The sequence below is a fragment of the Micromonospora humida genome (assembly GCF_016901255.1).
Taxonomy (GTDB): Bacteria; Actinomycetota; Actinomycetes; order Mycobacteriales; family Micromonosporaceae; genus Micromonospora; species Micromonospora wenchangensis.
Genome location: NZ_JAFEUC010000003.1, coordinates 344,500 through 401,253, shown reverse-complemented (window position 1 = coordinate 401,253; position 56,754 = coordinate 344,500). Strand labels below are relative to the sequence as shown.

At 73.8% G+C, this 56,754-nt stretch carries 52 protein-coding genes, 2 pseudogenes and 1 riboswitch (2 of these 55 cut by a window edge); of the genes and pseudogenes, 24 read left to right on the top strand and 30 right to left on the bottom strand.

Annotated features, from left to right (window positions below; all coding sequences use genetic code 11):
- The 5 genes in view from JQX11_RS08770 to JQX11_RS08750 are tightly spaced (at most 58 nt apart) and all read right to left on the bottom strand, a layout consistent with a single transcriptional unit that may run on beyond the window.
- A protein-coding gene (locus JQX11_RS08770) for a DUF6297 family protein (protein WP_204924472.1) crosses the window boundary here: on the bottom strand, positions 1-1,077 show its 5' portion. 339 nt of this gene lie to the left of the window's left edge; 1,077 of the gene's 1,416 nt are visible here — the first part of the coding sequence; it begins with the start codon at positions 1,075-1,077; its stop codon lies off the left edge, out of view.
- Between the two features lies 1 nt (position 1,078).
- On the bottom strand, positions 1,079-1,696 hold the full coding sequence (locus tag JQX11_RS08765; RefSeq protein ID WP_204924471.1) for an ABC transporter ATP-binding protein: 618 nt from the start codon (positions 1,694-1,696) through the stop codon (positions 1,079-1,081).
- A gap of 58 nt (positions 1,697-1,754) precedes the next feature.
- The gene (locus JQX11_RS08760; protein ID WP_307826122.1) at positions 1,755-2,648 is read right to left on the bottom strand and encodes a carbohydrate ABC transporter permease; all 894 of its coding nucleotides are present in this window, start codon (positions 2,646-2,648) and stop codon (positions 1,755-1,757) included.
- 26 nt (positions 2,649-2,674) lie between these two features.
- On the bottom strand, positions 2,675-3,700 hold the full coding sequence (locus JQX11_RS08755; protein ID WP_204924469.1) for an ABC transporter permease: 1,026 nt from the start codon (positions 3,698-3,700) through the stop codon (positions 2,675-2,677).
- Complete coding sequence (locus tag JQX11_RS08750) at positions 3,697-5,376, bottom strand: extracellular solute-binding protein (RefSeq protein ID WP_204924468.1); 1,680 nt, start codon at positions 5,374-5,376, stop codon at positions 3,697-3,699. Before JQX11_RS08750 ends, JQX11_RS08755 begins: the two co-directional genes overlap by 4 nt.
- A gap of 219 nt (positions 5,377-5,595) precedes the next feature.
- Here JQX11_RS08750 and JQX11_RS08745 point away from each other — a divergent pair, with 219 nt between their 5' ends.
- On the top strand, positions 5,596-6,126 hold the full coding sequence (locus JQX11_RS08745; protein WP_204924467.1) for a P-loop NTPase family protein: 531 nt from the start codon (positions 5,596-5,598) through the stop codon (positions 6,124-6,126).
- 27 nt (positions 6,127-6,153) lie between these two features.
- On the opposite strand, the gene JQX11_RS08740 is transcribed toward JQX11_RS08745, so the two are convergent.
- The 3 genes from JQX11_RS08740 to JQX11_RS08730 all read right to left on the bottom strand — a co-directional run bounded on the left by JQX11_RS08740 (position 6,154) and on the right by JQX11_RS08730 (position 8,229).
- Positions 6,154-6,969, bottom strand: a complete 816-nt coding sequence (locus JQX11_RS08740) for a hypothetical protein (RefSeq protein ID WP_204924466.1) — start codon at positions 6,967-6,969, stop codon at positions 6,154-6,156.
- Complete coding sequence (locus tag JQX11_RS08735; protein ID WP_204924465.1) at positions 6,959-7,471, bottom strand: sigma-70 family RNA polymerase sigma factor; 513 nt, start codon at positions 7,469-7,471, stop codon at positions 6,959-6,961. The genes JQX11_RS08740 and JQX11_RS08735 overlap by 11 nt, the downstream gene beginning before the upstream one ends.
- A 137-nt stretch (positions 7,472-7,608) precedes the next feature.
- Positions 7,609-8,229 (bottom strand): hypothetical protein, encoded by a 621-nt coding sequence (locus tag JQX11_RS08730; protein ID WP_204924464.1) that lies wholly within the window; start codon positions 8,227-8,229, stop codon positions 7,609-7,611.
- Positions 8,230-8,410: 181 nt separating this feature from the next.
- Between JQX11_RS08730 and JQX11_RS08725 the strand changes: the two genes are divergently transcribed.
- Together JQX11_RS08725 and JQX11_RS08720 are read left to right on the top strand one after the other, a co-directional pair.
- On the top strand, positions 8,411-8,941 hold the full coding sequence (locus JQX11_RS08725; RefSeq protein WP_204924463.1) for a GNAT family N-acetyltransferase: 531 nt from the start codon (positions 8,411-8,413) through the stop codon (positions 8,939-8,941).
- Positions 8,942-9,046: 105 nt separating this feature from the next.
- Positions 9,047-9,661, top strand: a complete 615-nt coding sequence (locus JQX11_RS08720) for a dihydrofolate reductase family protein (protein WP_204924462.1) — start codon at positions 9,047-9,049, stop codon at positions 9,659-9,661.
- 51 nt (positions 9,662-9,712) lie between these two features.
- On the opposite strand, the gene JQX11_RS08715 is transcribed toward JQX11_RS08720, so the two are convergent.
- The 10 genes and pseudogenes from JQX11_RS08715 to JQX11_RS08670 form a co-directional block, all read right to left on the bottom strand.
- A complete protein-coding gene (locus JQX11_RS08715; protein WP_204924461.1) occupies positions 9,713-10,474 on the bottom strand; it encodes an ankyrin repeat domain-containing protein in 762 nt (253 codons plus the stop codon).
- A 240-nt stretch (positions 10,475-10,714) separates the two neighbouring features.
- Complete coding sequence (locus tag JQX11_RS08710) at positions 10,715-11,323, bottom strand: histidine phosphatase family protein (RefSeq protein ID WP_204924460.1); 609 nt, start codon at positions 11,321-11,323, stop codon at positions 10,715-10,717.
- Complete coding sequence (locus JQX11_RS08705; protein ID WP_204924459.1) at positions 11,320-12,126, bottom strand: CbtA family protein; 807 nt, start codon at positions 12,124-12,126, stop codon at positions 11,320-11,322. Before JQX11_RS08705 ends, JQX11_RS08710 begins: the two co-directional genes overlap by 4 nt.
- Positions 12,117-12,320: a CbtB domain-containing protein gene (locus JQX11_RS08700; protein WP_204924458.1), complete on the bottom strand. Its 204-nt coding sequence runs from the start codon at positions 12,318-12,320 to the stop codon at positions 12,117-12,119. Before JQX11_RS08700 ends, JQX11_RS08705 begins: the two co-directional genes overlap by 10 nt.
- A 60-nt stretch (positions 12,321-12,380) precedes the next feature.
- A riboswitch (cobalamin riboswitch) is annotated at positions 12,381-12,449 on the bottom strand.
- 103 nt (positions 12,450-12,552) lie between these two features.
- The gene (locus JQX11_RS08695; RefSeq protein WP_204924457.1) at positions 12,553-12,810 is read right to left on the bottom strand and encodes a hypothetical protein; all 258 of its coding nucleotides are present in this window, start codon (positions 12,808-12,810) and stop codon (positions 12,553-12,555) included.
- Positions 12,811-12,871: 61 nt separating this feature from the next.
- The gene (locus JQX11_RS08690) at positions 12,872-13,441 is read right to left on the bottom strand and encodes a copper resistance CopC family protein (RefSeq protein WP_204924456.1); all 570 of its coding nucleotides are present in this window, start codon (positions 13,439-13,441) and stop codon (positions 12,872-12,874) included.
- 8 nt (positions 13,442-13,449) lie between these two features.
- Positions 13,450-14,657 (bottom strand): annotated as a pseudogene (locus tag JQX11_RS08685) (Dyp-type peroxidase).
- A gap of 23 nt (positions 14,658-14,680) precedes the next feature.
- Entirely contained in the window at positions 14,681-15,286 is a 606-nt protein-coding gene (locus JQX11_RS08680) for a copper chaperone PCu(A)C (protein ID WP_204924455.1), read from the bottom strand.
- A 174-nt stretch (positions 15,287-15,460) separates the two neighbouring features.
- Positions 15,461-16,297: a zf-HC2 domain-containing protein gene (locus JQX11_RS08675; protein WP_204924454.1), complete on the bottom strand. Its 837-nt coding sequence runs from the start codon at positions 16,295-16,297 to the stop codon at positions 15,461-15,463.
- 75 nt (positions 16,298-16,372) lie between these two features.
- A complete protein-coding gene (locus JQX11_RS08670) occupies positions 16,373-16,942 on the bottom strand; it encodes a sigma-70 family RNA polymerase sigma factor (RefSeq protein WP_307826121.1) in 570 nt (189 codons plus the stop codon).
- Between the two features lie 328 nt (positions 16,943-17,270).
- Here JQX11_RS08670 and JQX11_RS08665 point away from each other — a divergent pair, with 328 nt between their 5' ends.
- Together JQX11_RS08665 and pdxY are read left to right on the top strand one after the other, a co-directional pair.
- Positions 17,271-19,382 (top strand): copper resistance CopC family protein, encoded by a 2,112-nt coding sequence (locus JQX11_RS08665; RefSeq protein ID WP_204924452.1) that lies wholly within the window; start codon positions 17,271-17,273, stop codon positions 19,380-19,382.
- Positions 19,383-19,528: 146 nt separating this feature from the next.
- Positions 19,529-20,380: a pyridoxal kinase PdxY gene (pdxY, locus tag JQX11_RS08660; protein ID WP_204924451.1), complete on the top strand. Its 852-nt coding sequence runs from the start codon at positions 19,529-19,531 to the stop codon at positions 20,378-20,380.
- Here pdxY and JQX11_RS08655 read toward each other — a convergent pair.
- Both JQX11_RS08655 and JQX11_RS08650 read right to left on the bottom strand, forming a co-directional pair.
- Positions 20,345-21,334: pseudogene (locus tag JQX11_RS08655) on the bottom strand (DUF817 domain-containing protein); the annotation flags it as partial. The gene pdxY and the pseudogene JQX11_RS08655 overlap by 36 nt on opposite strands.
- Positions 21,335-21,376: 42 nt before the next feature.
- Positions 21,377-21,862, bottom strand: a complete 486-nt coding sequence (locus tag JQX11_RS08650; RefSeq protein ID WP_204924450.1) for a hypothetical protein — start codon at positions 21,860-21,862, stop codon at positions 21,377-21,379.
- A gap of 166 nt (positions 21,863-22,028) precedes the next feature.
- Between JQX11_RS08650 and JQX11_RS08645 the strand changes: the two genes are divergently transcribed.
- Positions 22,029-24,335: a hypothetical protein gene (locus tag JQX11_RS08645; protein ID WP_204924449.1), complete on the top strand. Its 2,307-nt coding sequence runs from the start codon at positions 22,029-22,031 to the stop codon at positions 24,333-24,335.
- Here the strand turns inward: JQX11_RS08645 and JQX11_RS08640 are convergent.
- Positions 24,284-26,407: a hypothetical protein gene (locus JQX11_RS08640; protein WP_232377621.1), complete on the bottom strand. Its 2,124-nt coding sequence runs from the start codon at positions 26,405-26,407 to the stop codon at positions 24,284-24,286. The two genes, JQX11_RS08645 and JQX11_RS08640, sit on opposite strands and share 52 nt — an antisense overlap.
- 279 nt (positions 26,408-26,686) lie before the next feature.
- On the opposite strand from JQX11_RS08640, the gene JQX11_RS08635 reads away from it, so the two are divergent.
- Positions 26,687-28,171: a S8 family serine peptidase gene (locus JQX11_RS08635; RefSeq protein WP_204924448.1), complete on the top strand. Its 1,485-nt coding sequence runs from the start codon at positions 26,687-26,689 to the stop codon at positions 28,169-28,171.
- Between the two features lie 132 nt (positions 28,172-28,303).
- On the opposite strand, the gene JQX11_RS08630 is transcribed toward JQX11_RS08635, so the two are convergent.
- A complete protein-coding gene (locus JQX11_RS08630) occupies positions 28,304-29,884 on the bottom strand; it encodes a ricin-type beta-trefoil lectin domain protein (RefSeq protein WP_307826120.1) in 1,581 nt (526 codons plus the stop codon).
- Between the two features lie 237 nt (positions 29,885-30,121).
- On the opposite strand from JQX11_RS08630, the gene JQX11_RS08625 reads away from it, so the two are divergent.
- The 3 genes from JQX11_RS08625 (at position 30,122) to JQX11_RS08615 (ending at position 33,841) form a co-directional block, all read left to right on the top strand.
- Positions 30,122-31,774, top strand: a complete 1,653-nt coding sequence (locus JQX11_RS08625) for a beta-1,3-glucanase family protein (protein ID WP_204924447.1) — start codon at positions 30,122-30,124, stop codon at positions 31,772-31,774.
- A gap of 236 nt (positions 31,775-32,010) precedes the next feature.
- Positions 32,011-32,565, top strand: coding sequence for a sigma-70 family RNA polymerase sigma factor (locus JQX11_RS08620; protein ID WP_204924446.1), 555 nt, complete (start codon positions 32,011-32,013; stop codon positions 32,563-32,565).
- Positions 32,566-32,665: 100 nt separating this feature from the next.
- Positions 32,666-33,841 (top strand): zf-HC2 domain-containing protein, encoded by a 1,176-nt coding sequence (locus JQX11_RS08615; protein ID WP_204924445.1) that lies wholly within the window; start codon positions 32,666-32,668, stop codon positions 33,839-33,841.
- A gap of 140 nt (positions 33,842-33,981) precedes the next feature.
- Here the strand turns inward: JQX11_RS08615 and JQX11_RS08610 are convergent, their stop codons facing one another.
- Positions 33,982-34,401 (bottom strand): DUF4913 domain-containing protein, encoded by a 420-nt coding sequence (locus JQX11_RS08610; RefSeq protein ID WP_204924444.1) that lies wholly within the window; start codon positions 34,399-34,401, stop codon positions 33,982-33,984.
- 52 nt (positions 34,402-34,453) lie between these two features.
- The gene (locus JQX11_RS08605; protein WP_204924443.1) at positions 34,454-35,257 is read right to left on the bottom strand and encodes a lytic transglycosylase domain-containing protein; all 804 of its coding nucleotides are present in this window, start codon (positions 35,255-35,257) and stop codon (positions 34,454-34,456) included.
- Positions 35,258-35,441: 184 nt separating this feature from the next.
- Here JQX11_RS08605 and JQX11_RS08600 point away from each other — a divergent pair, with 184 nt between their 5' ends.
- The 9 genes from JQX11_RS08600 (at position 35,442) to JQX11_RS08560 (ending at position 44,789) form a co-directional block, all read left to right on the top strand.
- On the top strand, positions 35,442-35,972 hold the full coding sequence (locus JQX11_RS08600) for a DUF6668 family protein (protein WP_232377473.1): 531 nt from the start codon (positions 35,442-35,444) through the stop codon (positions 35,970-35,972).
- Positions 35,969-36,298, top strand: coding sequence for a hypothetical protein (locus JQX11_RS08595; protein WP_204924442.1), 330 nt, complete (start codon positions 35,969-35,971; stop codon positions 36,296-36,298). The genes JQX11_RS08600 and JQX11_RS08595 overlap by 4 nt, the downstream gene beginning before the upstream one ends.
- A 115-nt stretch (positions 36,299-36,413) precedes the next feature.
- On the top strand, positions 36,414-36,770 hold the full coding sequence (locus JQX11_RS08590) for a hypothetical protein (RefSeq protein ID WP_204924441.1): 357 nt from the start codon (positions 36,414-36,416) through the stop codon (positions 36,768-36,770).
- On the top strand, positions 36,767-37,480 hold the full coding sequence (locus JQX11_RS08585) for a DUF8175 domain-containg protein (RefSeq protein ID WP_204924440.1): 714 nt from the start codon (positions 36,767-36,769) through the stop codon (positions 37,478-37,480). Before JQX11_RS08590 ends, JQX11_RS08585 begins: the two co-directional genes overlap by 4 nt.
- Complete coding sequence (locus JQX11_RS08580; RefSeq protein WP_204924439.1) at positions 37,481-38,668, top strand: hypothetical protein; 1,188 nt, start codon at positions 37,481-37,483, stop codon at positions 38,666-38,668.
- Positions 38,669-38,722: 54 nt separating this feature from the next.
- Positions 38,723-40,216 (top strand): SCO6880 family protein, encoded by a 1,494-nt coding sequence (locus JQX11_RS08575; RefSeq protein ID WP_204924438.1) that lies wholly within the window; start codon positions 38,723-38,725, stop codon positions 40,214-40,216.
- On the top strand, positions 40,213-41,943 hold the full coding sequence (locus JQX11_RS08570; protein WP_307826119.1) for a putative type IV secretion/conjugal transfer ATPase: 1,731 nt from the start codon (positions 40,213-40,215) through the stop codon (positions 41,941-41,943). The genes JQX11_RS08575 and JQX11_RS08570 overlap by 4 nt, the downstream gene beginning before the upstream one ends.
- 5 nt (positions 41,944-41,948) lie before the next feature.
- Entirely contained in the window at positions 41,949-43,733 is a 1,785-nt protein-coding gene (locus JQX11_RS08565; RefSeq protein ID WP_204924651.1) for a type IV secretory system conjugative DNA transfer family protein, read from the top strand.
- A gap of 63 nt (positions 43,734-43,796) precedes the next feature.
- Entirely contained in the window at positions 43,797-44,789 is a 993-nt protein-coding gene (locus tag JQX11_RS08560; RefSeq protein WP_204924437.1) for a TrbL/VirB6 family protein, read from the top strand.
- Positions 44,790-44,961: 172 nt separating this feature from the next.
- On the opposite strand, the gene JQX11_RS08555 is transcribed toward JQX11_RS08560, so the two are convergent.
- The 3 genes from JQX11_RS08555 to JQX11_RS08545 form a co-directional block, all read right to left on the bottom strand.
- Positions 44,962-45,558 (bottom strand): polysaccharide deacetylase family protein, encoded by a 597-nt coding sequence (locus JQX11_RS08555; protein ID WP_204924436.1) that lies wholly within the window; start codon positions 45,556-45,558, stop codon positions 44,962-44,964.
- Positions 45,559-45,566: 8 nt separating this feature from the next.
- Complete coding sequence (locus JQX11_RS08550) at positions 45,567-46,760, bottom strand: endo-1,4-beta-xylanase (RefSeq protein WP_204924435.1); 1,194 nt, start codon at positions 46,758-46,760, stop codon at positions 45,567-45,569.
- Between the two features lie 304 nt (positions 46,761-47,064).
- Positions 47,065-48,690: a glycoside hydrolase family 43 protein gene (locus JQX11_RS08545; RefSeq protein ID WP_204924434.1), complete on the bottom strand. Its 1,626-nt coding sequence runs from the start codon at positions 48,688-48,690 to the stop codon at positions 47,065-47,067.
- Positions 48,691-48,934: 244 nt separating this feature from the next.
- Between JQX11_RS08545 and JQX11_RS08540 the strand changes: the two genes are divergently transcribed.
- The 5 genes from JQX11_RS08540 (at position 48,935) to JQX11_RS08520 (ending at position 54,306) form a co-directional block, all read left to right on the top strand.
- Positions 48,935-50,227 (top strand): extracellular solute-binding protein, encoded by a 1,293-nt coding sequence (locus JQX11_RS08540; RefSeq protein WP_204924433.1) that lies wholly within the window; start codon positions 48,935-48,937, stop codon positions 50,225-50,227.
- Positions 50,228-50,327: 100 nt separating this feature from the next.
- The gene (locus JQX11_RS08535; RefSeq protein WP_307826118.1) at positions 50,328-51,281 is read left to right on the top strand and encodes a carbohydrate ABC transporter permease; all 954 of its coding nucleotides are present in this window, start codon (positions 50,328-50,330) and stop codon (positions 51,279-51,281) included.
- Complete coding sequence (locus JQX11_RS08530) at positions 51,278-52,117, top strand: carbohydrate ABC transporter permease (RefSeq protein WP_204924431.1); 840 nt, start codon at positions 51,278-51,280, stop codon at positions 52,115-52,117. Before JQX11_RS08535 ends, JQX11_RS08530 begins: the two co-directional genes overlap by 4 nt.
- Before the next feature lie 94 nt (positions 52,118-52,211).
- On the top strand, positions 52,212-53,198 hold the full coding sequence (locus JQX11_RS08525) for a LacI family DNA-binding transcriptional regulator (protein WP_232377565.1): 987 nt from the start codon (positions 52,212-52,214) through the stop codon (positions 53,196-53,198).
- A 367-nt stretch (positions 53,199-53,565) separates the two neighbouring features.
- Positions 53,566-54,306, top strand: a complete 741-nt coding sequence (locus JQX11_RS08520) for a cellulose binding domain-containing protein (protein ID WP_204924429.1) — start codon at positions 53,566-53,568, stop codon at positions 54,304-54,306.
- Positions 54,307-54,434: 128 nt separating this feature from the next.
- On the opposite strand, the gene JQX11_RS08515 is transcribed toward JQX11_RS08520, so the two are convergent.
- From JQX11_RS08515 to JQX11_RS08505, 3 genes are all read right to left on the bottom strand, one after another.
- Positions 54,435-54,899: a hypothetical protein gene (locus tag JQX11_RS08515; protein ID WP_204924428.1), complete on the bottom strand. Its 465-nt coding sequence runs from the start codon at positions 54,897-54,899 to the stop codon at positions 54,435-54,437.
- A 64-nt stretch (positions 54,900-54,963) separates the two neighbouring features.
- Positions 54,964-56,091: a glycoside hydrolase family 53 protein gene (locus JQX11_RS08510; RefSeq protein ID WP_204924427.1), complete on the bottom strand. Its 1,128-nt coding sequence runs from the start codon at positions 56,089-56,091 to the stop codon at positions 54,964-54,966.
- 155 nt (positions 56,092-56,246) lie between these two features.
- Positions 56,247-56,754, bottom strand: the final stretch of a protein-coding gene (locus JQX11_RS08505) for a M4 family metallopeptidase (protein WP_204924426.1). 1,736 nt of this gene lie beyond the right edge of the window; the window shows 508 of its 2,244 coding nt (coding positions 1,737-2,244); its start codon lies beyond the right edge, outside the window; the stop codon is at positions 56,247-56,249.

Here is a 56,754-nt window from a genome sequence, read left to right as displayed (position 1 = left end):
CCCGCCGGTGAGCCCGCCCGTCGCCAGGTACGCCAGCACCAGGTGCGCGGGACCCGCGATCGACGGCAGCGCCACCGCGACGGCGTACATGGTCAGCAGCGCCCCGACCCAGCCGACGAGGGCACCCCGGCGGCGCGACAGCCGGCGTACCTCCGCCTGGAGCAGCACCCGCAACCGACCACCGGCACGGAAGGGCCGCCCGCGCACCAGGCCGATCCCGCGCCACCGGCGGCTCTCCACCAGCGCGGCGAGCAGCGACGGATCCAGCAGCACGGCGGCGGTGGTGGCGGCGTTGGCGAACTGCGCGCCCGTGGTCAGCGCCGCCCGGTCCACCCGGGGCAGGCGCCGGTACGCGTCGACGGTCGACGCCATCGCGACCGGCAGCAGCACCAGGCCGACGACGGGGGTGAGCGGCACCGGCGGCAGCGGGAGGGACCACCCGGCGGCGTGCCCGAGCACCACCAGCACCGCGATCGTCGCCCCGGCGGCGGACAGACCGACGCCGAGCCGTCCCGCCCAGCGGGGTGTGGGGCGGACGCTCTGGGCGACGACGGCCCAGCCGGTCGCGGTGGCCCCGCAGGTGAGGCCGGCCAACGCCGCCCAGCCCAGGTCGACAGGGCGGTCGGGGCCACCGGCGTACGCGGCTGCCACCGCCAGCAGCCCGACACCGATGGTGCCGCCGCCGACCAGGCCACCGAACCGGGGGAGCAGCCACGCCCGGCGGTCCACCGGTGAGCTGACCAACCAGGTCTGCGCGGCCGGGGTGACCAGCAGCGGCCCGGTCAGCCGCAGGCCCCACCAGGCGAGCCCGGCCCCTGCCGTCACCGCGGCGACGGCGATCCAGTACCTGTCGCCCGGGTCGGTCCGGGTCACCTGCGGGGCCGCCAGGTGGTCGCGGATCGCGGCGACCGCGAACCAGCCGTACAGGGCGACGAACAGGACCACGACGTAGGCGTCGGTGAGCACCTCGCCCAGCGAACCGGGATGGTGGCGGCGCCGGGCCCGTCGCAGCCGGGCCCGCAGCTGCCGGGGCGTGGGCCCCACCACCGCCGGCGGGAAGGTCCTGGTCGACGTCACCTCAACCGCCGATCTCGATCCGCCGGTCGGCGACCGCGTCGATCAGTTCGGTGTCGTGCGACGCCATCAGCACCGCCGTGCCGGCCGCCTTCTCCCGCAGCAGCCGCTGCGCCAGCCAGGCCCGGCCCCGGACGTCGAGGCGCTGCTCAGGCTCGTCGAGGACGAGCAACCGGCGCGGGCGCACGAAGCAGGAGGCGAGGGCGAGACGGCGGCGCTGCCCGCTGGACAGCGTCGCCGGAAGCTGGTCGCGGGCCGGTTCGAGAGCCAGCTCGGCGAGGACCTCCGCGACGGGTCCGGCGGTGCCACCGTGGGCGTAGGCGAGTAGTTCGAGGTGTTCCACGACGGACAGGTCGGGAAAGAAGTCGATGTCGTCGAGGGCGGCGGCGACCGCCGCCCGGACCCGGGGGTCGGTCTCGTCGCAGCGGCGGCCGTCGAGCAGGACCTCACCCTCGTCCGGACGGTCCGCCCCGACGACGCAGCGCAGCAGGGTGGTCTTGCCGGAGCCGTTGGGCCCGACGACGACGGCGACCTGACCCGCGTCGAGTTGGAAACGTACGTCGTCGAGGACGACCAGCGCGCCGAACCGGCGGGTCAGCCCGCGTACGGCAAGTGTGCTCACGAACGCCCACTGTCGCACGCGGGCCGGCACCCCCGCCGACCCGGTCCCGCCGCAGCGGTCAGCCCTTCACGGCGCCGATCAGCACGCCCTTGATGAAGTGCCGCTGGATGAACGGGTAGACCGCGACGATCGGGGCGACAGTGAGCACCACCACCGCCATCTTGATCGCCTCGGTCGGTGGCATGGACACCCCGGTGGTGCCGCCGGAGGTGTGCGGGGCCTGGCCGGCCAGCAGGTAGCTCTGCAGCACCCGCTGGATCGGGTACATGTCGTTGCGGTCGATGAACAGCAGCGCGTCGAACCAGACGTTCCAGTAGCTCACCGCGTAGAACAGCCCCACCACGGCGATGACCGCCCGGGACAACGGCAGCACGATCCGCACCAGGGTACGGAAGTGGCTGGCCCCGTCGACCCGGGCGCTGTCCAACAGCTCCTGCGGGATGCCCTGGAAGAAGCCCCGCACCACGACCAGGTTGAACACGCTGATCGCCGGCGGCAGGATCAGCGCCCAGATGGTGTCCTTGAGACCGAGCCCGGTCACCACCAGGTACTTCGGCACCAGCGGCGGGTAGACCAGGAACGGGACCAGGAAGTAGACCAGCAGCCAGCGGTAGCCGACCGAACGCGGCTGGGACAGCCCGTACGCGGCCAGCACGGTCACGGTCAACGCCAGCGCGCTGCCGATGACGGTGACCAGCGTGCTGATCCACAGCGCCCGGGTGACCGCCCCACCGGCGAAGATCGTCTCGTAGGCCGCGGTGTCGATGCCCCGGGGGACGACCACGAGGCCGCCGGCCTCGGCGAGGGCCTCCCGGGAGGACAGGCTGGTCACCAGGATCACCCAGAGCGGGAAGAGCACGCTGAGCACGAGCAGGGCCAGGAAGGCGGCCTTGAGTCCCTGGCCGATCCGGGTCGGTGGCTCCTCCCACACCGGCCGGCGGTCGCGCCCCACGCGGGCCCTCCGTGCGACAGTCGTGGTCATTTCGAGTAGATCCCCCGTTCGCCGAGCATGTGCGCGACCCGGTTAGCGGCCAGGATCAGGCCGAGCCCGATCGCCGCCTTGAACAGGCCGGCCGCCGCGCCGTAGCCGTAGTTCCCGGTGGCGATGGAGAAGTGGTAGACGAAGGTGTCGAGCACCTCGGCGGCCTGCCGGCCCACCGCGTCGCGTTGCAGCAGGAACTGTTCGAAGCCGACCGAGAGCGCGTCGCCCAGCCGCAGGATGAGCAGCAGCACGATCACCGGGCGCAGGCCGGGCAGGGTGATGTGCCACAGCCGCCGCCACCGGCCGGCGCCGTCGGCCGCCGCCGCCTCGTAGAGGCTGGGGTCGATGGTGGACAGCGCGGCGAGGAAGACGATGGTGCCCCAGCCGACGTCCTTCCAGACCGCCTCGGCGGTCACCAGGATGATGAACGTGTCCGGGTTGGTCATCACGTTCCACGGCTGCATGCCGGCCTCGCGCATGGTCTGCGCGAGCAGGCCGGCGCCGCCGAGCATGGCGACGAAGAAGCTGACCACGAGCACCCAGCTGAAGAAGTGCGGCAGGTAGACGACGGTCTGCACGAAGGTGCGCCACCGGGTGGACAGCAGGTTGTGCAGCATGATCGCCAGGAAGATCGGCAGCGGGAAGAAGAAGACCAGCTGGAACGCGGTGATGGCCAGGGTGTTGCGCAGCGCGTCCCAGAACGCCGAGTCCTCGAACAACAGCTGGAACTGCCCGAAGCCGATCCAGTTGCTGTTCGCGAACGCCTGCAACGGGTTGTCCCCCAGGTAGGGGTTGTAGTCCTGGAAGGCGATGACGTTGCCCAGGATCGGCAGGTAGCTGAAGACCAGCAGGACGAGGAACCCGGGCGTCACCATGAGCAGCAGCTGCCAGTCCCGGGTGAGCCGGGTGCGCAGCGGCACCCGGCGACGGCGGGCGGGGCGGCGCCCGCGTGGCGTCCCGGTGGGGCCGTCGGGCCGGGTCCGGTCGGACCCGGCCACGACGGTGGTGTCGCGAGTGGTCATCGCCCGGCCTTGGGCAGGGACTTGGCGAGCAGTTCCCGCGCTTCCTCGCCCCCGTTGGCCTTCCACTCCTGCACGATGGCGTCGGCGTCGGAGAGCGGCCGGCGACCGCGCAGCACGTCGGTGAACTTGTCCTCGGTGGGCACCTGGTTGGCCTTGTACGCGGCCGGCATCTCCAGCTTCACCCCGTCCCAGGGGTCCTTCTCCAGGTACTTCACCATGTTGTTGGAGTAGGTCAGGAGGTCCGGCACGTAGTTCGGGGTCTCCGGGTACGGACCGATGGTGGGGTTGCGCCCGCTGATGAAGAAGTACTGGTTGGCGATCTCCTTGAACGCCAGGTCGGTCTTGACCGGCCCGTTCGGCGTGCTGGCGTGGTGCTTGCCCGCCACTCCGTAGTCACGCAGCTGCGCCTCCTGCGAGCCCAGCGGCGCGGAGCACCAGTTCATGATCCGCAGCAGCTCCTCGACCCGCTCCTTGCCGAGTCCCTTCTTGACGAAGGTGAAGGAGATCGGCTCGTCGTCGCCCCAGACCAGGGGGTCGCCGCCGGTGGCGGAGAAGATCGGCACCGGCTGGATGTTCAGCTTGGGGTTGACCTTCTGGTGTTCGGCCTGGGCACCCTGCCAGAAGCCCACCCCGTTGCGGGTGAAGACGATCGCGCCGTTCTTGGCGAACAGTTGGGCGCTGTCCGCGCCCTTGCTGGCGATGATCTCGGGGTGGACCAGACCGTCCTTGTAGATCTTGGCCATCACCTCGAGGGCCTGCCGGTACTCCGGGGTCTCGTACTTGAACTCCGGGGTCCCGTCGGCCTTGAGCCGCCAGCCCTGCTTGGAGGCCGGCACCTTGTGGTACATCTGGATCATGTCGAAGACGTTGTCGAACGCCCACACCTTCTTGGCCGGGTCGGTGACCTGCTTGGCCACGGTGAGCAGGTCGTCGAGCGACGCCGGCACCGTCAGCCCGCGTGCGTCGAGCAGGTCCTTGCGGGTGAACAACGCCCAGGGGAACGGCCCGTCGGTCGGGTTGGGCACGGCCATCAGCCGCTCGTTCCACAGCGAGTTGCGCCAGGCGCCGGTGGGGAACGAGGCCAGCATCGGGTACGCGTTGGCCGCGTCGCCCTTGAGGTAGTCGGTGAGGTCCTCGAAGAGCACCTTGATCGCCTCGGAGAAGCGCGGGATCTTCTGCACCTCCCAACCCGGCACGCAGAGCAGCTCCGGGACGTCCCGCGCGCCGAGCATCGCGTTGAGCTTGTCGGCGTAGGTGTTGCCGTCCTGGATGGTGAAGTTGACCGGCGTGCCCAGCTCCGCGTTGACCGCCTGGAGGTAGGCGTTCTGGGCCACCCCGGGCGGGGCCGGACCCCAGGCCGGGGTCATCGCGGTGATCTCCTTGCCGCTGGAGCCCGGCCGCTCGGTGATCGCGTCGACCAGTGAGGTCGGGTACTTCGTGTAGCCGTCGGGCACCGGCCGGGTGCCGATGATGTCGGGCTTGATGCTCTGGGCGAGGTCCTTGCGCGTCGGCAGCAGGTTGGCGTAGGTGTCCAGGTTCTGCGCGGCGCCGGAGCCGGCCGGCTTCTCGGAGCACCCGGCGAGCAGGGGGCCGCCGGCGATGGCGGCCGTGCCGAGGCCGACCAGGCCGAGGAAGTGGCGGCGCGAGGCCTTCGAGCCGGGTTGCTGGGGTGTCATCGGTCCCCCCTTGGAAAGGGCTGGTGGTGGATTCGCAGGTGGAAGTGCAACTAGTTGGTCTGGATGTTAAACAAACTAATGGACGGCGGGAGATTCCGACAAGAGGCATCGACGCCCGCCGTGCCGACCGACGCCCGGCCACCCGCGCCCGGCGACCGTCGCGCCGGACCGCCCCGGGCGCACCGTGCGGACCCCGTACCCGCTGCGTAGGCTGCCCGGATGAGCGCACCGTCCCGCATCCTGGTCTACGGGGTGTACGGCGCGGGCAAGTCCACACTCGCCGCGCGGCTGGCCGACCGGCTGGGACTGCCCTGGCACCCCGTCGACGACCTGCTGTGGCTGCCCGGCTGGGTCGAGGTGCCGGTGGCCCAGCAACGCGACCGGATCACGCAGATCTGCCGGGGCGAACAGTGGATCATCGACGGGGCCTACCACGGGTGGCGGGACGTGCCGCTGGCCCGTGCCGACCTGGTCGTCGCCCTCGACTACCCGCGCTGGCGGTCCTTCGGGCGGTTGCTGCGCCGCACCGTCAGCCGGTTGGTGACCGGCGAGGTGATCTGCAACGGCAACCGGGAGACGCTGCGCAGCGTACTGTCCCGGGACTCGATCCTGGTCTGGCACGTCGGCGCGTTCGGCCGGGCCCGCCGCCGGATGCGGACCTGGCAGGCCGACCCCACCGGACCGCCCGTGCTGCGCTTCGACTCCCCGACGGAACTGGACCGCTGGGTGGCCGGCCTGCCCCGGCGGTGAGCGCGGCCCACCCGCGCCCCCCGGGGGTCAGCCCTGCGGCGCGGGGCCGTTGTCGACGAACCGGAACACGGTGGTCAGCGGGGCGTCGCCCAGTTCCTCGAGGATCAGCCCGCGACGGCTGGAGAACTGGAGGTACGCCGAGTTGTTGCTGATGGCGTAGGTCCGCTGACCGCCGGCCGTGCCGTCGACGGCGATCGAGAACAGCTGCCGTGGCTCCGTCGGCGCGCACGGGGCCCCTGCCACGGTGAGCGGCTGGGAACCCGACGACCGGACCTGCCAGCAGGCCAGGTCACCGTCGGCGTCCGGTTCGGCGGTGCGAACCAGGTAGGTGCCGGAACCCTGGGGCACGAAGACGAACAGCGACCGGCCCTCGTCGCCGTCGACCTCACCGAGACGGCCGTCGTCGAGCAGGGACACCGCACCCTCCGCGGCTGCCGACCGGACCAGGGCGAACCGGCGCTGCCCGAGCCGCAACGGATCGGCGGATGCCGAACCCTGCGGCGTGCTCGGTGTGGCACCCGTCGCGCCGGACGTCGGCCCGCCGGTGGCCGGGGTACGCGGAGTCGGCCCGGTGGACGGGGTCGCCGTGGGGGGCGTCGACGTCGTGGCGGGCGGACCGACGGGCACGGTGGCCTGCGGCGGCCCCGCCAGACGGGCCACGGCGAAACCGGCCCCCAGCGCCCCCAGCACGACGACCCCCACCGCGGCCGTCGCGACGTGCCGCTGCCGACGCCTGCGGTCGCCCCGCCGACGGACCTCGGCGACCGTGGCGAGCCGACCGGTCTGCCCGGCGTGCCGGGCCAGCCCCCGCAGGGCGTCGTCGAGCATGTCGTCAGACCCCATGGCCCCTCCCCGCCGTCGTCTGGTGTTCGTCCCCGCTCAGGTACCCGGCCAGGCCCCGGCGGCCCCGGGCCAGCCGGGTCTTGACGGTGTTCGGATTCGCCCGGGTCTCCACGGCGATCTCGGCCACGCTGAGGCCGACCAGATGGTGCAGCACGATGGCCCGGCGCTGCTCGCTGGGGATGCGCCGCAACGCCTCGACCAGCACGACATGATCGACCGAGACGGCATCGACCTGCTGGGCGACCGCCTCCCGGCGGTGGGCCCGCACCCGGTTCACCGTCTTGCGCCAGGCGCTCACCGCGATCCGGAACGCCACCTTGCGCACCCACGCCTCGGGGCTGTCGCACTCCCGCACCGTCGACCAGCGGCTCCAGGCGCGGGCGTACGCCTCGGCCACCGCGTCCTCGGCCTCGGTACGGCTGCCGACCATCGCGTACACCTGCCCCAGCACCCGCTGGGCCGACGAGGCGTAGAACGCGTCGAACTCCTCGGCGTCACGCATCGATCACGCTCTCCACCCACCCGCTCGCCTCTGGTCCCGTCCCCGCCTGCGGGCAGCCCGCCCCGCCCGCCCCTGTCACACCCCATTCCGGTCGGATCGGCCTGGGCACGGCCCCGGCCGACCCGACCGACCCCTCGTCACCGACCGGCCGGTGCCGGCCCGTTGTCGGTGAACCGGAAACTGCTCGTCGGCGGGGCGTCACCCAACTCCTCGAGGATGAGGCCGGAACGCGCGGAGGTCCGCAGGAACGCCCCGGCGCTGCTGATCAGGTACGACGGCGTGCTGCCGGCCGCCGCGAAGATCTCGAACTGCTGGCGCGCGTCGTCGGTCCGGCAGGTGGCGGCCTGCACCACCAGCGGCTGGCTGTTGCCCGGATTATGCACCCGCCAGCACAGCGGACCGGCACTGGTCCGGGCGTACGACTTGATCAGGTACTTCCCACCGCCCAGCGGGGTCGGCACGAACAGCTGCCGCCCCTGGTCGTCGTCGACCTCGGCCAACCGTCCGGAGTCGGTCAGCGACAGGCCGCCCTCGAACGAACCGACCCGGACGATCGTGTACTGCCGGGTGCCGGTGAACCCGCGCGGGGCGGAACTCTTCTGCGGCGGGGTGGCGGACAGCCCCACCGCCACGGCCGCCGGCTTGCGCTGCGGCTCGGCCACAGGCGCGTCGGCACCGTGCCGAGCCTGGGCGCAGGCCGCCATCGTGCCGGTCAGGGCCAGCAACCCGACGCCCGCGAGCCATCGTTTCGTCGACATCGTCCGCTCCTTCTGGTGGGGGATCGCGATCGGCGTACCGGCCCGGTGGTCGCCGCCGGTACCCGACTCACCCCTCAGGACGTCCGGAACCGCCCCCGGGTTTCACCACCCGCCACGATCTTTTTCCGCCACCGGCGACCGGACCGCGGCATCCCTCGTCCGGCGGGAGTACCTTCGGCGGATGCCCGACCTGGTCGCCCCCACCGCCCGGCTGCGTGCCGCATGGCAGGAAGCGCACGCGGAGTGGGGGCCGGGGCAGCACGAGGACGGTTTCGGACTGCACCCCTGCGACGACGTGGACTCGCCGGCCGGGTTCGCAGCGTGGCTGGCACGACTGACGCCGCCGTCGGACCGGACCGTGGCCCCCGACGACACCTGCGCGTACCGCTGGATCGTCGAGCGGGAGCCGGGGCGGGTACGGGTGCTCGGCGGGATCACCCTGCGGCCCGACTGCGACGAGCAGGCACCCTGGGCCGGCCACCTCGGGTACGGCATCCGCCCCTCCGCCCGCCGCCGGGGGCTGGCCACCTGGGCGGTACGACGGATGATGGACGAGGCGCGACTACTAGGGCGGGAACGGCTGCTGGTCATCTGCGCGACCGACAACGTCGCCTCCGCACGGACGATCGAGCGGTGCGGCGGCCTCTTCGAAGGCATCGGGGACACCCGGTTCGGCCCCACCCGACGCTACCGGCTCCCCCTGCGGGGGTAGGACCCGTTCACGACGGGCCGGACCGGTGACCGGGATGGGCCTTGTCCGATCCACGAGTTTGGCATGCTGGGCCGGTCCGGTTACCGACCCGAAGGGACCCTTCCGATGGCAAAGGTCATCTCCACGCTGTTCATCTCGGCCGACGGCGTGGCCGAGATCGACCCAGACTGGCACTTCCCGTACTTCGACGACAACATGGGGCGGGCCGTCAGCGCGGACTACGACGCCGCCGACGTGCTGCTGTTCGGCCGGGAGACCTACGACAGCTTCGCCGGGGCGTGGCCCGACCGGGAGGCCGCCGGTGGCGACGACGCCCCCTTCGCCAAGCAGCTCGGCGACCTGCGCAAGGTGGTCGTCACGCGGCAGGCGAGGGAGCTGCCCTGGCGTAACTCCGAGGTCCTGGACGGCGACCTCGTCGACGTGGTCACCGCGCTGCGCGACGACCCCGGTGTCGGCGGCGTCCTCATCCCCGGCTCGATCTCCGTGGTGCAGCAACTGCTCGCCGCCGGGCTCGTCGACGAACTGCGGCTGCTGGTGCACCCGGTGGCGGCGCGCAAGGGCCGCAGGCTGTTCGACGACGGGGACACCCCGTACCACCTGCGGGTGACCACGACCGAGGTGTACCCGACCGGGGTGATCCGGGTGATCTACGCGCCGACCGACGCGCCGGCGGCGGCCGGCTACGACGACGCCAAGGAGCAGTTGGCCGCCGGGGAGTAGCCCCTGCCGGCGGAGCCGTCCCGTCGTGACGCGTGGTGGGTGGGTCCCGGGTCAGCCGGTGGCGTCGGGCGGGCCCAGCTCGGCGGCGGTGACGGCGCCCCGCGCCCGCAGCCAGCCGACCAGTTCGGTGGCGCCGCGCCGGACGGCCGCGTCCAGGGCGGTACGGTGCTCCCACGGCGGCACCCGGTTGAGCCGCGCGCCGCGCGTCCACAGGTACCCGGCGCAGGACTGCCGCCCGCCGTGGCAGGCACCCCAGAACGCCCAGTCGATCTCGTCGGTCGACGGCACGTCGTCGCCGGTGCAGGCCCGCTGCACCCGGTCGTGCAGGCCGAGCGTCGCCGCGTCGACGAGGGTGGTGCGGGCTCCCCGGACGACCAGCCGGTATGCCGCCCGCCACTGGGCGAAGGCCCGCGCGTTCGACAGCGGCGTGCCGTCGGCGATCACGCTGCCGGGAGCTTCGATGTCGGCACCGGCGTCCAGCAGGGCGTCGACGACGTCCACGTCGTCGCAGCTGGCCGCCCAGTGCAGCGGGGTCTCCCGGTGCGGCCCGGCGAACCGGGCGTCGACGTCGGCACCGGCGGCGACCAGCGCGGCGACGGTGTCGGCACCGCGCGGGAACCGGCCCGGCCAGTCGGTGACCACGTGCAGCAGGGTACGAACCCCGCCGACCCGGTCGACGATGCGTCCGGCGGCCAACCCCGGGTGTGCGCCGAGCAGCGACCGCAGTCGGGTCAGGTCACCGTCGCGGATCGCCCCGCTCACCGCGACCGCCAGCGGATCGTCGGCAGCGAGCAGCGGCGGATCACCGGTCATCTGCGCGACCCTACCCGTCGCCGCCCCACAGCCGGCTGCTGTGCCCTGCCGCCCGGGCACGTCGGGGTCAGTCCGTCACCGGCCAGCCGGCGGGCGAGTACGGCGGGCTGCGCCGAGTCCGGGCCGCCGGCCGCCCAGCTGCCGACGGCGACGCGGAAACGGTCCTGTTCCGGCACCCGTCGAGTCTCGCCACCACCCGGGGAGCACCGCCACCGGATTCGGCGCAGGCGGACCGGTAGGTCATCGCTGCGGCGAGTCGTGCGGCCCGAGAGGCGCGGTGAACCGGAGCTGCCAGCGGGGGCCGTACCGGCTGAGGCGCACCACCGCCAGGGGGGTGACGTCCAGCCGGGGCAGGGCGGCCATCGGCAGGTCGAGTGCGTGCACGATCGCCACCCGGACCACCATCGGATGGGTCACCGCGACGATCCGCCGGCCCGGCCCGGGCCGGGCGTCGAGCCAGGCGGCGACCCGGTCACGCAGCGCGGCCAGGGACTCCCCGCCGTGCGGTGCCGCCTCGGGCGTCGCCCACCACTGGAGCAGCGCCCCGGGCTCGCGCGCCCCGACGTCGGTCAGGCTGCGCCCGGCCCAGTCGGCGTAGTCGCAGTCGGCCAGCGCGGCCTCGACGGCGGGCCGTAACCCGAGGGCGTACGCGGTCTGCACCGCTGCGGTCGCCGGGCTGGTCAGGCAGGTGTCCACCGTGCCCAGTGGCCCGGTCCGCCCGTGACCGGCCAGGGCGAGGGCGGCCTGTCGACCGCCCTCGTCCAGGTCGTCGTCGCCCGCGCCGAACACCGCCCGTCGTAGCGCGCCGGTGTGGGCGTGGGCGACCAGCCGCAGGCTGGTCGAGGTCACGGGCGGGCCGGCGTGCCCTGACCGGTCAGTGGCTCGGCGGCCCGGTCGTCGGGGCGCGGGCCTGCGGGACGGGGGCTCATCAGGGCGCTGAACAGCAGACCGATGGCGACCCAGAGCACCACCTGGGTGCCGAGCGACGCCAGCCGGAAGTTCCACAGCAGCGTTGCCGGGAAGTCGTCCGGGACCTCCTGGAAGGACGGCAGGACGACGTACCCGACGCCGGCGACCAGGGCGAATCCGCCGAGTGCCGCGCCGTGGCGTTGCCAGGGCGGCGCGTCGGCGCGGACCGAACGGTAGCCCAGGGTGCCCGCCCAGACGGCCACCAGGCCGAGCACCACCAACGCCAGGTAGGCGACGGTGCGCTGGTCGATGGTGTCGGGGTTGCCGACCGCCGGGGGATTGGCCGGGTACTTCCCGAACGGCACGAGCACCACGCCGAGCAGGGCACCGCCCGCCAGCAGCAACGCCGACCGGCCGTCGTCGGCGGCGGCCGGGAAACGTCGGCGCAGCAGCACGAACGCGGTCGCGAGCAGGCCACCCATCGCCGTCCCGAACAGCCCGGTGGCCAGGAACAGCCCGAACCGCTGCCCGTCCCGGCCGACCAGGTCGTCGCCGTGGTGGTCGTCGGCCACCGGCCCGGTGTGGGTGGCGGCCTCCTCGATCGCGATGGCCGCGTCGATGCGCGGCTCACCGACGAGGTAGCCGAAACCGCCCGCGAGCAGGCCGGCGACGAGGCCGGCGAGGAGCCCGCGGATCAGGACGGTGACGAAGGTGGGTGGGTTGTGGGCAGGGGTCAGTGGCACGGGACACCGAGCAGGTGCCGGCCGTCGTGCATCAGCTCGTGCAGGAACATGCCGCTGCGCGAGACCGCACCCTGGTCGAACGCGACCAGGTAGGTGAGCAGCAGGAGTACGCCGACGACGGCCATGGCCGCCCACCACAGACGGGCGGACCCGACGGGGTGTACCAGCGGCTGGGCAGGAGTGGGACTCGACATGGGATTCGAACCTTCCCGGGGATGACGCGTCCCCATCGCAAGGCTGCGGACGACCGAGCGTCCTGGCTCGCGGACCCGTCGTCGACGGAACCGCTCACAGTGGCGCGACCGCGCCGGATTCCCACCGGCTTACCTCGCGACGCCGCAGATAGTGGTTCGACCGTAACGGCGCGACCCCCGGCCGGTCAATCGTCGCCTCGGGAATGTGACGTGCCGGCCGGGCGTCTGCGCGTCACCCGCCGGCCGGCACGGGGGAGTCGGGGGCGGTGTCCCGGCGGCGTCGCCGGGACACCACGCCCATCGCGGCGTCGACGACGAGGAAGGCGACGAGACCCGACCCGAGCAGGGACAGTGCCCAGCCGACCGCCGCCACCACCGGTACCCCGACGAGGACCGCCCGCCAGGGCAGGCCCCGGACGCCACCCCTGGGCGGCGCGGTGCCGGTGCGGGCCCGCCGGTCCGCCCGGGTGGGCCGGCGCTGCCACCACAACGGACGTCCTGGCGTGCGTCTGCGGACCGGGACCGCCTGCGGCGTACCGGCGAGGGCCGCCTCAGGGGCGTGACGATTGTCGTCGCCGCCGACGCAGCACGGCCGCCGCCGCCAGCAGGGCGACCACCACGCTGCCGGTGACGCCGACGACGGTGGCCCGGCCACCGCCGCGCCCCGGCGCGACCGCGGCGGCGGACGGGCCGGGCGGGTCGGGGGACGGCGCGGCGGCCGGACCGGCCGGGTCCGCCACGGTGAACGGGTACGACCCCTGCACCGGGTGCCCGTCGGCGGAGACCACCCGGTACGCGACGGTGTACCTCCCGTTGGGCAGGGGACCGGTCACCTGGACGTTTCCCGTCGCGCCGGAGACCACCGGATCGCCGGTGGGGACACGCCGTTTCGTCCCGTCGGTGAGCACGATGGTGGTGAGTGTCGGGTCGAGCCGCGCCATGAACTCCAGCGTGATCTCGGTGGGCGCGCGGGTCAGCGTCGCGTCCCGGGCCGGCGAGGCGGACCGCAGGCCGTTGTGCGCGCGGGCCGGCGTGGCGGCGACGAACAGGGTCAGGATGCCGGCCAGCAGTGCGGCGACGAACCGGCCGGCGGCCCGGCGCGACGGTGAGATGGTCGTCATCAGCCGGCTCAGCCCAGCACCTGCTGGCCGATCCACCCGTCGGGTGGGCAGCCGGGCGGGACGGCGAAGACGGCGGAGCCGATCGGCGTGGTCCACTCGTTGAGCAGGTCCCGGTCGGCGAGTCGACGTTGGATGGGCAGGAACTGGGCGGTGACGTCGGCCTGGTACGAGGCGAAGATCAGGCCACTGTCGGCGTGCCCCTGCGGGGAGGGCACACCGTCGTAGTTGTACGGGCGGCGCAGGATCCTCAACCGGTCGTCGGTGACGCGGGCCCGGGTGAGATGGGAGAAGTCGGGGATGACGGTGAGCCCGTCGTCGCCGACGGCGGCGAAGTCGGGTTCGTCGTGTTCACCGGTGCCGGTGAGCGGGGCGCCGGTGTCGAGCCGCCGGCCGACGGCCAGTTCCCGGTCGGTACGGCCGAGCAGGTCCCAGGTCTCCAGGTTCATGCTGATCCGGCGGACCACCAGGGTGGTGCTGTCGCGCAGCCAGTCCGGACCGTCGGGCACCCATACGGCGGTGTCCAACGCGCTGCCGGGACGGGGGTTGGCGGTGCCGTCGAGCTGGCCGAACAGGTTGCGTTGGGTGTGCCCGGCCGGCTCGACGCCGGGGCTGCGCCGGAAGCCCTGCTGCACCCATGCGACGGTGGCGAAGGGCCTGCTGTCCTTGACCAGCACCCGCTGGGCGTGTGCGACGGTGACCGCGTCGTCGGCGCAGATCTGCACCAGCAGGTCCCCACCGGACCAGGCCGGTCGGAGCCGGTCGATCCGCAACGCCGGCAGGTCGGCCACCGACGCCGGCCGCCGGTCGTCGACGCCCGCGGCCCGGTACAGGCCGGGGCCGAAACCGAAGGTCACGGTCAGCCGCGCCGGCAGCAGCCCGAGTTCGGCCTCGGTGTCGGCCAACGCCGGCCGGCCCTGGGTGAGCCGGGCCGCGTCGTCGCTGAGCAGCCGCAGCAGCGGCCCAGCGCCGCCCGGTCGGTGCCCGGTCGCAGGGTGAACGCGACGAACGCGGCGTGGGCCTGCGGTTCGGTGGCCACCCCCGCCTGCCGGGGCCCGTGGAACGGCTCGACCAGGCCCCCGACGGCCGCCACCGGACTCGGCTGCGGCGCGGCGGGCCCGCCGGTCGGCCCGTCCCGCCCGGCGACGACCACCGCACCGCCGGCCAGCGCGCCGCCTGCGGCCAGTGCCCCGCCGGCGAGCAGGCCGCGCCGGCTCACCGTACGCCCGTGCGGGTGTCCGGTCACGAGGTCGGGCCGGTCGTCGGCTGTCCACCCGGGGCCGGCTGACCGCTCATGGTCGGCTCGGGCGTGCCGTGGCCGGGGGCGTAGCTCTCCTGCGCCCCGGTGAACGGTTTGGCCACGGCGGTGAACTGCCGGGTCCGGCCGTCGGCGAAGGTGAGGGTCACGGTGACCTGGTCGCCGGCGCGCACCGGCCGGCGGAGGTCCATCAGCATCAGGTGGTCGCCGCCGGGCTCCAACACGTGGGTGCCCTTCGCCCTGATCACGACGCCGCCCTGCTTCTGCCGCATGACCATCGTGCCGTCCTTCATGGTCATCTCGTGCAGCTCCAGTACGGACACCTCGGTGGTGGCGCCGGTGAGCGTGACGTCGGCGTCGCTGTCGTTGACCAGGGTCCCGAAGGCCGCCGTCATGCCCTTGTCGGCCGCCTTCACCCACGGGTCCCGGATGGTGATGACCCCGGCGGACGCGCTCGCCGGTGCCGAGGCGCCCGACGGGGTGCCCGACGCCGGGTCGGCCGGGCCGCAGCCGGCGGTGCCGACGGCCAGCAGGGCGGCGAAGACGACTGACGCGCGTCGATTCGTGCCGAGTGGACCGGTGGGACGCATGGGTTTTTCCTCCGTTGTGCCGATGCTCTGTCCCGTTGGTCGGTCACCGGTCACCGAAAGTTCCGGCCGGTCGGGATCGTGCCCTTCCGGGTGACCGGGCCGTCCCGCCGGGCGGGACGCGCCGTCGGCCGCCGCCCGTCGGGCGGGGGGACGGCAGGCCGGGTGGCGTCGCGGTCAGGCGGCCGACCGGTCGCGGGTCCGCGCCGAGCCGGCGTGCGGCGGCAGCAGGCGTACCGTCGGGGCGGCGGGCACGTCGTCCGTACGCAGCCGCCAGGCGGGCCGGTCTCCCCGGCCCCGCCCTGCCGGCCCGTCCGGCCGCAGCCGGGGCCGGGACAGCGCGACCACGATCAGGTAGCCGGTGACCAGGAACCCGTGACTGACCAGCCGGGTCGGCTCCACCCGGCCGGTGACCAGGTCGTTGGCCGAGAGCAGCACGAGCGCGCCGACGAAGGCGCTCAACATCGGCAGCAGCCCCCCGGTCGGGGCGCGCCGGGCGGCCACGAAGAGGAAACCCGCGCCGACGGCGATGTTCCACGCGGCCGACTCGTGCCACAGGTGTCCGGAGGCCAGCGTGTCGAGCGCGCCGTGGGCGTGCCCGGCGGCCGGGCCCCGGCCGACCTGGGCCAGCCCCAGCACCAGTTGCAGGGCGCCGATCAGGGCCAGCCCGGTGCGCAGGACCGGCACCACCCGGTCCCGCATCCGGCGGGGGGCGGGGAGCGCGGCCAGCACGACGTCGACGAGACCGGGGCCGGCCGCGGTGGCCCTCGGCTCCGACCCTGCCGTGGCCGGGGTCGTCGACCGCAGGCGGCCGGGCCGGTCGACAGTCGGGTCGCGGCGGTCGGTGGTGGAGAGCGTCAGGCGGGATCGCCGGGTCACCGTCGCGGCCCGGTCACACCACTGCCGGCAGCCCGCGCACCCGTCCAGGTGCGCGTCCGCCGCGATCCGCTCGGCGGGGGTCTCCTCGCCGTCCAACTGTGCCGACAGGATCTCCCGCCACTGCTCACACCCCATGTACGGGTAGTCGGCCGGCAGGGCGCGGTGGTTCCCGTGGGCTCCCGGGGCACGGTCGCGGCCGGGGGGCGACGGTCAGCCGGCGGCGCTTCCCGGCCGGTGGCGGATCGCCCGGGGGTTCCCCTCGACCGCCGCGACGAGATCCTCGCGGGCCCGGGCGACCCGGGACCGGATGGTGCCGACCGGGCAGCCGCACACCTCGGCCGCCTCGGCGTAGGACAGGCCGAGGACCTGGGTGGCGACGAACGCCTCCCGACGGTCGGCGGGCAGGGCCAGCAGCAGGTCGTTGAGGACCACCTCGCCGTCGAAGCCGCTGCCCCGGGTGTCCGGCGTGTCGTGCCACTCGGACAGCGGCACCGTACGCGGACGCGAGGTGGCCGCCCGGACGTGGTCGACGGCGGTCCGGCGGGCGATGCCGAGCAGCCACGTACGGGCCGAGGAACGGGCGGCGAACGACGGCAGCGAGCGCATGGCCCGCAGGTACGTCTCCTGGGTGAGGTCGTCGGCCTCGGCCGGGCTGATCAGGTGCGCGACGAACCGTCGTACGTGCTGTTGGGTCGCCCGGATGAAGCGGGCCGCGGCCTCCCGGTCACCCCGACCGGCGGCCAGCGCCCACGCGGTGATCTCCGCGTCGTCGTCGCCCACCTGCCACCTCCGTGTCCGGTTCTGCCGCCTGTCGTGCTCCGCCGTCGTCCGCCAACGGTAACGACGGGGTGTAGTAGGTCCCGGGTGAGCGTACGGCATACCCGGCGTCATCCCCGCCCACTGGTACGGACGGAAGGCGTCGGCGGATCATCCGTACCGGGGTCGGGTACGGAGGCCCACCGTGACCGGCCGGACGCGGGGTGCGGAGCCGGGGACGAATTTTGATCATCCCGACCTCAGGTTGGGACGCCATAGCCAAAACTTTTGCCATCTGCGTAAAAAGTTAGTGAACTATTGATTGAAGTCCACTCTTCGTGAGGATGATCCGATGCGCTGTCCCCCTCCAGCCACCGGACCCGCCGGGCGTACCCTCGCCGGCCTGCTCGCCCTCGTGTTCGCCGCGGCGGCGGTCCTGCTGCCCACCACTGCGGCGCAGGCGCACGGCACCCTGGCGATGTCCACCCCGGCGGCCAACGCCACGGTGGCCGAGCCGCTGACGACGGTGGAGCTGTACTTCACCGAGCAGGTGGCGGCCAACGCGTACTTCACCGTCACCGGGCCCGGCGGTGGCCGGGTCGACAACGGCTGGCGGCACGGCTCCCCCCGGCCCCTGGACAAGCCGGTCCGGGAGTACCTGCTGGTCGACGGCAAGTTCGAGCCGAAGGAGTACAGCACCGGCTTCCCGGCGGTGGTCACGCTGGCCCACCTGCCGGCGGCCGGCCAGTACGCGGTGAGCTACCTGTCGGTGGCCTCCGACGGCGAGCCGGTCCGGGGCACCATGACCTTCCGCTACACCGGACGGCCGACCGCCGCGCCGTCCGGCTGGCAGCCCCCCGTCGACCAGCCGGACCCGGCGCTGGTGGCCGCCGCCGAACAGCACGCCACCTCCGGCCACGCCGGCCCGGCGGCCTCCGCGGTGCCGACCGCCCCGGTGACCGCCGCCGCGCCGGCCACCCCGCCGGCCGCCGCCCCCGACGAGGACGGGAACGGCCTCGGATGGCTGGCCTGGGCCGGCGGTGCGGTGCTGGTCGCGGCGGCGGTCGGCTTCGCGGCGTGGCGACGTCGCCCGGTGCCCGCCACCCGGCCCACCGGCCGGCCCCGCGCCGGGGGGACGGCCGCCCGGCCGGGCTCCGGCACCCGCGTCAACCGGTCGAAGGCGACGGGTGGCGGCAGGAAGACGGCCCGTCCGGCCGCCGCCCGCCGTACGGTGGTCAGCGCGTCGGTGACGACCCCCGCCAGGACCGGCGCGGCCTCGGCCAAGGCGGTCCCGGCGGCGGCCCAGGCCGCCCCGGCTGCTCCGGCCTCCGGCAAGGCGAAACGACCCTCCGCCGCGCCGGCTGCGGCCACGGCGGCAATGGTCACGGTCAAGGCCGGGCCCGCCGAGGCGACCTCCGGGCCCGCCGAGGCGACCTCCGGGCCCGCCGAGGCGGCCTCCGCCGCGACGTCCGCCGCCGTCGACGCGACGGACTCCGGCACCGGCGTGGCGGTAACCGCCGCTCCTGCGCCGAACCCCGGGTCCCGGCTGGGCAACACGGGTCTCGCGTTGCTGGTCGGAGGGCTGGTGGTGGCCCTGCTGGCGGGCTTCGGGCTCGGCCGGATCGGTTCCGGTGCCCGGCCCGCCGACGGCACCACCGCCGCCCCGCCGGCCACCGGTGCGGCGCCGGCGGCCGGGGACGGGCACCAGCACGGGCCCGGCACCGGGGCGCACACCCATCCCGGCGACGCCGGTGGGGCCCAGGCGCAGGTGACCGGGCTGTCGGTCAACGCCGGTGGTTACACCGTCGAGCCGGCGGCCCGGACCCAACCGGCAGGCGTACGGGCCGACTACCGGTTCCGCATCGTCGGCGCGGACGGGAAGGCGGCGACCCGGTTCGCGGTCGTCCACGACAAGCCGCTGCACATGGTCGTGGTGGGGCGGGACCTGAGCGGCTACCAGCACCTGCACCCGACCATGGCGGCGGACGGCACCTGGAGCGTCCCGCTGACGCTGACCCGGCCCGGCGGCTACCGCATCTACGCCGACTTCTCGGTGACCGGCGCCGCCGGCACCACGGTCCCGCTGGTGCTGGGGGTCGACCACCAGGTGCCCGGCGCGCACACCCCGGTCCCGCTGCCGCCGGCCGCGTCGCAGTCGACGGCCGGGCCGTTCACGGTCACCATGGGCGGCACCCCCACGGTGGGGGTGACGGTGCCGCTGTCCTTCCGGCTCGACGGCGTCGACCCGGCCCGCCTGGAGCGCTACCTGGGGGCGTACGGGCACCTGGTGGTGGTGCGCGAGGGTGACCTGGGCTACGTGCACGTCCACCCGGACCAGGAACTGGTGGACGGGACGGTGCGGTTCTGGCTGACCGCCCCGAGCGCGGGCCGCTACCGGGCGTTCTTCGACTTCCAGGTCGACGGGACGGTGCACACCGCGCAGTACACCCTCGACCTGACCTGAGCACGGTTCCGGCCGACCCCGCCTGCACCGCCGGGGCCGGCCGGAACCGCCGCCGCCCGCCCGGTCCGACCCGGGAGGTCGGCGACGCGGGGGCGAATCGGTGGGCCCGTACCCGCGGTGTCGGGGGGAACGGCCATGATGGGCCGGTGAAGATCCTGTCCATCCAGTCCTCGGTCGCCTACGGCCACGTCGGCAACTCGGCGGCCGTGTTCCCCCTCCAGCGCCTCGGGCACGAGGTCTGGCCGGTGCTGACCGTGCACTTCTCCAACCACACCGGGTACGGCGCGTGGCGCGGGCCGCTGCTGGCCCCGGCCGACGTGGCGGAGGTGATCGAGGGCATCGCCGACCGGGGGGTGCTCGGCACCGCCGACGCGGTGCTGTCGGGCTACCAGGGCGACCCGGCGATGGGTGCGGTCATCCTCGCCGCGGCCGACCGGGTGCGGGCCGCCAACCCGGACGCGGTGTACTGCTGCGACCCGGTGATGGGCGACACCGGGCGGGGGATGTTCGTCCGGCCCGGCATCCCGGAGTACCTGCGTGACGTGGTGGTCCCGCGCGCCGACATCATCACCCCGAACCACTTCGAGCTGGACTACCTCGCCGGCCGGACGACCACCTCGCTGCCCGCCGTGCTGGACGCCGTCGACGTGGTCCGTGCCACCGGCCCCCGGGACGTGCTGGTGACCAGCGTGCTGCACGACGACGTGCCGGCCGGCTCGCTGGAGGTGGTGGCCGTCTCGGACGAGGGCGCCTGGGCGGTGACCACGCCGCTGCTGCCGATCAACCCCAACGGCGGTGGCGACGTCACCGCCGCGCTCTACCTGGCCCACCTGCGGACGACGGGCTCACCGGCGACCGCGCTGGAACGCACCATCTCCTCGGTCTTCACCGTGCTGGAGCGGACCCTCGCGGCGGGCACCCGGGAGATCCAACTGGTCGCCGCCCAGGACGCCATCGCCGACCCGCCGGCCCGGTTCACCGCCCGCCGGCTGCGCTGACCCGGGCACGGGCGGCACCGCCGACCGGCCCCCGTCGGTGGCACGTTCCGGCTGCGGCGGTCGGGGTGACGTCTCCGGCGGTCGTGGCTTTTCCGGTGGGCGGGGTGGCGAGACCCAGGTGACCAGGACCACCGAGATGATCATGAGGAGGAACCACGAGGCGAGCTTCGTCGGCGACACCGGGTCCCACCCGGCCACCTGACCGGGATAGAGCCACGCCTGCGACCAGGTGGCGATGTTCTCCGCCAACCAGATGAAGAAGGCGACCAGGAGGAAGGCCAGCAGCAGCGGCATCCGCAACCGGAACCGGAAGACCCGGAACTGCATCACGCAACGGCCGAACACCACCGCGACGACGGCGATGAGCAGCCACCTGACGTCCGGCAGGTAGTGGTTGGTGAAGAAGTTGGCATAGATCGCGACCGCCACCAGCGCCGTCACCCGGCGTCGGGGGTAGCGGGTGAAACGCAGGTCGAACAACCGGTTGACCCGGACCAGGTAGGAGCCGACCGCGGCGTACATGAAGCCACTGAACAGCGGCACCGCACCGAGCCGCAGCACCCCGTCCGGGGCGTAGGACCACGAGCCGATGTGCGTCTTGAACAACTCCATCGCCGTCCCGACCAGGTGGAACAGCACCACCACCCGCAGTTCGCGCAGGGTTTCCAGCCGTCCGGCCAGCATGGCCGCCTGGATGGCGACCGCGGCGACGGTCAGCAGGTCGTTCCGGGCGAGGGCGGCATCCTGCGGGTACCAGAGCCGGGCCGCCAGGATGACCGCCAGCATCGCCCCGCCGAACACGCACGCCCAGGCCTGCTTGAGCACGAAGACCAGGAACTCGACCAGCCAGCCGGCCGGCCCGCGTCGGGGCAGCCGGGCCAGGACGGCACGGAAGCGGGCGTCGACCGCACGTTCCGTCGTGGTCAGGCCGCTCGGTCCGGGCGCAGGAGGCATCGGGGCGACGCTACCGGGTGCCGGCCCCGCCGGTGCCGCCGGTCAGGGGGAGGTCGAGAGCGTGCTGATCAGGCCGAGACCACCGCAGCAGAGCAGCAGCACCACCGGCAGGATGACGAGCACCAGGCTGTAGTTCGACCACATGCCGAACTTCGTCACGTCGGTGCCCTGCCCGTCGTGGACCCGGTTGCGCCAACCGCCGAAGCGGAACGACAGCGGGTACACCAGTCCGGGCTGGACGGTGAGCGCGGTGGTGACGATCGGGATGCCCATGAAGTCCGTGTAGCGGATGTCGTGCGCCCCGGCCGGCACGGCCACGTACCAGGTGCCCTCGCCGGGGATCGACACCAACCGCCCGTCGACCTTGAAACGGCTGGTGGCCGGGACGGGCACCAGGTACGGACCACGGTTGACCGAGACGGCCAGCACCGCGTGCCCCGGCGGCGGGGGGATCGGCTGAGGGTAGGCGATCAGCGGCGTGACGGGGCCGGGCGCGGACGGGTACGACGGCTGAGGGGGGTACGACATCGCCACATCCTGGCACGACCCTCGGACGCGGTGCGCGCGGGCGGCCTGCCGCCGGCCTGACGGGACGGCACCCGCCCACGCGCAGGACGATCCGGCTCGGGTTGAACCGTCGGCACCCCGGTTCGTATAAGGGGGCCGGGACGGGAGGATGTCGGTGGGACCGAGGGTGTGGAAAGCGATGGTGGCGATGCGGCGGGCCTTTGTCACGGTGCTGCTGGCCGGGATCGCGCTGCTCGTGGCGGCACAGCCGGCACAGGCGGCGCAGCCGGCGGGCGTGGCGCGACCGGCGGGTGCGGTACGGCCGGTCAGCGCGGTGCCGGCCGAAACCGGTAGGTACTACGTGGTCGGGCCACCCGTCGACGGGCAACGGGAGTACCTCTACGCCATCGCGCTACGTACCCTCGGTAACGGCAACCGGTTCCGGGAGATCGTCGACCTCAACGTCGGCCGGCTCCAGCCCGACGGCGAGACGTTCACCGACGGGGTGGTCCTACGCCCCGGCTGGCGGCTCGTGCTGCCCAGGGACGCGCAGGGCCAGGGGGTACGGATCGGCCGGCTGCCGCAACTGGGCCCACGGTCACCGGCTCCGGCGAGCCCGAGTCCGCGCGCCACGACCCCGTCCCGCCCCGGTTCGACCCCGCGCACGGTGGCCCCGTCCTCCGCGGTGGCCTCCCGTCCGGCCCGGACGGCCGCCGCGACCACCCGGGCCGTCGCCCGGCCGCCGCAGGCTCCGCAGGCGGGCGGCGGGCTGGACCCGCTGCTGATCCGGGTCGGTGCGGGGCTGCTGGCGGTCTTCTTCGCCGCCGTGGCCGTACTGCTGCTGCGTCGTGGCGGGCCCCGCCGGCTGGTGCTGGAGGACGACGGGCCGTGGCCGCCGCAGCGGCACCACACCCCGACCCCCGCCGAACTGGCCGCCGTGCCGGTGCCCGGCGAGGTGGACACCGCACCGCCCCCGGTCACCCGCCGGCCGCCCGCAGCGTCGCCGCCGACGGCACCGCCGTCGCCCCCGCCGGCTCCGCCGATCACCCGGCCGGTCACGGCACCGGCCCGGCGACCGGCCCCGCCGGCGGTCACCCCGCCGATCCTGCCCCCGCCGCCGTCGGTGGTCCTGCCGGCACCGCGTACCGCCGCCCCGCCGGCGTCGCCCCCGGCGGCGGAACCGGCGGCGCTGCCGGCCGCCGCGGCCCCACCGGCGTCGGTCCGGCCGGAACCGACCTCCCCACCCCGGCCGACCTCCCCGCCGGAACCGAATTCCCTGCCGGGGGCGACCTCAGCGCCGGTGCCGACCTCGGCGTCGGTGCCGGCGGCACCGTCGGGCCCAGCGTCGCCACCGGTGCCGGTGCCGGTCGAGGGGTCGACGACCCCGCCGGAGCCGACCGGAGGCCCGGCTGCGGCGTCCATCCCGGGGTCGGCGGAACCCCCGGTGACGGAACCGGTCCCGGGGGCGGCCTCCGTGCCGGCGTCGGAGCCCGCGCCGGGAGCGGGGGCCGAGGTGGCGGCACCGGAGGCGATCCTCGGCACCCGTCCGTCACCCCCCGCGACGACGGGCGGGCTGCCCGTGAAGCCGGTCTGGCCCCCCAGGGCACCACGGTCGGCACCACCCCGACCGACCCCGATCGACCCACCGCAGCCACCGGCCGTCCCGGCGGCGGTCGGCCCGGAAACGCCGCCGGCCGTCCCGCCGCCACCGGTTGTTCCGTCAGCCGTGCCGCCGCTGGCGACCGCAACCCCGCAGCCACGGGCCGTGCCGCCGGCCACGCCGACCGTCCCGGCCTCGGTGGTGTCGCCGACCCCGACGCCGCAGCCGACCGGGACCGCCACCGCGTCGGCCGCAGGGGCATCCGCCGGGAGCGGCGGCGCGTCGGCCGAGGTGGATCTGCCGCGTCCGGCGGTGCCGGCCGGCAACGAGGTCCCGTACCTGAGCACCGAGCTGGAGACCGGACTCGGGCCGATCCGGGTCCGGCTGGTCGGGGTCGCGGCGGGCCGGGGCGCGCCCGCGTACGCCTGGCTCGGCCCGGACGAGACCGCGCCCCCGGCGACCCTGCCCCTGGTGCTGGGCCACCGGGGACCGTGGCGGTTGCACGTCGACCTGGGGCGGGCACCCGACGTGCTCACCCTGGTCGGCGACACCGACGACTGCCGGCGCACGGCCGCCCTGTTCGCCGGGCGGCTGCGGGCCGGGGGGATCGGCGTGGCCACGGTGGGCGACGTGCTCGGCGGGCAGGCCCCGCAGGGGTGCCGGTCGCTGCCGGGTCTGCCGGCGGCGAGCGCGCCCGACGTCGACCCGCCCGCGCCGTACGTGGTGTTCACCCCCGGCCTGGCCGGTGCGGAGCTGGCCGGGGCGCGGCGACTCGCCACGGACACCGGGGGGCGGTGCGTGCCGGTGGTGATCGGACCGGTGCCGGCCGGCCGGTGGTCGGTTCAGGTGTCCCCGGTCGACGGCGGGCCCACCCGGGGCGGTACGGCGGACTGAAGGCCGGCGACGGCGGACGGCAGCGGCCCCGGGGTGAACTCCGCGATCCGCTGCCACCCGCCCCCCTGCGCCCGGAAGGCGCGCTGCACCACGATCCGGTCGTACGAGCGGCTGGCCAGGACCAGGTCCACGCCGGCCCGGTGCAGCCGGTCCACCCTGCTCCGGACCAGGGGCAACCCGGCCAGCATGGTGTGGGTGGCCCCGACATCGACGGTGCGTCCCGCCGGCACCCGCACCTCGACCAGCAACCGGCCCGGTCGGGCCACCGGCCGCTGCTGGTAGAGGGGCAGCCAGCCCCGGGGCAGCCCCCGGGACCGGGCCGGCAGCAGCGCGTACGCCTGCCGGGTGCCGAAGCCGGGCCAGCGGCGGACGTCGTTCGGCAGGCCGGCGACCGAACGGTTGGTGGGCGCGGCACGGATCCGCAGGGGCTCGCCGTCGGCGTCCACGGTGGGCAGCAGGCGGCTGAACCCGTCGCAGCGGAAACCGCCCACCAGCCGGACCCGGTCCAGCCGGGCGGCCGGCAGCAGGTAGGTGTCGGGGCTGCCCAGGACGTACTTGAACCGCGCCGGCACGTGCGCCCGCAGCACCGCCATCGGGATCGCGCCGCCCGGGGAGATCCGCACCCGCAGCAGGTCGCTGCCGGCCGGGGCCGACCGGGGGTCGAGGAACGCGGGCACGAACAACTCGACGCCGGGCAACCCGTCGCCGACCGCCCGCGCCGGGTCACCCTCGACGAGGACGTAGGCCTCGAACGTCTCGGCGTTGACCTGCTGGCCGCGTCGCAACCAGGGCGGGCCGTAGTCGGCCGCGCGGCGGCTCTCGGTGACCAGGGCGGGCCGGGGGAGGGGCACGGCCGGCTGTTCCGCCACCACGGCGTCGGCACCGTCCGGTGTCGGGGGTGCCGCGTCGGCCGGGTCCGCCGAGGGGGACGCGGTGGCACCGTCCGGTCCGGGGGTCGGGTCGTCGGCGTGGGCCGGTCCCGGGTGGCCGTCGGCCGCGCCGGTGTCGACGGCTCCGGCGGCGGGGGAGGTGACCTCGATCCGTTCCCGGTCGCGTCGGGACACCAGCAGCCCCTCGGGGGTCGCGTCCAGGGTCGACGGGCCGTCGGCGTACCTCGGCCGGTGGGCCTGCCACGCGGCGACCGCGCCCGTCGGGTCGAACGCCCGCAGGTCGCGCCGGTCGTCGATCAGCTCGGCCCGGCCGCCCGCGGGTGGGGTCCAGACGGTGGCTCCGGTCGTCTCGGCCAGCTCGACCACCTCCGCGACGAGCCGGGCCTGCTCGTCGGCGTCGGACGGCCAGGTCAGCCAGAGCCGCAGGTCGGCGCCGTAGAGCGGCAGGTCGCCGAGGAGCGCGGCGAGCTGCCCGCCGCTGTGCACGTCCTGGGTGCCGCTGTAGGTGCCGACGAGGAACCCGCCGGAGCGGGCGGTGACCGCGACGGTGACCACCCCGGTCGACGCGCCGAGCCGGTGTGCGGTGGCCCGCCTGGTCACGAAGTCGGCCCGGGTGGCCAGGGCGAGTCCGTCGGGCAGCGGCAACCCCACCACCCCGGTACGGGGACGGACCAGCCCGTCGTCCACCGCGAACCAGCCCGGCAGGGAGGTGGCGAGGTCCGGTGGCTGGAGCACGAGCCAGTCCATCGGCTGACGGGTCACCCGGTCCAGCGGCACCGCGTCCAGTGGCCCGCTGTCGGCGGTCGGGCGGGTGGACCCGGTGGCCGACCGGTCGATGGCGTGCCTGATGTCCGAGCCGTCCGGGCTGACCAGCACGTCGTGCCCGAGCAACCCGGCCACCTCGGTGAACAGGTCGAGGTGCCGGGCCCCGTCGTCGGCGAGGATCCGGACGTCCTGCGCCGCGTCCGCGCCGTGCCGGACCAGGGTGGCGACGGCCCGCGCGTCGAGCGGCCGACCCGGGGCGGTGGGCACCACCAGCCGTCCGCCGGGGCCCGGGGCCAGCCAGAGGTCGTACAGGCCGGCGATGCGGCGGTGCCGGCGCGGGTCGAAACGGCGGGTGGCCGGCACCCGGTCCAAGCCGTTGCCGCCCACCGGCTCCACCGTGCTCCCGAGCCCGTTCACCGCCGCCCCACCTTCGTCTCCACCGGCACCTGATCGCCCGGCCGGTCGTTCGCCGCCACCGTCGGTGGTGGACGGTCGCCCGCCTGCCGGTCAGCTGTCCCCACCGGGGGGACGGCCCGAGGAGACGTTCCCGTCATCGGCGGCCGGTACCCTCGGCTGACCTCATGACGAGGATCATGGAAATCTGGTTCAGATTGATTTGAACGGACCGGCCGCTGATCCGCAATAGACGGTGAAGGCCGGTGACGCTCGGCCATGGTGACTGAAGGGGGACACCCAGTGCTGGCGAAGCGCTCGATCCTTGCCCGCCTGCTCGCGGTGGCGATGGCCGGCTGCGTGCTGATGGCGCCGACCGGGCCGGCTGTGGCGAAGGCCACCAGCGATCCGCAGCCGTACGTGAAGTACTACGTGGTCGCGGCGCAGTACCAGGGCCAGCCGGAGAGCCTGACGGCGATCGCGCGGCGGTTCCTCGGTAGCGGCGAACGGTCCGCGGAGATCTACCACCTCAACACCGGCCGGGTGCAGCCCGACGGGTCCCGGCTGACCGACCCGGGCAGCCTCAAGGCCGGCTGGCAGCTCGTGCTGCCCTGGGACGCGGCCGGTGAGGGGGTGAAGTACGGCCAGCTCCCGACCGGCAAGCGGCCCACCCCGAGTGCCCGGCCCTCCGGCGGGCCCGACCCCACCCCCAAGGCCGTCAGCCCGAGCCCGAATCCGAGCCCCACCCGGACGGGCGGCAGCCCCCGACCGGGCGCGACCGGTCCGAAGTGCACCGCCACCACCGGGTCGAGCAGCCGGTCGGACTGGGCGCAGCTGCGGATGGCCGCCGACAGCGCCTGGACCCTCACCCGTGGCAACGGGGTCAAGGTGGCGGTGGTCGACACCGGCGTCGACGCGAGCGTGCAGCAGCTCAGCGGCCGGGTGGCGGTCGGCGCGGACGTGACCGTCGGCAACGGGCGCGGGGACACCGACTGCCTGGGCAGCGGCACCGCGATGGCGGGCATCATCGCCGGTGACAGCAGCGTCGACGGCAGCCCGGTGGGCATCGCGCCGGACGCCACCATCCTGCCGGTACGGGTGGTCCGCGGTTCGGGCGCCGCGCGGGCGGCCGACGCGGCGAACGCCATCGAGGTGGCGGTCAGCGCCGGTGCGTCGGTGGTCGCGGTCGGCTCCCACGTCGACCTCGGTGACCCGGCGGTGGCGTCCTCCGTGGCCACCGCCCTCGACCACGATGTCCTGCTGGTGGCCGGTGCGCCGACCAGGGCCGTGACGCCGCCGTCCCCGGCCGGCCGGTCCGGGGGCGGTGCGCTGCTGTTCACCGGTGGCGTCGGTGCCGGCGACCAGCTCGCCGAGCAGTACGTGCAGGGCGCGGTGGAGGTGGTCGCGCCCGGGGTGGACGTGGCGAGCCTCGGCGTGGGCGGGGGCAAGGCGGTCAGCAACACCGGCACCGAGTTCGCCGTCGCGTTCGTCGCCGGGCAGGCGGCGCTGATCCGGGCGGCCCAGCCCGACCTGACCGCCGCCCAGGTCAAGGAGCGTATCCGCAGCACCGCCGACGCGATCGGCGCGGCCCCCGACGCCAAGTACGGCTCCGGCATGATCAACCCGGCCGCCTCGGTGTCGGTGGCGGTCGACGACCGCAACCAGGTGGCCAGCCAGCAGCAGGGCAGCACCGGCGCGGCACTCGCCGTCATCCTCGGCATCGCGCTGCTCTGCGGCGTCGCCGTGGTCTTCGGCCTGCGGCTGCGCCGCCGCCGGTTCGCCGGCTGAGCCCGCTACCGGTCGTGCCCGGCCCGGCCGTCGACACCGGTACCGGGCCCCGGTAACCGCCGGGCCCCGGTGGTCCCGACGCGACGGGCTCCGGTGGGCAACGTGCCCACCGGAGCCCGCCTGTCGGTACGGCTACCGCCGGGTGAAGGTCTGCTTCGGGTTGAACACGCAGATCCAGGACATCATCGGCGCGCCGACGCCGTGCCCGTCGACGTCCAGGCAGCGGTCGGTCTCCCGGTTGAACAGGGAGGTGCGGCCGTTGTGCTCGATCCACTCCCACTTCTGGGCGGGATTGCCGCTGCACACCGCGACCTGCACGGGGGTGCCGTCCTTCTTCTCACCCCAGGCCACGTCGAGGCAGAGCCCGTTGGCCCGGACGCTGCCGTCGGAGCGGAAGTCCCACCACTGCGACCGCTCCTCCCGGCACTTGTTCAGCACCGCCCGTACCCCGTCGCTGGTCCCGGCGGTGACGCACAGCCCGGTCTCCTTGCCCACGAGCTGCTTGGTGCCGGCCGGCCGGGTCGGTGCCGCCGCCGGCTTGGCCGACGGGCTCGCGGGCGGCGGCGGGGCGGTCGAGCTGCCCTTCGGGCTGGGCGACGGTGACGCCGGGGGCGTCACGGTCGGGCTGGGCGACGGCGACGCCGACGGCGGTGCCGGCCGCAGCCGGTTGTCCAGGGCGTAGTAGTCGGTGTGCTCCCGCACGGTCCGCAGGAACGCCTGCGTCCCGGCGTCCAGGTCGCCGCCGGCCTGGCGCACGGCGGCCGGGCCGTTGCGGTACGCGGCCAGCGCCAGCAGCGACGGGTCACCCTCCAGCCCGGACAGCTCCTTGTGCAGGGCGCACAGGGCCGTGCCGACCGCCGGGATCGCCGCCTGCGGGTCCCACGCCGAGGCGTCGGACGGGCCGTACGCCTGCCACACCTCGGGCCGGAACTGCGCGACACCCCGCTGCCCCTCGGGGCCGAGCAGGTTGGCGTCGAACCCGGACAGCGCCATCAGCTGGGCGGCGACCAGCGGCGGCGTCACCTCGGGGCAGACCGAACCGCCCCGGACGACGAGCGCCGTGTAACTGCCGGGCACCGCCTTGGGCTGCTGGACGCCGGAGCTGGGTCGGGGCTGGCCGGAACCGCCGAACGCGGTCAGCTTGCCGTAGTAGGCGGCGTACCCGCTGGCCTGGTCGACGTACTCGACCGCGTCGGTGGGCACCCCCTTGGCGTCACGTACCTCGTCGAGGCCGGTGTGGAACGCGGCCAGCGAGAGCCGCCAGGTGTCACCCGCGACGTCGGCCAGCCGGACCTGGCCGCTGAGGTCGCACATCAGGTGGGCCAGGGCGAGGATGTTCGCGGCCGGATCGGAACGCTCCGCGCCGGGCCACGGTGCCCACGACTTCCACGCGGCGGTGTCGAGACCGGCGATGCCCTGCCCGCCGGAGGTGGTCCGGTCGGCCCGACCGTCCAACCCCGACTCGGCCATCAGCTGCCCGGCCAGCCGGGCCGGGGTGAGCGTCGGGCACGAGCGGGCGGCGGCCTGGATGGTCGTCAGGTGTTCCTTGGAGACGGGCCGACCGGTCAGGTCGTCGTCGCGGGCCTCGGCCGCGCCCCAGCCGACAGCGGCCACCACCATGGACAACACGGCGAGTCCGGCGACGACGAAGGCTGCGGTACGACGGGGGATCGACCCCAGTCGGGCGAGTACGGAGGGGTGATCGGATTTCACGGGAGGTGTCCCTTCCGGCGTGGCGACATCGCTGTCGTGACGGATGCGCGATGTCCCCGGTTCACCGGGCTCGAATCGGATCTGGTGATTTTGGTCCGGTCGACATTGAACCGAGGGGTACGGCGGGCCGTCAACGTGGCTACCGCCGGGCCGGGCCGACGTCACACCGGGCGTCGGCGGCGATGGCCGTGTCGTTGATCGGAGCTTGGGATGCTTTCTCGCCGCAGGGTACTCGGGATGGGTTTCGCCGGCGCCGCCGTGGTCGGCGTGCCGCTCGTGGCGGCCCCGTTGATCTCGCGGGCGCGGGCCTCGGGCGGTCTGCCGCTGAACGTGGTGAACAGCACGGGCCGGTTCGCCAACTCGGCGATCCGGATGTACGTCGTCGGCACCGACGCGGAGACCGGGGCGATGGGCTACGTCCGGGAGAGCGGACAGTTCACCCCGGCCGACCCGGCGCACAACGGCCCGGACGGGGTCGCCGACATCGGCGTGCGGCTGGCCGATTCCGGGGTGACCCGGTTCGTCCTGCCGATGATGTCGGGCCGGATCTACTTCGCCATCGACGGCGAGCTGCGGTTCACCGTGGTCACCGACGGCAACGGGCGGCCGGCGTTGCAGTACCCGGTCGGCTGGGTGGCCGACGACCCGAGCTTCGGCGTGCTGCACGACTGCTGTGAGTTCACCTACAACGCCTCCGGCATGTTCTGCAACACCACCACCGTGGACATGTTCAGCATCCCGATGTCGATCCGGTTGCTCGGTGACGTGGAGCAGGCCACCGGCAAGCTGGTCGACGGCGGCCGGGACGCGATCTTCGCCGAACTGGCCCGCCAGCCCGGCTTCGAGCGGCTGGTGGTCGGCGACGGGCTGCGCGTCATCGCACCGGGCAAGGGCATCGAGACGGGCCGCTTCGACCCGGCGTACTACGACGGCTACATCGCCGAGATCTGGGACCGGTACAGCCGTTCCGAGCTGCGGATCCACGGGGCGGAGGGCACCGTCCGGGGCCGGGTGGTCGACGGGCGGTTCGCCTTCGACGGCGGGGTTCGCACCTTCGACCGGCCCTCCACGCTCAACGTGTTCCACTGCGACGGCGCGCTCGCCGCACCCAACGACAAGCTCTCCGGCCCGGTGGCGGCGGTCCTCGGGGCCGGGTTCAACCGGTCGGTGCTCGACCAACCGGACCAGCCGACCACCAGCCGGGACGCCTACTACCAGCATCCGGTGACCAACCACTACTCCCGGGTGCTGCACCGGCACAGCGCCGACGGCCGGGCGTACGGCTTCCCCTTCGACGACGTCGCCGACGACGCCTCCTACATCCAGGACGTCGCGCCCGGGGAGATGACCATCACGCTCACCCCGTTCGGCGGGGGCACGGCCGGACAGCCGGCACCCGAGGTCGAGCGCCCGGTGGTCGTGGAGCGCCCGGTGGTCGTCGAGGAGCCGGTGGTCGTGGAGGGGCCGGCGGCCGTCGTCGCCGCCCGGGGCGTGGGCCAGGAGATCGCGGCGGCCAGCTTCGACCGGCAGCAGGGCGTACGGAAGGAACCCTCCAGTGAGGGCGGCGAGCACCTGGGCTTCCTCGCCCACGGCGACTGGGCCGGGTACCGGGGGGTCGACTTCGGCCGTGAGCCGGCGACCCAGTTCCAGGTGCGGGTGGCCTCCGGCGCGCCGCAGGGCGTCTCCGGCCTGATCGAGGTACGCCTCGACGCCCCCGGCCTGCCGCCGGTGGGCAGCATCGCGGTGGCCAGCACCGGTGGCTGGCAGAACTGGGTCACCGTGCCGGGGAACCTCGGCCCGGTGACCGGGGTGCACGACGTCTACCTCACGTTCGCCAGCGGCCAACCCGAGGAGTTCGTCAATGTCCGCTGGCTGCGTTTCACCCGATGAGCGCGGCCACCCTCGTCGCCCCGGCGTACGACACCGACCGGTGGGCCGCCGCCGCGCCGTCCACCGTGGCGCCGTCCACGGCCGCAACCCGGCGGCACCTGTCGACCGGTCGACGGCCCGGTCGACCGTCCGATGAGCACGGTTATGCTCTCTTCCTAGGCGGGCTCGACGTCGAGACGACGGCGCGGCCGTACGGGGGCGACCCGTACGTCAGGGGGAGGCGTTCTGTGTCGGCGGTGCCCAACGAAGCGCCCGGGGTGACCGGCGACGCGGCGACCGAACGGGCCTCCCCCGAGGCCCTGATGCGCTGGATCCACGAGCAGTACCGGGGACCGCTGCTGCGGTTCCTCACCCGACTCGTCCTCGGCCGGCAGGAACTCGCCGAGGACCTGGTCCAGGAGACATTCCTGCGCACCTGGCGGAACCTGGAGACGCTGGCGGAGGACCCGCGCCGGATCGCCCCGTGGCTCTACACGGTCGCCCGGCACGTGGCCATCGACGCGATGCGCGCCCGGCAGTCCCGCCCGCCCGAGGTGGCCATCCCCGACCTCAACCGGCTCGCCGCCACCGACGACGAGATGGACCGGGTGGTCAGCACCCACACCGTCCGGTTGGCGTTGCAGCAGATCAAACCGGAACACCGTGAGGTGCTCGTCGAGATGTACTACAAGGGCTCCTCGGTCGCCGAGGCCGCGCAGCGACTGGGAATCCCGGAGGGTACGGTAAAGTCCAGAACGTACTATGCGGTGCGCGCGCTGCACGCAGCGATCGGCCCGACCGAGTCGTCGTGATGACGCGACGTGTCGGTTTCCCGCTCGATCTCCCGGACGGTCGCCGTCCCGGGGGTCGTCACACCGTCACCGGTGTCTCCGGGTCGAGAAGGGGGGCGTGATGCGCACCGGGGGTGACCATCCCACCGCTGAGCACGCCGCCCTGGCTCTATACCTGCTCGGCGCGCTCGACGACGTCGACCGGGTCGCGTTCGAGGCCCACCTGGCCGGTTGTGACGAGTGCCTGTCCGCGGCGGGCGAGATGGGCGGCGTGACCAGTGCCCTCGGTGGGCTCGACGCCGCCGACTGGGACGACCTCGCCGGCCTGACGCCCGAGTTCCCGCTACCGCCCGGATTCGGCCCCCCGCCGGACCCCGCCCACGCCACGCCGCCGGCCGACCTGCCACCGGCCCTTGCGCCCCCTGCCGACCTGCCCCCTGCCGACGCGCCGCCTGCCGATCTGACGCCGGCCGACCCGCCGTCGACGGGTCTGCCACCGGGCCCGCTGTCGGCCGACCCGCCGCCGGTAGGCCCGCCCTCTCCCACCGGTTCTGGTCAGCCGGCGGCACCGGTGCCTGTCGCGCGCCCGCCCGCCGACTCGCCCCCGCCGCCACCTCCCGCCGGCGGCGAGCCGGTGACACCCACCGCCGACGGCGGTCCGGCGGCAGCCGCCGGGTCGGCCCCGCCCCCCGCCCTGGCCGCCGACGCCGGGTCGCCCGCCGACGTAGCGCCGGTCCCGCAGTCCGGCACGCCTGTCGCGGCACCTCGACGGGGTGACCGCCGGGGGGCCGGTCCGCGTACCACCGGCCGTGGGGCTGGCAGCCGCCCCGGCGGGGACCGGCCCGCGACGGCCCCCGGCCCGGGAGGCACCCGCCCCGCCGACCCGGCCCGGCGTCGCCGGATGGTCCTCTGGGGCGGGGTGGCCGCCGCACTGGTGGCCGTCGTCCTGGCCGGCGGGATCGCCGCGGTCACCGGCTTCGGCGACCGCAGCGGCGTGGTGCTCACCGCGACCGGGGAGGCGCCGGCCGAGGGGGTGAGCCTCTCCGTCGCGATCACCACCGACGAGGGGCGGGGCTCCACCATCCGGATCACCGCCACCGGCCTGCGCCAGGGCCTGCGGTACCGGCTGTTCGCGGTGACCCGCGACGGCGTCACCCACGTGGTGCGGGACTGGACCGCCTCGACCGGGCCGCAGGAGGTGACCGGCGAACTGTCGCTGCCGGTCGCGGACCTGGCCTTCGTCACCGTGGGCCTGGTGGACGGCACCGCGATCGTCACCGCCCCGATCTCCCGCTGAGCCGCCCCGGCCCGCCCGGCCCCGATCTGCCGGGGCTCGGGCTCGCGCGATCCCGGCCCGGATCTGCCTGGCCGGCCCCGGACCTGACGGCCCGACCCCGGACCTGACGTGCCGGTCCGGGGCCGGGCGGGCCGCCGTGGTCAGTACGGGTCCGTGTGCGGGATCTCCTTGGCCCGGTGCGCGCCCGCCTTGCAACCGGCGAACGGCCCGGCCGGGTTGCGCAGGCTGGTCAGCACCGGTTCCAGGTAGTCGCGGTGCCAGTTGGCCGGGCCGCACAGTCCCGCCTCCGGGCCGGTGAGTTCCTGCCAGGCCAACCACAGGCCGTGTAGCTGCGCCACCGCCTCGGGGTGCCGCCACCACTGCCCGCACCACGGCGCGGTCGAGGACGCCTCCCGGGCGTAGATCGGCACGAGCAGTAGCCGGACCCAGTTGCTGAGCAGCTCCAACTCCTCGACGTACTCGTCGTCACGCAGGTAGAGGATGAACGGTGAGGTGGGCGGGCGGTCGTCCGGCGGCACGTCGTCGGCGCGGGTCTGTTCCTGCGGGGTCGTCACCGTCATGGACACTCCTCATCGGTCTGCCGGTCGGATCGGTTCCGCCGGTCGGTACGGTTCAGTCGCCCGAGGCTCCGGGGCTGGGCGAGGCGGTCGGCGGGAACGACGGCGGCGGACCGCCGAGCCCCTGGTACTTGGCGAACAGGGACCGGACCTGCGCGAGGTAGAGCTGGGCGGCGTTGGTGGAGGGGACGCCACCGGCCCGGCGTACCTCGTCGATGCCGACGGCGTACGCGGCGAGCGTCAGGTCGAGCACCTCACCGATCGCCTCGCCGTTGTCGAGCAGGGCCTGGGCCTGCCCGGCCAGGGCGCAGACGTGCTTGGCCTGGGCGGCGATCGAGTCCTCCTCGTCGACCGCGTCGGTGTCGCCGTCGTCGTCGGTGTCCTCGCCGTACCGCGTGAAGACCGTGGGCGGCAGTTGGGAGATGCCCCTCTCCCCGTTCGGGCCGACCTTCGCCGGGTCCCACCCGGAGGCCACCTCGATCTGTGCGGCGATCACCACGGGTCCGATCTGGGTGCAGGTCTTCCCGGCGTCCTCGACGCTGTCCGCCAACCCCTCGGGCACCTGGTCGGGGTCGAGCGTGCCCTTGCCGTCGCCCTGTGCGGCGGCCAGCGAGTCGTCGGCGGCGCTGACCGGGTCGGCCGACCCACCGCCGCCACCGAAGAACAGGATCAGCGCGACGAGCGGGGCCAGCAGCACGCCCAGCGCGCCGATCACGAAGACAGCGGCGGCCCCGACCACTCCGGCCACCGGGGTCGCCAGGCAGCTCAGCCCGGCCGCGACAGCCGCGCCGATCAGCGCCGCGCTGCTCCGGTTCGACCCTTGCGTCGGCTCCGCGCCGTCGTTGTCGGACGCTGCCATGTCGCCTCCCAGGCTGGTCACCACCGCGGTGGAAAAAAGTTCGTCCCCGGCGTGAACCGGGTGGCGGGGCCTGTCGTAGTGGCGTCCGTCGACCGCCCGGCCCGCCGTACTGACGGGTCCGGACCCGGGGTGGTTCAACCGGGACGTCGACGAAGTGGAGCGACATTCGACAGGAGGTGGGTGCATGGGGTCCGCGACGATGACCGACCCGGCACCGCGGATGCCACCGGGGCCGCCGTCCGTCCGGACCGGTCCCGGGGCGGCGGTGTCCCGGCGGTCCCTGTCCGAGACGGGGCTGGGCTGGATCGCGGCGCACGGTGGCGCCGGCACGACGACGCTGTCCCGGCTCTTCGGCGGCGTCGACCTCGGCTGCCGGTGGCCGGACGCCGCGCGGGCGGAGCCGGCCACGGTGATGCTGGTCGCCCGGACCAACGCCGAGGGCATGCGGGCGATGTCCCGGGCGCTCAACGCGCTGCGGGAGGGGCGGCATCCGCCAGGCATGCGGCTGGTCGGTCTGGTGCTGCTCGCCGACGCCCCGGGCCGGCTGCCGTCGGCACTGGCCCGCCGCATCCGGGTGCTGCGGTCGGTCGCGCCGGTGCACCGGGTGCCGTGGATTCCGGCGTGGCGGCTGGGACAGCAGCCCGCCCGGATGCCCAAGGCCCTGGACCGGCTGCGGATGGCGACCGGGTCGGCCGGCGAGGGGAGGACACCGTGACCTCCGGGTACGGGATCGTCGCCGCGTTCCTCGCGGGTGCTCCGGCGGCGGCGCCCTCCCCGCTGCCGGCCTTCCAGCCCCCGCCGCCGTACAACCCGGCCGGTGGCGCGGCCGACGACCTGCTGAACCTGCTCGCCTGGGGGGTCAGTGCGGCGGGCGTCGCCGGGCTGCTCATCCTCGGCATCTCGATGGCCATCCAACTCAACCGGGGTGTGCCCGGGGAAATGAGTGACCACTTCCGCGGGGCGGTGTTCGTCGCGATGGGCTGCGTGCTCGGCGCGACCGCCGGACCGCTCGTCATGTTCTTCGGCGACCTCGGACTCTGAGCCGATCGCCGCCGGCCGCAGCGCACCCCGCACTGCCGGCCCTGTCCCACCCCGTCACCGCCGGAGCGTCGTCGACGCCTCCGGTGATGCCACCTGCCCTGAAGGAGCTGTTCCGATGACGTTCACGAGCCTGTCCCAGTACGCGGCGGCCTACCTGTTCGCCCGCCTCCCGATGGCCCCCGACCCGGGGCCCGGTGGCGGGATCAACCCGACCCCCAACGCGCCCGGCCAGCTGAACACTCTGGTGAACAAGCTGTTGGGCCTGATCGCCTGGGCGGGCACCGCCGCCGGGGTGGCCGGGGTGCTGATCACCGGCACGATGATGGCGGTCTCGGTGAAGCGGGGCGAGAGTTCCGAGCACATGTCCCGCCTCGGCCTGGTGCTCGGTGGCTGCATCCTGGTGGCCGTCGCGGGTCCGTTGGCCAACTTCTTCCTCGGTGGTGCCGGCACCACCGCCGGTCAGCCGCAGTGACCGGCGGACGAGGCCGGTCCCCGGCGGACCCGCCGTTCTGGGCCGAGCGCGGCTGGCTGCTGTCCGTCGCGTTCCTCGCCGGCATGGCGTTGCTGGCGGCGGGGGTCTGGGTGTCCGGGGCGACCCGGCAGCCGGAGGTCGACCCGGTGGCCCGGACCGCCGCCGACGCACAGGTGGCACAGTGTCCGTCCCGACCGGTGGTGGCGGCCGGGCCGGCGGTGCCACCTGACGACGTGGCGTGGCGGACCCTCGACGGCGGCGACCGGGTGCCGGTCTCCGCGACGCAGGGACCGTCGCGCACCGCCGACGGGGTGCTGGGCTGTTTCGCGCACACCCCGGTCGGTGCGGTGCTGGCGGCGCACGCCGTGCCCACCCAACTGGCCGGGCCCGCCTGGCGGGTCGTGGCCGACCGGCAGGTGCTGCCGGGGCCGGGCCGCGACGTGCTGGTGGCCCGGCTGGGGGCCGCCGCCGGGGTCGTCACCAGCCGGGGCGGCGGCAGCTACGCGGGCTTCGCCCTGGTCCGGTACGCGGCCGACGCCGCCCGGGTGCAGCTGCTGGTCAAGACCGGCGCCGGGGGCTACGTGGCGACCCTGGTCGAGCTGCGCTGGGACGCCGGTGACTGGAAGGTCGTGCCGTCGCGGGCCGGCGTGGTGCACGCGTCGCTCGGCACGGTCACCGGCAGCGCCGGCTACACACTCTGGAGGAAGTAGATGGGCGGGTGTTCACCTCCCAGTCCCCTCGACATCATCACCGGCTTCTTCTCGTTCCTGGGTGACCCGATCGGCACCCTGGTCCGGATGATCGCCAACCTGATGCTGGCCGCCGCGATCTCGATCTTCGCCGAGTTGAGCGCCTCGGTGCCGACGCTGGGCACCACGACCGAGGGCGGTCCGGACGACGTACCGAGCCTGATCAGCGACCAGATCGAGTGGGTCGTGACGTACCTGGCGATCGGGTCGGTGCTGTTCGCCGCCGCCCGGATGGCGATGGAACGCAAGGGCACCGCCGGACGGACCGCCCTGCAGGGCTTCCTGCGGGTCATCCTGGTCGCCGGGGCCGGGTCGTGGGTGGTGGGCCGGGCGGCCAGCCTCTCCGACGGCTTCTCCGACCACCTGCTCAAGTCGGCGGCCATGCAGGTGATCATGGGTGTGCCGTGTGTGGACAACGGCTCCTCCATCGAGTCGTTCCTGCTGCTGGTGCTGGCCTTCCTGCTGCTGATCGCCGCCATCGTGCACGTGCTGATGCTCTACCTGCGGCTGGGCGTGATGACCATCATGCTCGGCACGCTGCCGCTGGCCGCCGCCGCGTCGATGACGAACTGGGGTGCCGGCTGGTGGCGCAAGCACATCGGCTGGACGGTGGCCTGGCTGCTCTACAAGCCCGCCGTCGGTCTGATCATGTTCTCCGGCGCGGAGATGCTCGCCGTCGGCAGCCGGACCCAGAACTCCTCGCACATCCGCATCGCCGGCATCGGCGTGCTGCTGCTGTCGGCGATCGCCCTGCCGGCGCTGCTCAAGATCGTGGTGCCGGCCACGGCGGCGCTGGGCACCGGCGACCCGACCGGCACCGCCGTCTCGGCCGCGGGCGGCATGGTCGCCTCCGGCGCGAAACGGGTCGCCGGGTCCGCCCTGTCCTCCGGCGGCGGGGGCGGGGGCGCGCCGTCCGGGGCTCGCGGGCCGCAGGGCAGTCGGGGCGACACCGGCCGGCAGGGACCCGCCGGCAGCGAGGGCCGCACCGGCCGTAATGCGGGCGGCTCCGCGGCGGCCGCGGGTTCCGCCGCCCGGCTGGCCGGGCCGGTCGGAGCGGCGATCGACGGGGCGCACCGGGCGGCCCGCGCCGGCCGGAGCATGGCGGCCGGCACCGTGTCGGGCGCGGACGGCGACGCCGGCCACAACTGACAGCGCGGGGCGACGGCCGGCCGGCCGTCGCCCGGGTGAGACGAGGGGGAGGCAATGACGACCGAAGCCGTCATCGAACCGACGTACGGCAACTGGCGTCGGCCGCGCCGGGCCGGGCTGGGCCCGCTCGGCCTGGTCGGCACGGTCGGGGTGTTCGGCGGGCTGGTGCTGGTGCTGCTGGCCTCGCTGGCGTCGCTGCAGGCGGCGTTCGTGGTCGGTGTGCCGCTGGTGGTGGCGCTGCTGCCGATGGCCGTCCGCACCCAGGACGGCCGCAACATGTACCAGCTCCTGACGTTGCGGATCGGCTGGTCGCGCCGGGTGTCCCGGCGCGAGCACCTGTACGTCTCCGGGCCGCTCTCGGCGCGACCGGGTGGCCGGTTCCCCCCGCCCGGCCTGCTCAGCGGGGTGCTCGCCCGGGAGGGTCGGGACGCCTACGACAGACCGTTCGGGGTGCTGCACCACAAGAGCCGCAACCTCTACACGATCGTGCTGCGGTGCGAACCCGACGGCGGGTCGCTCGTCGACCCGGAGCAGGTCGACACGTGGGTGTCGCTGTGGGGGGAGTGGCTGTCCCGGCTCGCCCACGAGCCGGGGCTGCGGGGGGCGTCGGTGGTGGTGGAGACCGCCCCGGACCCGGGCACCCGGCTCGCGGCGGAGGTGCTGCCCCGGCTGGACGCCGCCGCTCCCGCCGCCGCGCGCGCCGTGCTGGAGGAGGTGGTCGAGGACTACCCGTCGGCGTCGTCGGAGATGAACTCGTACATCACCCTCACCTACGCGCCGGTGGGCGGGCCGCGACGGGACCCACAGGACGTGGTCACCGACCTGGCCATCCGGGTGCCGAGCCTGCTGACCGGGCTGATCGGGGCCGGTGGGGGTGTCGCCGAGCCGCTGTCGGCCGAGCAGATCGCCGAGGTGGTCCGGGTGGCGTACGACCCGGCGTGCGCCGCCGAGGTGCTCAGCGTCCGGGCCGAGCACGGCCAGACCGGGCTGGAGTGGGCCGACTGCGGGCCGGTGGCTGCGGTCGAGTCGGTGGACGCCTACCAGCACGACTCCGGGGTCTCCCGGACCTGGCTGCTCACCCTGGCCCCCCGGGGGACGGTGCGCTCCAGTGTGCTGCGCACCATGCTCGACGCGTCCGCCGGGACCCGCCGTAAGCGGGTGGCGCTGCTCTACCGGCCGATCGACCCGGCGACCTCGGCCCGGATCGTCGAGGCCGACCGGCGTACGGCGCAGTTCATGGCCACCTCGGGGCGGGGCATGGTGCAGGCGCGGGCCGCCGCCGAGGTCCGCGCCGCCGAGCAGGCCGCCGCCGAGGAGGCCACCGGGGCGGGGCTGGTGGAGTTCTCGCTGATGCTCACCGTCACCGTCGACGACCGGTCCCAGCTCGACGACGCGTCGGTGCTGGTCCGCAACATGACCGGGGCGACCCGCATCGCGATGCGGCCGGCCCACCGGATGCAGGCGGCGGCGTTCACCTGCACCCTGCCGGCCGGAATCCTTCCGTGGGAGCAGACCGTGCTGCCACACGAACTCCAGGAGGCGATGTGAGCGGCGTACCGGTGGTCCGGGCGGACGGGCTCGGGGCGGGCTGGCCGGCCGGGACCTCGGGGGCGCGGACCGCGCTGACCGGGCTGGTGGGCGACCCGGACGAGGGGGCTCCCGTACCGCCGAAGAACACCCGGCCGCCCCGGCCCCGTCGGGAGCTGCCCGCGTCGGCGCGGGGGTGGGAGGGTCCCGGCGGTGGCCGGGTCGGCTACCTCGACGCGCCCACCATGTGGCGGGCCACCACGGTGCAGGCGTGCGGTCTGTGGCCGTTCTCGGCCGGCTCGGGGGCGCCGATGTCCGGGGTGCCGCTGGGCCAGCACCTCTACACCGGCGCCACGGTCTGCGGTGATCCGATCTCCTGGTTCACCCGGGCCCGCTACATCTCCAACCCGTCGCTGTTCATGCTCGGCATGCCCGGCCTGGGCAAGTCGACCCTGATCAACCGGATGGCGGTGGGCCTGGCGGCGACCGGCGTGGTGCCGCTGGTCCTCGGCGACCTCAAGCCGGACTACGCGGACACGGTCCGCGCCCTCGGTGGGCAGGTGATCCCGATCGGGCGCGGCGTCGGCGGGATCAACGTGCTGGACCCGGGGGCGATGGGGCTGGCCGCCGAGCGCATCGGCGGCCGGGCCGGGCGGGCGCTGGCCGCCGAGACGCACGGCCGGGTGCTGAACATGGTGGCGGCGCTGCTGACCATCGTGCGCGGCCGGGCCCTGGACGACCACGAACAGTCGGTGCTCTCGGCCTGCCTGCGGCACCTGCGCGAACACACCCCGCAGGGCCGGGCCCCGTTGCTGCCGGATCTGTTGCGGGTGCTGGCGGAGGGGCCGGACCGGGTCCGCGCGGTGACCCTGGACCGGGGCCAGGAGAGCCGCTACCGCGACGCGGTGGACCCGCTGCACCGGTCGCTGCTGGGCATCCTCGACGGGGCGTTGGGCGACACCTTCGGCTCGACCACCTCCACCCGGATCGACTCGGACGCCCCGGCGGTGTGCATCGACATCTCCCGCATCGGCGAGTCCGACACCCAACTCACCGCCGCGGCGATGCTGGCCGCCTGGTCCGAGGGGCTGGGCACGGTCGCCGCCTCGCACGCCCTGGCCGACGCCGGGCTGGCCCCGCGCCGCTGGTTCTTCACCATCCTGGACGAGTTGTGGCGGCCACTGCGGGCGGCATCCGGCATCGTCGACCGGATCGACGCGCTGACCCGCCTCAACCGGTCGCTCGGCCTCGGCGATGCAAAGATCACCCACACCCTCAAGGACGCCGAGGCGCTGGGCTCCGACGCCGACCGGGCCAAGGCGCGCGGCTTCGTGGAACGGGCCGGGATCGTCGCCTGCGCCGGGCTGCCGGCGGCGGAGATGACCGACCTGGGCCGGGTGATCGGCCTGTCCAAACGGGAGATCGAGCTGGTCTCCTCCTGGTCGTCGCCACCGGGCTGGGCGAGCACCGGCAGCAACGAGGAGCCACCGGGGCGGGGCCGGTTCCTGATCAAGGTGGGCGGCCGGCCCGGTATCCCGATCCGGGTGTCCATCACCGACACCGAGCGCCGGCTGCACGACACCAACCAGCGCTGGGTGCAGAACGGCTACGCCGCCCAGCAGGCCGCCGAGCGGGCGGCGGCCCGGCAGGCGGCCTTCGAGGCCGAGGCGGAACTGGGCAACCTGGCCACCCGGCCGGAACTGGCCGCCGCCGAGGTCGCCGCCGGCGAGCGGAGGTGGCGGGCGTGAGCCGGATGTCGTCGGGCGCGCCCCGGGGGGCGGACCTGTTCTTCTGGGCGTTCTGCCTGGTGGTCCTCGCCAACGCGGCGCTGTTCACGGTCGCCTGGCTGGGCGGCACCCTGGGTGCCGCGGTGACCGGGCACGGGTGGCACCCGCCGCCGTTCACGCTCGGCGCGTACCTGGCGCTGATCTCCGGGGACACCGGCACGCTGTGGCCCGGCGCGTCGCCGTACGCGGTCTACGCCGGAATGCTGGTGGTGGCGCTGCTGCTGGTGGTGCCGGGGGTGCTCGCCGGACGCCGGCTGCTGGACCTGCGCGGGCGCGGTGTCGGGCTGGCCCGGGTGCGTGACCTGGCCCCGCTGGCCCCCGCCGGGATCGCGGCCCGTGCCCGGGAGCTGCGTCCCTCGCTGGCCGGGGTACGGCAGCTCGCCCCGGACGACACCGGCAACCTGCTCGGTGACCTGTCGCCCAACGGCCCGGAGCTGCGTTCCTCCTTCGAGGACGTGGAGCTGGACCTGATGGCCCCCCGGGCCGGCAAGTCCACAGGAATCGCGGTGCCCCGGGTGCTGCGGGCCCGGGGCGCGGTGCTGCTCACCTCCAACAAGTCCGACGTGTACGCGGTGACCCGCGCCGAACGGGAACGCGTCGGTACGGTGTGGACGTTCGACCCGCAGGGCATCGCCCACGTGCCCCGGCGGATGTGGTGGGACATCCTCGCCGACTGCACGAGCATCGAGGGGGCCCGCCGACTGGCGGGGCACTTCGTGGCGTCGGTCAACGACGACACCGCCAAGAAGGACTTCTGGATCTCGGCGGCGCAGAACACCCTGACCGCGCTCTTCCTGGCCGCCGCCCGGGGGCGGGCACCCGTCGCCGAGCTGCTCGGCTGGCTGGCCGACCCGGCCGACCGTACCCCGATCGACCTGCTGCGCGACGCCGGGCTGCCGGCGATGGCCGAGCAGCTCCAGGGCACCGTACGCGGGGCGGTGGAGACCCGCGACGGCATCTACGAGACGGCCCGGCAGTGTGTGGCGTGCCTGCTCGACCCGGAGATCCTGGCCTGGGTGTCCCCGGATCCGTACCTGCCGCAGTTCCGCCCGGAGCAGCACGTGCTCGGCCGGGACACCCTCTTCCTGCTCTCCAAGGACGGTGGTGGTTCGGCCGCCGGGGTGATCGCCGGCCTCGCCGACGCGACCCTGCGGGCGGGGGTGGTGGCCGCCGAACGGATGGGCGGTCGGCTCGACCCGCCGATGACGGCGGTGCTGGACGAGGCGGCGAACGTCTGCCGGATCTCCGACCTGCCGGACCTCTACTCGCACCTGGGATCGCGGGGGATCAACGTGGTCACCCTGTTGCAGAGCTACCGGCAGGGGTCCCGGGTGTGGGGCGAGGCCGGGATGGACGCGCTGTGGGGCGCGGCCACCATCAAGCTGCTCGGTGCGGGCCTCGACGACGCCGACTTCGTGGAGAAGGTCTCCAAGCTGGTCGGGCAGCACGACGTGAGCACCGTCAGCGTCTCGCGCAGCCGGGACGGCTCGTCCCGGTCCACCTCGTACCGGCAGGAGCACGTGCTGCCGCCGGACCGGATCCGGGCCCTGCCGAAGGGGACCGCGCTGCTGCTCGCCACCGGCATCCGACCCGCCGTGATCACGCTGCGGCCCTGGTACAAGGAGCCGGACGCGGCGCGGATCTCGGCCCAGGCCCGGCAGGAGGTCGCCGCGATCACCGAGCGGGCCGCCGGCAAGGCCACCGCGACGCCGTGGCAGGCGAACCGGCGAGAAACCCCGGCCACCGGCTGAACCGGCCCGGCGGGCCGGTCGTAAAGAGCGTGCCAACCGCTGGTCGAGCATCAAGGAGCCCAGGTGTCCTCACCCCATCAGCCGCCACCGGGCGGGACCGGAAGTCCCACCGGCAGCGAGAGCTACAGCGTCCACTACCCGCCCACCCCGACCGAGTCCGAGCCGCAGGTCGTCTACTCGCCGAGCGTCTACAGCCAGGTCAGTTACACCCCGGGCGCCTACACCCCCAGCAACTACAGCCAGGATGCCCCGAGCACCTCGTCGGTGCCGTCGGGCTACGGCCAGTACAGCGCGGCCGACTACCAGGCCGACGTGGGCCAGCCGTACAGCACGTCGACCTCCTCGGGCCGCAGCAGCCCCGGCCCGGGGGACTCGATCAGCGTCGAGTGGAACGACAGGGAAACCAGCGAACACTCGCTGGACAGCGCGAACCGGGTGATGACCCTGATCAAGGCGACCGGCAACTGGATCTACGAGAACGACGAGAAGATCGTCAACTTCGTGTCGATGGTCGCGTCGCCCGGGGTGCAGGGAGCCGCCGGGCTGCGGGGTAACGCGGTGGCCAACAGCGTGGGCCTGGCCCTGGCCGCCGGCCCCGGCGCGTACGTGGTGGGCAAGGAGGTGGTCAACTCGCTGCGCGCGGGCCGGCAGGGTGACCTGGTCCGGGCCGCCTACGGCGCGGTGGCCACCGCCGGCGCGCTCACCTGGGGCGTCGGCTACGCGCCGGGTCAGGACACCACGGCCGGCAACGCCGGGGCCATTGTGCACGGTGCCGGCTCCGCGTTCATGGTCACCCGGGGCCCCCGGGAACAGCCGCGGCGTTCCCGGCAGGACACGGAGTCCCGGGGGGACGTCGCGGACACCGCCAGTTCGCACCGCAGGAGCGGGGCCACCTCCCGTAACCACACGTCCCGCAACCACACGTCCCGCACCAGCGGCCGGGACAGCGGCTCGTCGCACGAGTCGGTGAGCCGGCGCAACGTGTCCGACCGCACCCGTGACCACCACCGGCGCGGCGGTGGCGGCAGCAGCGGTGGCTCCGGTGTCGTCCGGTAGGTCACGCCGGCCGTGACCGGCCAGGTCGGGGTGCCGCCGCGTCCAGGGACGTGGACCGGCGGCACCCCGACGGCGTGGTGGGTGGGCGGGCACACCCCGACCCCCCACCCACCACCCGCACCGGCCGTAGCCGGTCTGCCGGCCCGCTCCGCCGGGGCGGGCCGGCAGCGGGTCAACCGGCTGGCAGGGTGAACCGCCAGCGTCGTGCGCGCAGCACGGGCGCGACCCGGTCGACCGCCGCGACGCTCTGGCTGCGGTCCCCGCCACCGTCGTGCAGCAGCACCACCGCGCCGGGGGTGACCCCGTCGAGCAGCCGGCGGACGAGTTCGTCGGTGCCCGGCGGCTCCCAGTCCCCGACGGCCAGCCGCCACCCGAGCGGTCGCATGCCCAGTGCGGCGGCCACCGCCGGGGTCGCCCCCCAGGCCCCGTAGGGGGCCCGGAAGTACCGGACCCGGGCCGACGGCACGGCCCGCCGGATGGCCTCGTTGGTCTCCCGCAGGTCCGCCTCGATCCGCTCGGCCGACCAGGTGGTCATGTCGTCGTGGTGCATGCTGTGGTTGCCCAGGTGGTGGCCGTCGGCCACGATCCTGCGCACCACCTCGGGGTGGGCCTCGACCTGCCCGCCGCAGAGGAGGAACACGGCCGCGATCCGGTGCCGCCGCAGGACGGTGAGCAGGCGCAGGGTGTCGGCGGGGTTCGGGCCGTCGTCGAAGGTGAGGCTGACCGTCCGCCCGCCGCCCCGGGCCGTGTCGAGGATGTCGGCGCCCACCGGCCGGCCTACCGGCGCGGCTTCGGCGTCGCCCGCATCCGCACGTACGGCGGTCCGGCGTAGATCAGGTCGGCCTTCATCACCTGGTACGCCCGCTTGGGCTGGTAGTTCTCGTCGTAGATGGTGGCCAGGCCCTGCGGCGGGTCGTCGAAGGTGCCGGGCACCCAGGAGTGCCGGTCGGTGAAGCCCCAGACGGTGAACGACAGGCAGCGCGGCTCGGCCAGGCAGGCCTGCAACAGCACGTGGAAGTTCGCCGCGGACGCCTGGAGCCGTGGGTTGATCTCCTCCGAGTCGCCGGCCTGCACCCCGTCGGTCAGCCGGCTGCGCACGTCGACCTCGGTGAACGCGGTGGACAGTCCCAGTCCGGCGAACCGGTGCAGCGCGTCGGCCACCTGGAGGGTGTCGTAGTTGCCGTACTGGGTGCCCAGGTGCCCCTGGCTGCCGACCCCGTCGATCGGCACGCCCCGGGCCAGCAGGCCCTTGACCATGTCGTAGACGAACTGGGTCTTGTCGTTGGCCGGGTCGCCGGAGCCGAACGCCTCGATGTTGTAGTCGTTGTAGAACAACAGGGCGGTCGGGTCGGCGGCGCGCGCCCAGCGGAACGCGTCCGCCACGTAACCGGGGCCGAGGTGCTCGGCCCAGAACCCCTTGTAGTGCAGGGTGGACGGGGTGTCCCAGGGGTCGCTGACGGCCTCGTTGACGACGTCCCACTGCCAGATCTTGCCCCGGTAGCGGCTGGCGACGGTGGTGATGTGCTTGCGCAGGATCGACCGCAGCTCGGTGTTGTCGATGGAGCCGTCGGCCACCCCGTCGGTGAGCCACTTGGGCAGTTGGCTGTGCCAGACCAGCACGTGACCCCGGACCTTCTGGCCGTTGCGCCGGGCGGTGGCGACGAGTTCGTCGGCCGCCGCCCAGTCGTAGTTGCCCCGGGTGGGTTCCAGGGACTCCCACTTCATCACGTTCTCGGCGGTGACGGTGGAGAACTCGTCGCGCACGATCTCCCGGTAGCGGGGCTCGGCGGGGTCGGCGAGGGCGGCCATGTCGACCGCGGTGCCGACGTACAGGCCGTGGCGCTGGCCCAGGGCCCGTAGGCTCTGCGCGGTCGGGTCGTACGGCCGTTCGGCGGCGGCCGGTACGGCGTTCAACACACCGGCGGTCGCGACGGCGACCAACCCGGCGGCCATCCACCGTCTGAGCATCATCTGCGTTCCTTTCCCGAGGCGCGTCGACGGGTCGACGGCGGCGAGGTGGGCGGGGCGCGGTGCGGCCACCGATGGGTGCGGGCGACGGCCGCGCCGAAACCTACCGATAGTCAACTATCGATTTCCGGAAGTCGACTGGAACGTTACGAGCGCAGACCCTGCCGGTCAACCATCGATACTTCCGGAACTCCTGGTCACACCGCCGGTCGCGCGTCGCAACGTTTCGACACCGACCGGGACCCGGACACGACCACGACCGGCCCCACCGGGGCCGGTCGTGGTGCGGTCGGTCGTGCCGTGCCGGTCAGTGCTCCCGGTAGGTGGCCCGGTCGAAGTCGGCGTACCCGCCGTCGCCGCCGAGATCCTGCACCCAGAGCCCGAGGAACGCCCCGGTGAACCCCCAGGCGGCCGGCTCGCCGTCGATGATCAGCGCGGCGTGCTCGTCGGAGAGGATGGTCGCGTCCAGCTCGACCGGGAGCTGCTGCCAACCGGTGCCCAGGTCGTAGCCGAAGCGCACCACCGGCCCGTCGAACTCGGCGCGCAGGCCGACCCGGGTGACGCCGCCGGTGTCCACGGTCAGCTCCGGGTGGGCGGTGCGCCGGCCGTTGTCGGAGCTGAGCAGCTCCAGCACCGTACGGCCGTCGTCCGCGCGGGTCAGGTAGAGGTGGTGCCAGTTCAGGGTGTTGTAGTAGGCGGTGATCCCGGCGAGCTGACGGTGGTCGACCGGGTCGAACTCGACGACGGTCTCCAGGGCGCACCGGGTCGCGCCGACCCGGCGGGCGACCAGGCTGGGGGCCTGCCTCCCCACCGGTGACTGCCCACCGTGGACCCGCAGGTGCGACGGGCGCGACCGCAGGTCGATCCAGTCCGGGGCGGCCGGCCGGCGCAACGTCGACCACGCCGTGCCCAGCTCGTCGGCGTCGAAGTCGTCCGTGTCGGCTTCCGCCGGCCACGGGTGCGCCGGCAGGTCGGGGGCGTCGACCTCGTCGGCGGGCACCCCGCCGGGAATCCGGGGCCAGCCGCCCGCGGGCCACTCGACCCGCTGGATCGCGGTCTCCCGGCCCAGCACGCAGCTGCCCAGCGGGGAGTAGGGGCGACCGACCAGGTGGGCGAGGTACCACCCGCCGTCGGGGGTGCGGACCAGGCTGCCGTGGCCGGCCTTCTGCAACCGCAGGTCGGGCCGGCCGACCGAGGTCAGCAGCGGGCCGTCCGGGTCCACCTCGTACGGTCCGAACAGTGCGCGGGAGCGGGCCACGGTGACCTGGTGCTCCCAACTCGTGCCGCCCTCCGCGGTGATCAGCCAGTACCAGCCGTCGTGGCGGTAGAGGTGCGGGCCCTCGGTGACCCCGACCGGGGTGCCGGTGAACAGGATGCGGGGCCGGCCGACCAGGCGACGCGCCTCCCGGTCGTACTGCTGGATCTCGATGCCGCCGAAGCGGTCCCGGCCGGGCCGCCAGTCGGCGCTCATGGCCAGCAGCCAGGTGGTGCCGTCGTCGTCGTGGAACAGCGCGGCGTCGAAGCCGCGCCCGTGCAGCTTCACCGGGTCCGACCAGGGACCGGTGATGTCGGGCGCGGTGATCAGGAAGTTCTGCGGGTCCCAGTAGCCGCTGGCGAAGCTGGCCACGTCGCTGTAGACGAGGTGGAACTGCCCGTCGTGGTAGGTCAGGTCGGGTGCCCACACACCGTTGGAGTCGCCGCAGCCGCGCAGGTCGAGCAGGCGGCGGTCGGTGATGATCCCGCCGAGCGGTCGCCAGTGCACCAGGTCGCGCGAGTGGTGCAGGCGGACCCCGGGGTACCACTCGAACGTCGAGGTGGCCAGGTAGTAGTCGTCGCCGACTCGCAGGATCGACGGATCCGGGTGGAACCCGGCGAGGACGGGATTGCGGATCGACCGGGCAGCGGTCGCCACTTCAGCGGTGTCGGTCGACACGTGCACTCCTCGGGCAGCTCTCGAAACTTTCGAAATCAGGGCCGTAGTCGGTGAAGCCCTGCACACGCTAGCCGTTTTCGCCGCGATAGGACAGAGGGCTTGACCCGCGTGGAAACAACTCGTAGCGTGCCCGCCATCGATCGGTAATACCGGCGACGCTCTGAAAGTTCCGGAGATACACGTTTCGAAACCCGCCGGCCCGGCCGGCGCCCGAGCACCTCGTGAGTCCCTGAAGGGATGGATCATGACAGCGCACCTCTCCCGCAGATCGCTGCTCGGCCTCGTCGGCGCCGGCGCCGGCGCCTACCTGCTCAGCGGCTGCAGCGACGACGCGTCCGACGACCCGGACGCGCCCCAGACGATCAACTGGTGGCACATCCAGAACACCGAGCCGATGCTGCCGGTCTGGGCGGCGGTGGCCAAGGAGTACCAGAGCGCGCACAGCAACGTGAAGATCGAGATCCAGCCGCTGGAGAACGAGGCGTTCAAGGCCAAGCTGACCACCGCCACCCAGGCCGGCTCCCCGCCGGACCTGTTCCAGTCCTGGGGCGGCGGGGTGCTCAAGCAGCAGGTCGACGCGGGCCTGGTCAAGGACCTCACCGAGACCATCGCCCCGTGGAAGGACGGCCTGCTGCCGCTGTCGCTGGAGCCGTACACCGTGGACGGCAAGATCTACGGGGTGCCGTTCGACATCGGCATGGTCGGCTTCTGGTACAACAAGGACCTCTTCGCCAAGGCGCAGATCGCCGCGCCGCCGGCCACCTGGGCCGAGCTGCTCGACGTGGTCCGCAAGCTCAAGGCTGCCGGGGTCACCCCCGTGGCGCTGGCCGGCAAGGACAAGTGGCCGGCCCACTTCTACTGGGCCTACCTGTCCATGCGCATCGGCGGGCTGGGCGCCCTCCAGCAGGCCGCCAAGGACAAGAACTTCGAGACCCCGGACTTCGTGGCCGCCGGCGAGCGGTTCAAGGAGCTGATCGACCTCCAGCCGTTCCAGAAGGGCTTCCTCGGCGCCGAGTACGGCTCCCCGGACGGCCAGGCCGCCACCATGGGCAACGGTGGCGCCGCGCTGGAGCTGATGGGGCAGTGGGCGCCGTCGGTGCAGGCATCCAGCTCGACCAGCAAGAAGGGGCTCGGCGACAAGCTCGGCTTCTTCCCGTTCCCGGCCGTCGACGGCGGCAAGGGTTCGGCCACCGAGGTCTTCGGCGGTGGCAACGGCTTCGCCGTCGGCAAGGACGCCCCGCCGGCCACCATGGACTTCCTCAAGACCCTGCTCAGCGTCGACGTGCAGCGTCGCAGCACCAAGACCGGCGCGGTGCTGCCGACGGTCAAGGAAGCCACCGACGCCGTCGCCGACCCGAACAACAAGGTCGTCGCGCAGACGCTGGCCGCCGCCACCGGCTTCCAGCTCTACCTGGACCAGGCGTACCCGCCGGCCGTCGGCCAGCAGGTCAACGACAGCGTCGCCGCCCTGGTCGCCGGCAGCAAGTCACCCGCGCAGATCCTCAAGGACATCACCCAGGTGGCGAAGACCCAGTAGGGACGTCCCACCCCCACCGATCACCAGCCGCCGGCGAGAACTGAGTGGAGCAGGCATGACCACGCCATCGATCCTGTCGAATGCGGGACCCGGCGGCCGAGTGACCGAACCGTCGGGGCCGGGGCCGGGCGGCGTACGCCGTACCGGCCGCCGGCCCCGGCCGGGCCGTCGCCGGGCCCTGGCCGTCTTCCTGACCCCGTCCCTGCTGCTGTTCCTGCTGCTGGTGCTGGCCCCCATCGTGGTGGCCGGCTACGCCAGCCTCTACAAGTGGAACGGCTTCGGGCTGCCCGAGAACTTCATCGGGCTGGACAACTACACCAGGGCCTTCGGCGACCCGGTGTTCCGGGGCGACCTGTGGCACGGGCTCGTGCTGATCGTGCTCTCCCTGGTCGTCCAGCTGCCGGTCGCGATGGGTCTGGCGATGCTGCTCAACCAGCCGCTGCGGGGACGCGCGATCTACCGGGTGATCTTCTTCGCCCCGTACGTGCTCTCCGAGGTCACCACCGCGGTCCTGTTCAACCTGGTGTTCTCGCCCAACCGGGGGTTCGGTGACGCGATCTCCCGGTTCCTGGGGGCCGACGCGGGGGCGGTCTTCGCCGACCCGGACACCGTCCTGTACGCCGTCTTCCTGGTGGTCTCCTGGAAGTACTTCGGCCTCTACATGATCCTCTTCCTGGCCGCCCGGCAGAGCATCCCCAAGGAACTCGACGAGGCGGCGGTCACCGACGGGGCCAACGCGTGGCAGGCGTTCCGGCTCGTCACCCTGCCGCTGCTCGGGCCGACCATCCGGATCAGCGTGTTCCTGTCGGTCATCGGCACCATCCAGCTCTTCGACATGGTCTGGGTGCTCACCGGCGGCGGCCCGATCCACGCCTCGGAGACCATGGCCGTGACGATGTTCCAGTTCGGCTTCCGCCGCTTCGAGGTCGGCTACGCCAGCGCGATCAGCATCATCATGTTCCTGCTGAGCCTCGTCTTCGCCCTCATCTACCAGCGCATCGTCCTGCGGCGCGACACCGAGGGCGCCCTCACCGTCCAAGGAGACCAGCGATGACCAGCCCGGCGAACCCGGCCCAGCGGGCCCGCCGCCTCCTGCTGCACCTCATCTCCATCGCCGTCGGCGCGCTCATCGTGGTGCCGGTCTGGTTCGGGGTGATCGGCGGGTTCAAGGACAACGGGCAGCTCTCCACCAATCCGCTCGGCCTGCCCGACCCGTGGGTGCCGGGCAACTACGTCGAGATCTTCACCGCCGGGGTGTTCTGGCGCAACGTGGGCAACAGCGTCTTCATCGCCGTGGCCAGCACGTTCGTCGTGGTCGCCGCGGCGGCGATGGCCGCGTTCGTGTTCGCCCGCTTCGCCTTCCGGGGTCGGGAGTTCCTGGTCACCCTCTTCGCTATCGGGCTGATGTTCCCGTTCGCGGTGGCGATCCTGCCGCTGTTCATCCTGCTGCGCGGGATGGGTCTGCTGGACAACCCGCTCGGGGTGATCCTGCCCCAGGCCGCCTTCGGCCTGCCGATCACCATCATCATCCTGCGGCAGTTCTTCCGGACCATTCCCGGCGAGGTCGAGGAGGCGGCGACCCTCGACGGTTGCGGCCCGTTCGGGTTCTTCTGGCGGGTGCTGCTGCCGATGGCCCGGCCCGCCCTGGCCACCGTGTCGGTGCTGGCCCTGGTGAGCAGTTGGAACAACTTCATGCTGCCGCTGGTGGTGTTCACCGACCAGAGCTGGTGGACCCTGCCGCTGGGGGTCCAGGCGTTCCAGGGGCAGTACTCCGACGACACCGCGAAGGTGCTCGCCTACGTCGTGCTGTCGATGATCCCGGCGCTGGGCTTCTACGCCATCGCCGAACGTCAGCTCATCGGTGGGCTCTCCGGCAGCGTCAAGGGGTGACCCCGACCTGCTGCGATAGCCTTCTGCGACCGTAGTTCCCCCGACCGAAAGGGCGACCGTGGGCTCCGAGAACGGCAGGAACGTCACCATCGCGATGATCGCGCGGTTGGCGGGCGTCTCCGTGCCCACGGTCTCCCGGGTGATCAACGGCCGGTCCGACGTCGCCCCGCAGACCCGGGAACGGGTGGAGGAACTGCTCACCCGGCACGGCTACCGTCCCCGCTCGGCGGCGCGCCGCACCCAGTCCGCCCTGATCGACCTGGTCTTCAACGACCTCGACAGCCCGTGGGCCGTGGAGATCATCCGTGGGGTGGAGGACGTCGCGCAGGCCAGCGGGGCCGGCACGGTCGTATCGGCTATCCACCGGCGCACCTCGTCGGCCAAGCAGTGGTTGGACAACATGCGTACCCGCTCCACCGAGGGGGTCATCTTCGTGACCTCGATGGTGGAGCCACCGTTGCAGGCCGAGCTGCGCCGGCTGCGGCTGCCGGTGGTCATCGTCGACCCGGCCGGGGTGGCCCCCCAGGAGGCCCCCACCATCGGCGCCACCAACTGGGCGGGGAGCCTGCGCGCCAACCAGTACCTGCTCGGCCTCGGTCACCGGCGGATCGGCTTCATCGCCGGCCCGCCGCAGCTGATGTGCAGCCGGGCCCGGATGGACGGCTACCGGGCCGCGCTCGACGCCGCCGGCCTCGCCGTCGACGACCGGCTGGTGCGGCCCGGCAACTTCTACCACGAGTCCGGCTACACCGCCGGCATGCACCTGCTGGGCCTGTCCGAACCGCCCACCGCGATCTTCGCCTCCAGCGACCAGATGGCGCTCGGCGTCTACGAGGCGGTCCGCAAGCGCGGCCTGCGGGTGCCTGACGACGTCAGCGTGGTGGGCTTCGACGACCTGCCGGAGGTCCGCTGGTGCTCGCCGCCGCTGACCACGATCCGGCAACCACTGGCCGAGATGGGCATGTTGGCCGCCCGTACCGTGCTGCGGCTGGCGAGGGGCGAGACGATCGAGAGTCCGCGCATCGAACTCGCCACCGATCTGGTCGTCCGCGACAGCGCCGCGGCACCGCGTAACCGCTGATCCGACCCGCCCTCGGCGATCGGTCGGACGGCGGCGCGCCGCGCCCGTGCGGCTGGCACGGAGGCCGGCCGGGCGGGCATTGCATCGACAGTCATCGAATGCCAGACTGTTCTGGCGTCGTCACGCTCGGGAGCCAGCGTGACCACTCGTGCGCCGATCCGTCGGACACGCGGGGCGGCCACGCCACCCCGCGCCGGGCAGTCCGCGACGGTGACCACCGGCCGGTCGCCCCGCCCGTCGGCAGGCCCGTCCGGCACCATCCGGCCCACGGCAGCCATCGGTCGCGCAGAGATCACCCACCCCTCACCGCCCGGCACCCAGGCCCGTCCCGGCCGCCGGTGCCCCCGCAACCCTCTCGGAGGTACGGATGCTCCGCACGCTCGGCGTGGTGCTGGCGACCACGACCCTGACCCTGGCCGGTTGGGCCGGCACCCTCACCGGCGCCCAGGCCCAGCCGGCGCTCTCGGCCACCCCCCTTCCCACCCCCACCTACGCGTGCCCCCCGGCGCTGCCGGTCTCCGGGCAGTTCATGTCGGCCAGCGCCACGAGCATCACCGTCCGGTACTCGATGATCATGACCCCGCCGTGCGGCTACAACCCGCCGATGACCCTGGTCCTCTTCGCCAGCCAGGCGGACGCGACGGCCTGGCTGAACCCGGTGGCCTCGGCGGTGTCCGGCCCGGAACGGCAGGGGGAGATCACGGTCACCGGGCTGACCCCGGACAGCGACTACTGGTACCGGTTCAGCGCCGGGGAGAAGCACGACCCGTACGTCATCAACGGTCCGGTCCGGACGCTGCCGGCCGGGTCGGCGTCGTGCCGGGCGACGATCACCATCGACAACCGCTGGACCGGCGGGTTCGCCGCCACGGTCACCGTGCGCAACACCGCTGAGGAGACGCTGAACGGCTGGCAGGTCACCTGGCGGTGGCTGGGCGACGAGCGCATCTCGGCCCTCTGGAACGGCGTGCTCAGCACCTCGGGTCCCGACGTCACGGTGCGCAACGCCTCGTGGAACGGGACGCTGGCCCCGGGTGGCAGCACGACGTTCGGCATGCTCGTCTGGACCAACGCGCCGGGCCCGCTGACGCTGAACTGCGGCCGGTGACCGTCGGCCGGCAGGCCACGGCCGTGCCGGCGCGCGGGCACGCCGCACGGCACTGAGGCCCACACCGGCGTGCCGCCGCCCACCCGGGTGGCGGCAGCCGTCGGTCCGGCCCACCGCCAGGCGACCCGTCAGGCGGTCAGCGACTGCCTGATCCGCGCGTACTCGGCGGCCATCTCCGGCGTGGCCAGGAAGTCGTCGAGCGCGGCCGAGACCCGGTAGTCGACCTCCTCGACGGAGCGCAGGGCGAGTTCGTGCAGCTCGCCGCGTCGGTGCTCCTCCAGGTAACTGGTCCAGTGTTCGAGGGCCGACAGGGCGATCAGCAGGCCGGGGTCCATGTCGCCGTCGGCGAGGATGCCCTCGTCGATGCGGTCGAGATGGGCGCGCAGCTCGGCCGCGCCGGCCGTGGCGATCCGTTCCCGCGCGGCGGTCAGCGCCGCGGTGGCGTCCTCGTCCAGGTCGTCCGCGCCGGCCTCGTCGATCAGGTCGGCCTCCAGCAGGCGGGTGACCGTCGCCAGCCCGAAGGCGTGCAGGGCGTCCTCGTCGGCCGCGTCGACCAGCTCACGGATGGCCGCTTCGCATTCGTCGTATCGCACCGCGCCAGGGTAGTGCCCGGTCGGCGGGCCACCGACGGTGGCCCGCCGACCGGGACGCAAGCCGCTACGGCCGCCAGCGGATGCTCGGGTTCACCTGGCCGGTCCAGTTGAAGACGGCCATGTTGTCCCACTGGTTGCCGGTGCCGTTGATGTTCGCCGGGTCCCACCCGTTGCCGGGCACCGCGTACCAGGTCGGCTCCCAGTAGAAGACGCCGATCGCGCCGGCGTTGCGGGCGGTGTCCTGCACCCAGGAGAACTCGGTGGCCTGGCCGGTCCAGCTCGCCTGGTGCCCCGCACAGGGTTCGGTGCCGTTGATCGCGTTCGGCTCGTTGTCGGCGTTCGCGGCGGTGAACGGGTACGCCGTCTCGGTGAGCACCACCGGCTTGCCGTACCGGGTGCGGACGTCGGTGATGACGTTGTAGAGGTTGGCCAGCGTGCCGTGCCACATGCAGTAGTACGACAGGGCGGTCAGGTCCCACTGCACGCCCTTGGCCCGGATGCCGTCGTAGAACCAGCGGGCGTGGTCCATGCTGTCCGCGTTCGCGGTGTGGATGATCACCTGGGTTCCGCCGTTGCACGCCTTGGTGGCCTGGTAACCGGCCTTGAGTAGCAGGCTGAGGTTGGTGAAGTCGTTGTTGACGACCTTGCCGTCGTTCCACAGCATGCCGACGTTGATCTCGTTGCCGATCTGCACGCTGTCCGGCGTGGTGCCCTGGTTGCGCAGGCTGGTGCACACGTCGGAGGTGTAGTTGTAGACGTCGCTCTGGAGCTGGCCGATGCCGTGGTTGGCCCAGGCGGCCGGCTTGTACTGCTTGCCCGGGTCGGCCCAGGTGTCGGAGTAGTGGAAGTCGATCATCAGCTTGAGGCCCTTGGCCTTGACCGTCTTCGCGTACGCCAGGACCTTGGCCTTGTTGTTCCAGCCGCTGGCCGGGTTGTTCCAGACCCGCAGCCGGACGTAGTTGACGCCGACGCCCTTGAGGATGTCGAGCGGGTCGCGGGCGGTGCCGGCGGCGTCGTAGTACCGCGCGCCGAGGTCCAGGCTGCGCTGCACGGAGGAGACGTCCGCGCCGAGCATGGTCAGGGTGTTCGCGGCCGACGCCGACGTCGGCGGGCCGAGCAGGGCGGCGGGCAGGGCGACCGCCGCGAGGAACGCGACGGCCCAGGCCCGCAGGCGGGATCGGTACGGAGTCATCCGGACCTCCTCGGTGGTGGGGTGGTGGGTGACCTGGGGGCGTCGGGACGGCGACACCAATAGACAGGCATGACTATACCGGGGTGGGGTCGGGTCGCCGACGTGCGAGCGGGCCACCCGGGAGACCCGGATGGCCCGCCAGCGTCACCGACGCGTCAGAGGTTCAGGCTCCAACTGTTGAGGTAACCGGTGTCCAGGCTCGCCGCGTCCTGCACCCGCAGCCGCCAGGCGCCGTTCGCCACCTCCGAGGAGAGGTTCACGGTGTACGTCTGGTCGATGTTGTCGGTGCTGCCCCCGGAGCGGTTGTGCAGTGTGTACACGCTGCCGTCCGGGGCGATCAGACTGACCACGAGGTCACCGATGTAGGTGTGCACGATGTGCACCTCGACCTTGCTCGTGGTCGACGGGGTCGCCGCACAACCGCTGATCACGATGGTGCTCTCCACCGTCGAGTTGTCGGCGATCGGCACGTCGGTGCCGTTGCTGCCGGAGCAGCCCGGCAGCCCGTTCACCGTCACGTTCAGCGTGGTCGTGCGGGCCACCGAGGGGGCGGTGCCCACCACCGTGATCGGTACCGTGCCGCTGCCGGCGGTGGCGGCGGCGGTGACCGTGACGGTGGTCGACCCGCCGGCGGTGACCGACGCGGGGGAGAACGACACGCTC

What these genes read in the sequence shown, in the direction of transcription:
- JQX11_RS08525 (WP_232377565.1), top strand. Translation starts at nt 52,212, where the DNA reads ATGATCGCGCGGTTGGCGGGCGTCTCCGTGCCCACGGTCTCCCGGGTG.
- JQX11_RS08690 (WP_204924456.1), bottom strand. Translation starts at nt 13,441, where the DNA reads ATGACGACCATCTCACCGTCGCGCCGGGCCGCCGGCCGGTTCGTCGCC.
- JQX11_RS08590 (WP_204924441.1), top strand. Translation starts at nt 36,414, where the DNA reads ATGACGTTCACGAGCCTGTCCCAGTACGCGGCGGCCTACCTGTTCGCC.
- JQX11_RS08550 (WP_204924435.1), bottom strand. Translation starts at nt 46,760, where the DNA reads ATGATGCTCAGACGGTGGATGGCCGCCGGGTTGGTCGCCGTCGCGACC.
- JQX11_RS08610 (WP_204924444.1), bottom strand. Translation starts at nt 34,401, where the DNA reads ATGACGGTGACGACCCCGCAGGAACAGACCCGCGCCGACGACGTGCCG.
- JQX11_RS08625 (WP_204924447.1), top strand. Translation starts at nt 30,122, where the DNA reads ATGGGTTTCGCCGGCGCCGCCGTGGTCGGCGTGCCGCTCGTGGCGGCC.
- JQX11_RS08520 (WP_204924429.1), top strand. Translation starts at nt 53,566, where the DNA reads ATGCTCCGCACGCTCGGCGTGGTGCTGGCGACCACGACCCTGACCCTG.
- JQX11_RS08650 (WP_204924450.1), bottom strand. Translation starts at nt 21,862, where the DNA reads ATGTCGTACCCCCCTCAGCCGTCGTACCCGTCCGCGCCCGGCCCCGTC.
- JQX11_RS08730 (WP_204924464.1), bottom strand. Translation starts at nt 8,229, where the DNA reads ATGTCGACGAAACGATGGCTCGCGGGCGTCGGGTTGCTGGCCCTGACC.
- JQX11_RS08615 (WP_204924445.1), top strand. Translation starts at nt 32,666, where the DNA reads ATGCGCACCGGGGGTGACCATCCCACCGCTGAGCACGCCGCCCTGGCT.
- JQX11_RS08715 (WP_204924461.1), bottom strand. Translation starts at nt 10,474, where the DNA reads ATGACCGGTGATCCGCCGCTGCTCGCTGCCGACGATCCGCTGGCGGTC.
- JQX11_RS08745 (WP_204924467.1), top strand. Translation starts at nt 5,596, where the DNA reads ATGAGCGCACCGTCCCGCATCCTGGTCTACGGGGTGTACGGCGCGGGC.
- JQX11_RS08510 (WP_204924427.1), bottom strand. Translation starts at nt 56,091, where the DNA reads ATGACTCCGTACCGATCCCGCCTGCGGGCCTGGGCCGTCGCGTTCCTC.
- JQX11_RS08580 (WP_204924439.1), top strand. Translation starts at nt 37,481, where the DNA reads ATGGGCGGGTGTTCACCTCCCAGTCCCCTCGACATCATCACCGGCTTC.
- JQX11_RS08600 (WP_232377473.1), top strand. Translation starts at nt 35,442, where the DNA reads ATGGGGTCCGCGACGATGACCGACCCGGCACCGCGGATGCCACCGGGG.
- JQX11_RS08755 (WP_204924469.1), bottom strand. Translation starts at nt 3,700, where the DNA reads ATGACCACTCGCGACACCACCGTCGTGGCCGGGTCCGACCGGACCCGG.
- JQX11_RS08725 (WP_204924463.1), top strand. Translation starts at nt 8,411, where the DNA reads ATGCCCGACCTGGTCGCCCCCACCGCCCGGCTGCGTGCCGCATGGCAG.
- JQX11_RS08575 (WP_204924438.1), top strand. Translation starts at nt 38,723, where the DNA reads ATGACGACCGAAGCCGTCATCGAACCGACGTACGGCAACTGGCGTCGG.
- JQX11_RS08665 (WP_204924452.1), top strand. Translation starts at nt 17,271, where the DNA reads ATGCGCTGTCCCCCTCCAGCCACCGGACCCGCCGGGCGTACCCTCGCC.
- JQX11_RS08735 (WP_204924465.1), bottom strand. Translation starts at nt 7,471, where the DNA reads ATGCGTGACGCCGAGGAGTTCGACGCGTTCTACGCCTCGTCGGCCCAG.
- JQX11_RS08720 (WP_204924462.1), top strand. Translation starts at nt 9,047, where the DNA reads ATGGCAAAGGTCATCTCCACGCTGTTCATCTCGGCCGACGGCGTGGCC.
- JQX11_RS08565 (WP_204924651.1), top strand. Translation starts at nt 41,949, where the DNA reads ATGTCGTCGGGCGCGCCCCGGGGGGCGGACCTGTTCTTCTGGGCGTTC.
- JQX11_RS08530 (WP_204924431.1), top strand. Translation starts at nt 51,278, where the DNA reads ATGACCAGCCCGGCGAACCCGGCCCAGCGGGCCCGCCGCCTCCTGCTG.
- JQX11_RS08740 (WP_204924466.1), bottom strand. Translation starts at nt 6,969, where the DNA reads ATGGGGTCTGACGACATGCTCGACGACGCCCTGCGGGGGCTGGCCCGG.
- JQX11_RS08605 (WP_204924443.1), bottom strand. Translation starts at nt 35,257, where the DNA reads ATGGCAGCGTCCGACAACGACGGCGCGGAGCCGACGCAAGGGTCGAAC.
- JQX11_RS08540 (WP_204924433.1), top strand. Translation starts at nt 48,935, where the DNA reads ATGACAGCGCACCTCTCCCGCAGATCGCTGCTCGGCCTCGTCGGCGCC.
- JQX11_RS08675 (WP_204924454.1), bottom strand. Translation starts at nt 16,297, where the DNA reads ATGGGGTGTGAGCAGTGGCGGGAGATCCTGTCGGCACAGTTGGACGGC.
- JQX11_RS08750 (WP_204924468.1), bottom strand. Translation starts at nt 5,376, where the DNA reads ATGACACCCCAGCAACCCGGCTCGAAGGCCTCGCGCCGCCACTTCCTC.
- JQX11_RS08680 (WP_204924455.1), bottom strand. Translation starts at nt 15,286, where the DNA reads ATGCGTCCCACCGGTCCACTCGGCACGAATCGACGCGCGTCAGTCGTC.
- JQX11_RS08700 (WP_204924458.1), bottom strand. Translation starts at nt 12,320, where the DNA reads ATGTCGAGTCCCACTCCTGCCCAGCCGCTGGTACACCCCGTCGGGTCC.